The 56,349-nt window shown below is 72.3% G+C and carries 50 protein-coding genes (2 of these 50 running past the window's edge); 25 read left to right on the top strand and 25 right to left on the bottom strand.

Annotated features, from left to right (window positions below; all coding sequences use genetic code 11):
* The 3 genes from ACFWY5_RS34445 to ACFWY5_RS34435 form a co-directional block, all read left to right on the top strand.
* On the top strand, positions 1–2,427 hold the 3' portion of the coding sequence (locus ACFWY5_RS34445; protein ID WP_379636890.1) for an amino acid adenylation domain-containing protein. It extends 1,707 nt beyond the left edge of the window; the window shows 2,427 of its 4,134 coding nt (coding positions 1,708–4,134); its start codon lies beyond the left edge, outside the window; the stop codon is at positions 2,425–2,427.
* A 52-nt stretch (positions 2,428–2,479) separates the two neighbouring features.
* Complete coding sequence (locus ACFWY5_RS34440; RefSeq protein ID WP_379636888.1) at positions 2,480–3,556, top strand: ABC transporter substrate-binding protein; 1,077 nt, start codon at positions 2,480–2,482, stop codon at positions 3,554–3,556.
* Between the two features lie 191 nt (positions 3,557–3,747).
* Entirely contained in the window at positions 3,748–4,281 is a 534-nt protein-coding gene (locus ACFWY5_RS34435) for a DUF1062 domain-containing protein (RefSeq protein ID WP_379636886.1), read from the top strand.
* A 54-nt stretch (positions 4,282–4,335) separates the two neighbouring features.
* Here the strand turns inward: ACFWY5_RS34435 and ACFWY5_RS34430 are convergent, their stop codons facing one another.
* From ACFWY5_RS34430 to ACFWY5_RS34420, 3 genes are all read right to left on the bottom strand, one after another.
* Positions 4,336–4,698: a hypothetical protein gene (locus ACFWY5_RS34430; protein WP_379627939.1), complete on the bottom strand. Its 363-nt coding sequence runs from the start codon at positions 4,696–4,698 to the stop codon at positions 4,336–4,338.
* Between the two features lie 155 nt (positions 4,699–4,853).
* Entirely contained in the window at positions 4,854–5,378 is a 525-nt protein-coding gene (locus ACFWY5_RS34425; protein ID WP_379636884.1) for a hypothetical protein, read from the bottom strand.
* Between the two features lie 102 nt (positions 5,379–5,480).
* Positions 5,481–6,185 carry a helix-turn-helix domain-containing protein gene (locus tag ACFWY5_RS34420; RefSeq protein ID WP_379636883.1) on the bottom strand — a complete coding sequence of 235 codons (705 nt, stop codon included), beginning with the start codon at positions 6,183–6,185 and terminating at the stop codon, positions 5,481–5,483.
* Positions 6,186–6,328: 143 nt separating this feature from the next.
* Here ACFWY5_RS34420 and ACFWY5_RS34415 point away from each other — a divergent pair, with 143 nt between their 5' ends.
* Positions 6,329–7,153 carry an oxidoreductase gene (locus ACFWY5_RS34415; RefSeq protein ID WP_379636882.1) on the top strand — a complete coding sequence of 275 codons (825 nt, stop codon included), beginning with the start codon at positions 6,329–6,331 and terminating at the stop codon, positions 7,151–7,153.
* Positions 7,154–7,303: 150 nt separating this feature from the next.
* A complete protein-coding gene (locus ACFWY5_RS34410) occupies positions 7,304–10,534 on the top strand; it encodes a S8 family serine peptidase (protein ID WP_379636881.1) in 3,231 nt (1,076 codons plus the stop codon).
* 123 nt (positions 10,535–10,657) lie between these two features.
* Here the strand turns inward: ACFWY5_RS34410 and ACFWY5_RS34405 are convergent, their stop codons facing one another.
* Positions 10,658–11,107 carry a nitroreductase family deazaflavin-dependent oxidoreductase gene (locus tag ACFWY5_RS34405; protein WP_379636879.1) on the bottom strand — a complete coding sequence of 150 codons (450 nt, stop codon included), beginning with the start codon at positions 11,105–11,107 and terminating at the stop codon, positions 10,658–10,660.
* A 271-nt stretch (positions 11,108–11,378) separates the two neighbouring features.
* On the opposite strand from ACFWY5_RS34405, the gene ACFWY5_RS34400 reads away from it, so the two are divergent.
* Positions 11,379–12,377 carry a TerC family protein gene (locus tag ACFWY5_RS34400; RefSeq protein WP_379636877.1) on the top strand — a complete coding sequence of 333 codons (999 nt, stop codon included), beginning with the start codon at positions 11,379–11,381 and terminating at the stop codon, positions 12,375–12,377.
* Between the two features lie 8 nt (positions 12,378–12,385).
* On the opposite strand, the gene ACFWY5_RS34395 is transcribed toward ACFWY5_RS34400, so the two are convergent.
* The 6 genes from ACFWY5_RS34395 to ACFWY5_RS34370 form a co-directional block, all read right to left on the bottom strand.
* Positions 12,386–13,021 (bottom strand): response regulator, encoded by a 636-nt coding sequence (locus tag ACFWY5_RS34395; RefSeq protein WP_379626255.1) that lies wholly within the window; start codon positions 13,019–13,021, stop codon positions 12,386–12,388.
* On the bottom strand, positions 13,018–14,259 hold the full coding sequence (locus tag ACFWY5_RS34390) for a sensor histidine kinase (protein WP_379636875.1): 1,242 nt from the start codon (positions 14,257–14,259) through the stop codon (positions 13,018–13,020). The genes ACFWY5_RS34395 and ACFWY5_RS34390 overlap by 4 nt, the downstream gene beginning before the upstream one ends.
* A 22-nt stretch (positions 14,260–14,281) precedes the next feature.
* Positions 14,282–15,049: an ABC transporter permease gene (locus tag ACFWY5_RS34385; protein ID WP_379626259.1), complete on the bottom strand. Its 768-nt coding sequence runs from the start codon at positions 15,047–15,049 to the stop codon at positions 14,282–14,284.
* Positions 15,050–15,075: 26 nt separating this feature from the next.
* Positions 15,076–15,996 carry an ABC transporter ATP-binding protein gene (locus ACFWY5_RS34380; RefSeq protein ID WP_379626261.1) on the bottom strand — a complete coding sequence of 307 codons (921 nt, stop codon included), beginning with the start codon at positions 15,994–15,996 and terminating at the stop codon, positions 15,076–15,078.
* A gap of 102 nt (positions 15,997–16,098) precedes the next feature.
* A complete protein-coding gene (locus ACFWY5_RS34375; RefSeq protein ID WP_379636873.1) occupies positions 16,099–17,934 on the bottom strand; it encodes a hypothetical protein in 1,836 nt (611 codons plus the stop codon).
* 101 nt (positions 17,935–18,035) lie between these two features.
* Entirely contained in the window at positions 18,036–18,560 is a 525-nt protein-coding gene (locus ACFWY5_RS34370) for a helix-turn-helix transcriptional regulator (RefSeq protein ID WP_379636871.1), read from the bottom strand.
* Positions 18,561–18,650: 90 nt separating this feature from the next.
* On the opposite strand from ACFWY5_RS34370, the gene ACFWY5_RS34365 reads away from it, so the two are divergent.
* A complete protein-coding gene (locus ACFWY5_RS34365; RefSeq protein WP_379636869.1) occupies positions 18,651–19,916 on the top strand; it encodes a serine hydrolase domain-containing protein in 1,266 nt (421 codons plus the stop codon).
* Positions 19,917–20,116: 200 nt separating this feature from the next.
* On the opposite strand, the gene ACFWY5_RS34360 is transcribed toward ACFWY5_RS34365, so the two are convergent.
* A complete protein-coding gene (locus ACFWY5_RS34360; RefSeq protein ID WP_379636867.1) occupies positions 20,117–22,045 on the bottom strand; it encodes a tetratricopeptide repeat protein in 1,929 nt (642 codons plus the stop codon).
* Between the two features lie 134 nt (positions 22,046–22,179).
* Here ACFWY5_RS34360 and ACFWY5_RS34355 point away from each other — a divergent pair, with 134 nt between their 5' ends.
* Positions 22,180–22,728: a GNAT family N-acetyltransferase gene (locus ACFWY5_RS34355; protein ID WP_379626273.1), complete on the top strand. Its 549-nt coding sequence runs from the start codon at positions 22,180–22,182 to the stop codon at positions 22,726–22,728.
* A 162-nt stretch (positions 22,729–22,890) separates the two neighbouring features.
* Complete coding sequence (locus ACFWY5_RS34350; protein WP_184964720.1) at positions 22,891–23,094, top strand: cold-shock protein; 204 nt, start codon at positions 22,891–22,893, stop codon at positions 23,092–23,094.
* A gap of 37 nt (positions 23,095–23,131) precedes the next feature.
* Here ACFWY5_RS34350 and ACFWY5_RS34345 read toward each other — a convergent pair whose 3' ends face one another.
* Complete coding sequence (locus ACFWY5_RS34345) at positions 23,132–24,229, bottom strand: alpha/beta hydrolase family protein (protein WP_379636865.1); 1,098 nt, start codon at positions 24,227–24,229, stop codon at positions 23,132–23,134.
* Between the two features lie 8 nt (positions 24,230–24,237).
* Positions 24,238–24,843, bottom strand: a complete 606-nt coding sequence (locus ACFWY5_RS34340; RefSeq protein ID WP_379636863.1) for a TetR/AcrR family transcriptional regulator — start codon at positions 24,841–24,843, stop codon at positions 24,238–24,240.
* 103 nt (positions 24,844–24,946) lie between these two features.
* On the opposite strand from ACFWY5_RS34340, the gene ACFWY5_RS34335 reads away from it, so the two are divergent.
* Positions 24,947–26,473 carry an MFS transporter gene (locus ACFWY5_RS34335; protein WP_379636861.1) on the top strand — a complete coding sequence of 509 codons (1,527 nt, stop codon included), beginning with the start codon at positions 24,947–24,949 and terminating at the stop codon, positions 26,471–26,473.
* A gap of 211 nt (positions 26,474–26,684) precedes the next feature.
* On the opposite strand, the gene ACFWY5_RS34330 is transcribed toward ACFWY5_RS34335, so the two are convergent.
* The gene (locus ACFWY5_RS34330) at positions 26,685–28,073 is read right to left on the bottom strand and encodes a glycosyltransferase (protein ID WP_379636859.1); all 1,389 of its coding nucleotides are present in this window, start codon (positions 28,071–28,073) and stop codon (positions 26,685–26,687) included.
* A complete protein-coding gene (locus ACFWY5_RS34325; protein ID WP_379636857.1) occupies positions 28,070–30,373 on the bottom strand; it encodes a glycosyltransferase in 2,304 nt (767 codons plus the stop codon). Before ACFWY5_RS34325 ends, ACFWY5_RS34330 begins: the two co-directional genes overlap by 4 nt.
* A gap of 133 nt (positions 30,374–30,506) precedes the next feature.
* Here ACFWY5_RS34325 and ACFWY5_RS34320 point away from each other — a divergent pair, with 133 nt between their 5' ends.
* A complete protein-coding gene (locus ACFWY5_RS34320; RefSeq protein ID WP_379636855.1) occupies positions 30,507–31,550 on the top strand; it encodes a hypothetical protein in 1,044 nt (347 codons plus the stop codon).
* 187 nt (positions 31,551–31,737) lie between these two features.
* Here ACFWY5_RS34320 and ACFWY5_RS34315 read toward each other — a convergent pair whose 3' ends face one another.
* Complete coding sequence (locus ACFWY5_RS34315) at positions 31,738–33,195, bottom strand: MFS transporter (RefSeq protein ID WP_379626287.1); 1,458 nt, start codon at positions 33,193–33,195, stop codon at positions 31,738–31,740.
* Between the two features lie 56 nt (positions 33,196–33,251).
* Here ACFWY5_RS34315 and ACFWY5_RS34310 point away from each other — a divergent pair, with 56 nt between their 5' ends.
* Complete coding sequence (locus ACFWY5_RS34310) at positions 33,252–33,947, top strand: TetR/AcrR family transcriptional regulator (protein ID WP_379636853.1); 696 nt, start codon at positions 33,252–33,254, stop codon at positions 33,945–33,947.
* Positions 33,948–33,977: 30 nt separating this feature from the next.
* Here the strand turns inward: ACFWY5_RS34310 and ACFWY5_RS34305 are convergent, their stop codons facing one another.
* Entirely contained in the window at positions 33,978–34,577 is a 600-nt protein-coding gene (locus tag ACFWY5_RS34305) for a nuclear transport factor 2 family protein (RefSeq protein ID WP_379626291.1), read from the bottom strand.
* Between the two features lie 172 nt (positions 34,578–34,749).
* Here ACFWY5_RS34305 and ACFWY5_RS34300 point away from each other — a divergent pair, with 172 nt between their 5' ends.
* Both ACFWY5_RS34300 and ACFWY5_RS34295 read left to right on the top strand, forming a co-directional pair.
* Positions 34,750–35,136, top strand: coding sequence for a RidA family protein (locus ACFWY5_RS34300; protein ID WP_379626293.1), 387 nt, complete (start codon positions 34,750–34,752; stop codon positions 35,134–35,136).
* 71 nt (positions 35,137–35,207) lie between these two features.
* Positions 35,208–36,434, top strand: a complete 1,227-nt coding sequence (locus tag ACFWY5_RS34295; RefSeq protein ID WP_379636851.1) for a sensor histidine kinase — start codon at positions 35,208–35,210, stop codon at positions 36,432–36,434.
* Here ACFWY5_RS34295 and ACFWY5_RS34290 read toward each other — a convergent pair.
* Positions 36,376–37,050: a response regulator gene (locus tag ACFWY5_RS34290; protein WP_379636849.1), complete on the bottom strand. Its 675-nt coding sequence runs from the start codon at positions 37,048–37,050 to the stop codon at positions 36,376–36,378. The genes ACFWY5_RS34295 and ACFWY5_RS34290 overlap by 59 nt on opposite strands.
* A 93-nt stretch (positions 37,051–37,143) precedes the next feature.
* On the opposite strand from ACFWY5_RS34290, the gene ACFWY5_RS34285 reads away from it, so the two are divergent.
* Genes ACFWY5_RS34285 through ilvA form a run of 5 tightly spaced genes read left to right on the top strand, consistent with a single transcriptional unit; the run spans position 37,144 to position 44,593 of the window.
* Positions 37,144–37,332: a DUF6229 family protein gene (locus tag ACFWY5_RS34285; RefSeq protein WP_379626299.1), complete on the top strand. Its 189-nt coding sequence runs from the start codon at positions 37,144–37,146 to the stop codon at positions 37,330–37,332.
* A gap of 16 nt (positions 37,333–37,348) precedes the next feature.
* Positions 37,349–40,165 (top strand): type 2 lanthipeptide synthetase LanM family protein, encoded by a 2,817-nt coding sequence (locus ACFWY5_RS34280; RefSeq protein WP_379636847.1) that lies wholly within the window; start codon positions 37,349–37,351, stop codon positions 40,163–40,165.
* Positions 40,166–40,171: 6 nt separating this feature from the next.
* A complete protein-coding gene (locus ACFWY5_RS34275) occupies positions 40,172–42,025 on the top strand; it encodes an ABC transporter ATP-binding protein (protein WP_379636845.1) in 1,854 nt (617 codons plus the stop codon).
* Entirely contained in the window at positions 42,022–43,344 is a 1,323-nt protein-coding gene (locus ACFWY5_RS34270) for an FAD-binding oxidoreductase (RefSeq protein ID WP_379636843.1), read from the top strand. The genes ACFWY5_RS34275 and ACFWY5_RS34270 overlap by 4 nt, the downstream gene beginning before the upstream one ends.
* A 34-nt stretch (positions 43,345–43,378) precedes the next feature.
* Positions 43,379–44,593 (top strand): threonine ammonia-lyase, encoded by a 1,215-nt coding sequence (gene ilvA / locus ACFWY5_RS34265; protein WP_379636841.1) that lies wholly within the window; start codon positions 43,379–43,381, stop codon positions 44,591–44,593.
* Between the two features lie 2 nt (positions 44,594–44,595).
* Here the strand turns inward: ilvA and ACFWY5_RS34260 are convergent, their stop codons facing one another.
* Genes ACFWY5_RS34260 through ACFWY5_RS34240 form a run of 5 tightly spaced genes read right to left on the bottom strand, consistent with a single transcriptional unit; the run spans position 44,596 to position 49,574 of the window.
* Positions 44,596–45,780 carry an alpha/beta hydrolase family protein gene (locus ACFWY5_RS34260; protein ID WP_379636839.1) on the bottom strand — a complete coding sequence of 395 codons (1,185 nt, stop codon included), beginning with the start codon at positions 45,778–45,780 and terminating at the stop codon, positions 44,596–44,598.
* Complete coding sequence (locus ACFWY5_RS34255; RefSeq protein ID WP_379636837.1) at positions 45,777–47,228, bottom strand: S41 family peptidase; 1,452 nt, start codon at positions 47,226–47,228, stop codon at positions 45,777–45,779. The genes ACFWY5_RS34260 and ACFWY5_RS34255 overlap by 4 nt, the downstream gene beginning before the upstream one ends.
* The gene (locus ACFWY5_RS34250; protein WP_379636835.1) at positions 47,225–48,289 is read right to left on the bottom strand and encodes an ABC transporter permease; all 1,065 of its coding nucleotides are present in this window, start codon (positions 48,287–48,289) and stop codon (positions 47,225–47,227) included. The genes ACFWY5_RS34255 and ACFWY5_RS34250 overlap by 4 nt, the downstream gene beginning before the upstream one ends.
* Entirely contained in the window at positions 48,286–49,173 is an 888-nt protein-coding gene (locus tag ACFWY5_RS34245) for an ABC transporter ATP-binding protein (RefSeq protein WP_379625548.1), read from the bottom strand. The genes ACFWY5_RS34250 and ACFWY5_RS34245 overlap by 4 nt, the downstream gene beginning before the upstream one ends.
* Entirely contained in the window at positions 49,170–49,574 is a 405-nt protein-coding gene (locus ACFWY5_RS34240) for a GntR family transcriptional regulator (protein WP_379636833.1), read from the bottom strand. Before ACFWY5_RS34240 ends, ACFWY5_RS34245 begins: the two co-directional genes overlap by 4 nt.
* Before the next feature lie 87 nt (positions 49,575–49,661).
* Here ACFWY5_RS34240 and ACFWY5_RS34235 point away from each other — a divergent pair, with 87 nt between their 5' ends.
* The gene (locus ACFWY5_RS34235) at positions 49,662–50,456 is read left to right on the top strand and encodes an SDR family NAD(P)-dependent oxidoreductase (RefSeq protein ID WP_379625552.1); all 795 of its coding nucleotides are present in this window, start codon (positions 49,662–49,664) and stop codon (positions 50,454–50,456) included.
* Here the strand turns inward: ACFWY5_RS34235 and ACFWY5_RS34230 are convergent.
* Positions 50,431–51,375 carry a helix-turn-helix domain-containing protein gene (locus tag ACFWY5_RS34230; RefSeq protein WP_379636831.1) on the bottom strand — a complete coding sequence of 315 codons (945 nt, stop codon included), beginning with the start codon at positions 51,373–51,375 and terminating at the stop codon, positions 50,431–50,433. The two genes, ACFWY5_RS34235 and ACFWY5_RS34230, sit on opposite strands and share 26 nt — an antisense overlap.
* Before the next feature lie 96 nt (positions 51,376–51,471).
* Between ACFWY5_RS34230 and ACFWY5_RS34225 the strand changes: the two genes are divergently transcribed.
* The 4 genes from ACFWY5_RS34225 to ACFWY5_RS34210 all read left to right on the top strand — a co-directional run bounded on the left by ACFWY5_RS34225 (position 51,472) and on the right by ACFWY5_RS34210 (position 55,873).
* On the top strand, positions 51,472–52,923 hold the full coding sequence (locus tag ACFWY5_RS34225; protein ID WP_379636829.1) for an aldehyde dehydrogenase family protein: 1,452 nt from the start codon (positions 51,472–51,474) through the stop codon (positions 52,921–52,923).
* A gap of 90 nt (positions 52,924–53,013) precedes the next feature.
* Positions 53,014–54,510: a ricin-type beta-trefoil lectin domain protein gene (locus ACFWY5_RS34220; RefSeq protein WP_379636827.1), complete on the top strand. Its 1,497-nt coding sequence runs from the start codon at positions 53,014–53,016 to the stop codon at positions 54,508–54,510.
* Between the two features lie 72 nt (positions 54,511–54,582).
* Entirely contained in the window at positions 54,583–54,966 is a 384-nt protein-coding gene (locus ACFWY5_RS34215) for a VOC family protein (protein ID WP_379636825.1), read from the top strand.
* A 19-nt stretch (positions 54,967–54,985) separates the two neighbouring features.
* Positions 54,986–55,873, top strand: coding sequence for a sigma-70 family RNA polymerase sigma factor (locus ACFWY5_RS34210; RefSeq protein ID WP_379636823.1), 888 nt, complete (start codon positions 54,986–54,988; stop codon positions 55,871–55,873).
* Positions 55,874–55,889: 16 nt separating this feature from the next.
* Here ACFWY5_RS34210 and ACFWY5_RS34205 read toward each other — a convergent pair whose 3' ends face one another.
* Positions 55,890–56,267, bottom strand: coding sequence for a MerR family transcriptional regulator (locus tag ACFWY5_RS34205; protein WP_379636821.1), 378 nt, complete (start codon positions 56,265–56,267; stop codon positions 55,890–55,892).
* A 71-nt stretch (positions 56,268–56,338) separates the two neighbouring features.
* Between ACFWY5_RS34205 and ACFWY5_RS34200 the strand changes: the two genes are divergently transcribed.
* A protein-coding gene (locus tag ACFWY5_RS34200; RefSeq protein ID WP_379636819.1) for an SDR family NAD(P)-dependent oxidoreductase crosses the window boundary here: on the top strand, positions 56,339–56,349 show its beginning. It continues 631 nt past the right edge of the window; only the first 11 of its 642 coding nucleotides appear in the window; the start codon lies at positions 56,339–56,341; its stop codon lies off the right edge, out of view.

The following is a 56,349-nucleotide window of genomic DNA, read 5'->3' as shown; positions in this document are numbered from 1 at the left end:
GTGATCTACACCTCGGGCTCCACCGGCGCGCCGAAGGGTGTCGTCGTGGCGCACGACACCGTCGTACGGCTCGCGCGGGCCTTCATCGACCTGCACGGATTCGGCCCCGGCCAGCGAGTGCTCATGGTGCCGCCGCTCAGCTTCGACGCCTCGGCCGGCGACCTGTACCCGGCCCTGCTCAGCGGCGCCGCCATCGTGCTGCACCCCTCGCCCTTCGCGCTGAGCGGACCGGAGGCGCTGGAGCTGTGCGCCCGGCACGGCATCACGATGGTGGACACGCCCACCGCGCTCTGGCGGCAGTGGGTGGACGACCTGGCCGGCCTGGACACGGTGGACCCGGGGCCGCTGACCACCGTCATGGTCGGCGGCGAGAGCGTGCCCGTGGACCGGCTGCGCACCTGGGCCCGGCTCACCGGCGGCCGCCTGTCGTTCTTCAACCACTACGGCCCCACCGAGGCGACCGTGTGCGCGACCGTCTACCGGACGGTCGACGGGTCGGAGCTCGGCCCGCGTACCCACCTGCCGATCGGCAGGCCGCTGCCGCACGTGCGGGCGTACGTCCTGGACCGGCACGGCGCGCTCGCGCCCATCGGGGCGCCCGGCGAGCTGTACCTGGGCGGGCCGTGCCTGGCCGAGGGATATCTGGGGCGGCCCGAGCTGACCGCAGAGCGCTTCGTCACCTTCCGCGGCGAGCGCGTCTACCGCACCGGGGACCGGGCCGTCCGCCGGGCCGACGGGAACCTGGAGTTCCTGGGACGCGACGACCGGCAGCTCAAGATCAACGGCGTGCGCGTCGAACCGGCCGAGGTCGAGGCGGCCTGCCTGGCTCACGAAGGCGTACGGGAGGCCGTGGTCACCGGGGTGCGCGGGCGGCTGGTCGCCTACCTCACCGGGGACCGGATCACCCGGGCCGAGCTGCGTACCTTCCTGGCGGGCAAGCTCCCGGCCGGCATGGTGCCGCACGACCTGGTCATGCTCGACGCGGTGCCCATGACGCCGCACGGGAAGATCGACTACCGGGCGTTGCCGCTGCCCGAGGTGGAGGCGGTGCCGTACGAGAGCCCGCGCACCCCCACCGAGCGGGCCGTCGCCGCGGTGTGGGAGGAGGCGCTCGGCGTGCCCGTGGGGCGCCGGGACAACTTCTTCGACCTGGGCGGCCACTCGCTGCTCACGCCCAAGACCGCCGGGCGGATCGCCGCGCGCACCGGGCGGCCGGTCGGGCTCGACGTCTTCTTCGCCGCCGCCGACCTCGCCGAACTGGCCGCCCGCCTGGACGGGCGGGCGGTGCGCGGGCCTGACGTGCGGGCCGACGCGGTGCTGCCGGGCGACGTGGTGGTTTCGCGGGTCCCGGTTCGGATTCCGGGGCCGCGGCGGGTGCTGCTGACCGGGGGCACCGGGTTCCTGGGGGCGTACTTGCTGGCCGGGCTGGCCGCGGCGGGGATCACCGTGCACTGCCTGGTCAGGGGGTCCGATCCGGCGGCGCGCCTGCGGGCCAATCTGGAGCGCTACCGGCTGTGGAAACCCGAGCTGGCCGGCACGATCGTGCCAGAACCTGGTGACCTGGCGACGGAAGGACTCGCCGGGCGGCTCGGCCACCTGGCCGCGACCCTCGACCTCATCGTGCACAGCGGCGGCCTGGTGGACTTCGCCAAGCCGTACACGGGACTGCGACCCGCGAACGTCGGCGGCACGCTGGAGATCCTCCGCCTGGCCGCCACGGCCGCGATCCCCGTGCACCTGGTCTCGACGCTCGGCGTGCACCTGGCGCCGGGGGAGCGGGTGGTGCGCGAGGACGACCCGCTGCCCGACCCTGACCTGCTGCACCCCGGCTACGACCAGAGCAAGTGGGCCGCCGACCGGCTCGCCGCCGCCGCCCGGGAGGCCGGGCTGCCGGTGAGCATCCATCGACCGGCCAGGATCAGCGGCGACACCGCCACCGGCGCCTGCCCGCCCGGCGACTTCCTGGGCAGGTTCTTCGCCACCTGCGTCACGCTGGGCACCGTCCCGGACGGCGAGCGGTTCGACATGACACCCGTGGACCACGTGGCGGCCGCGATCATCCACCTCGCCCGCACCGGCGCCACCGGCGACTTCCACTACTACAACCCGCACACGCTCAGCTCCGCCCACATCGTCGCCGGCCTGCGGGAGCGCGGCCTCCCGCTGCGGCTGGTCCCGGGCGCCGGCTGGCGGGCCGAGGTACGCGCGCGGCTGGCGGCCGGCGAACCCCTCCCCGTGGCCGCCTACCCCCGCTCCTTCACCGAGTACGGCCAGGCCAAGGGCCCCGGCTTCGACTGCTCCCGCACCGAACGCGTCCTGGCGGAGGCCGGCCTGACCTGCCCGCCCGCCTCCGCCCTCCTGGACGGCCTGCTCACCCACCTGATCGCCGCCGGGGAACTTGACGTCACCGGCCCTGATGAGCATTGAATAGGCGAGCTCAGAAGTACCAAGGTCCGGGTCACACAGGAGACAGCACCACATGAACACGCCATCTGCCGACGCGTCGTCCGTCCGGATCGGAGCCCTCGCTCCGCTGACCCGGCCGGGATGGGCCGAAGCGGGCCGCCACCTGCTCGCCGGGCTCGAACTGGCCGCCGGCGAGGTCAACGACACCGGTGGCATCGGCGGACGACCGCTCGAACTGGTGGTCAGAGACACCGCGGCCGATCCGGCGAAGGCCGCGGCGGCCGTGGACGAACTGGCCGGTCTCGGCGTGGCCGCCTTGGCGGGGGAGTACCACAGCGTCGTCGCCCGTGCCGTCGCCGCCAGGGCCGACGCGCTCGGCCTGCCGTACCTCTGCTCGTCGGCGGTCCTCGACGCGCTCACCGAGCAGCAGACGGACTGGGTCGCGCGCCTGGCGCCGGCGCAGTCGCGCGGCTGGCGGATCTACGCGGACTTCCTGCTCGGCGCGGGCCACAGCCGGATCGCCGTGGCCGCCCAGCCGAGTGTCTACTGGGCCTCGGGGGCCGCCATCCTCCGGGACCACCTCACCGTCGTCGACCTCGACATGAGCACGCTCACCCCTGCGGACGTGTGCGACGAACTCGCCGGCAACGGCGCGAGCGCCCTCCTGCTCCTGGTCGGCCATCCGGACCCGGCGGTGCCGATCGTCAGGGCCGTCCGCAGCGACCCGCGACTGTCCGAGATCCTGATCGGCGCTCCGGCCGGGCAGCCGGAGTTCGCCGAATGGGCGAGCCTGCTGGGTGACGACGGCGCCGCGATCCCGTTCCTGCGCTACCTGCCCGAGCGCCTCAGCCCCCTGGGAGCACGGGTCGAGACCGCCCTTCGCGAACGGCTGGCCGCGACGCCGTCCTTCGTCGCCTTCGAGGGCTACGACACGGTCACGGTCCTGGCCGAGGTGCTGCGTTCCCAGGGCGTGGACCGGCCGGGCATCGCCAAATCCTGGCCGCATGTGGCGGTCGAGGGCACCCGCGGCCCGATCCGGTTCTCCCGCACGCCGGGCATCGGCGTCTGGCAGTGGGCCTGGCCGCCCATCCAGGTCGCCGACCGGGATCCCGCGCGGCCCGGCCGCTTCCGGATCCTCCGCACGGGCTGAAAACTCGTTGATCGGGCCGCGTCCGCGGCATTAGGGTGCGGTCACGCCATCGACGTGAGGACATCGGCTTGACCCCGCCCGCTCTTTAGACCTGACCCCGCTTCCCGACGCCGCGCAGCCGCCGGCTGCTTCGGCGTGCCCGTCAGGTCTTCAGAGAGATCATGTCTTCACAACCTCATATCGATCATGTCGTGCTGCCCTGGACCGTCCGGCGCACGCGCCTGCCCCTGCTGACGCTGCGCTGCGTCGGCTGCGGGGCCGCGTCCGCCACCACGGGCGAGGGCCGGTTCCGCGTCAACGCCAACGGCAAGCTTCTCGACGTCTGGCTGCTGGTCCGCTGCGTCGCCTGCGACCGGACCGGCAAGCTCACCGTGCACGAGCGGACTCCGGCCCGTTCGGTCGCGGACCTCCAGGCCTACGAGAACAACGATTCCGGGCTGGTCGCGCGCTGGTTGCTCGACCCGCTCCTCGCCCGGCGCAACCGCTTCACCCTGGACTGGACGGACGCCTGGCGTCTCATCACGCCGCCGGAGCCGCCGGATCCATGCTGGCCGGTGAAGGTGGAGGTGTCCTTCGCCGATCCGGTTCCCGTCCGGCCCGGCAGGCTGATCGCCCAGGGGCTGGGCATCAGCCGGGGGGAGACCGCGCACCGCATAAAATCCGAAATATCCCTCGTCCGACGGATAAATAAAGACTTCTCGTTCATCGTCCTACCGGCAGACTGACCGGCACCGTGCGGCCCGCCCTCCGTGAGGAGGGCGGACCGCACGGGCGCGCGGCTATCTCACCAGCACGATCGAGTTGATGGGCGTGAAGTCGTACGGGGCGTAGGCGCCCGTGGCGCGCTGTACGGGGTAACAATCGGCGCCGTTGTAGCCCTTGCATATCTGGAAGCCGGCTCCGCCGGTCTGGCTGTTGATGAGGATCTTGGTGCCGTACACGTTCACCAGATTGTGTGCGCCGTACGAGTACCAGATGTTCCGGCGCGCTATGGAACCGTCCGGTTCCTGGAGGCACACCGCGCCGCTGGGGCACGAGGCGGTGGCGCTTGACTGGAGGACTGGTTCGGCCTGCGCGGGACCGGTTGCGGACAGGGTGGCGGCCACGGCGCCGATGACGGCCAGGCTCATCATCCGTTTCATGGATCTCCTCTGTTCGACGGAGTGCGAGTCGATCTCGGTCTACCACCCGGGTGTTGATTGGCTTCAGGGCGCGCGGAAAAGACAATCAATTCCAATCAACCTCGCTGGCCCGCCCTGCCCCGGCTGATCGGGCGGTGGCGGGCTCGTCGGCAGGCTCAGCCGCCGGGGCCGGTCCGCTGGATCGGCGCGCCGTCGCCGTTGCGCGGCAGGTCACCGCGTTCGACGGGGCCTGGCGGCGGTGAGGGCGTTCCGTCGCCGACGGCCGGCCTGGCTCCCTCGGCCGCCCGCTTCAGCACGGCCCGGTCCACCTGCCCGGCCTGGCAGACCAGCCGCACGTAGTAGCCGGCGCGAACCGCGACGTACTCCTGATTGCCCTCGTGCTCGGTGTACCAGCCGTCGCCGTCGCGCTCGCAGGTCCCCACACACCTGTACGGTGGCCGGTCGACCCGCAACTCCACCTGCCTGCCGTCCGTGGAGGTGTAGACGGCGCCGAACCCGTCGTCGCCGACCGCGCCCACCGACTGCTCGGCCAGCTCGAACCCGGGCAGCTCCACCACGTACATCAGCTCGGGCGCCACACCCTGCCGGGCGGCCTGGTCGATGACGGCCTGGCTCAGCGTCGCGCTGGAGCCGCAGCCGGACAGCACGATCAGCGCCAGCAGCGCGAGGAGGGAACGCATCTCCTCAGTGTGGTCCGCGACGGTTTCACCGAGGTCACGCTGCCCTTCACGGCACGGCGATCGCCGGGGCCACGCGGGCCGATCCGACGCCGCGACCGGTCGTCATCGCCGGCGTTGCATGGACAGGGCCTGGCGCCAGTGCTCGGCCGCCTGGGCCATGTCGTGGCCGAGGAGCTCGAAGAACTGGCTGGTGGTGTGGAGCCGGTCGCCCGTGGGGGTGTCGGTGCCGAAGATCCCGGCGCCGTACCGGGTGGTGGCGGCCCACATCGCCATCGACCGGGCGCTGGCCGACCAGGTGCGGTACCAGACGTCGACGTCGATGACGTACCGCGTCCGGCGCGCCTCGCGCTCCCGGGTGACCATCTCCCTGAGCTCCAGCCACCTGATGGCGTTTGAGATGGTCGCCGGGCTGACCTGGAGGTGCTGGACCAGTTCGGCGGTGGTGAGGCTGCCGCCCTCGCTGATGAACAGCGCGGCGAACACCTTGGCCGTCATGGGCGCCATCCCGCTCTCGATCATCATGGCGACGAACCGCTCCTCGAACTCCCTGACCGTGGGGGTGTCACCGGCGTGGGCGGCGGTCACGCCGGCGTGGGGAGTGCGCCTGCGGCGCCGGGCGCGCCAGCTCGTCGCGTGTTGCGCGCGGGCGGCCAGGTAGCCGTGCGGGCCGCCGTTCCTGGCGATCTCGCGGGTGACGGTGGATCGGGGACGGCCCAGCCTGCGGGCGATCTCCGCGTACGTCAGGCCGGCCGCCATCCCTTCGGCGATGCGGCGGCGTTCCTCGGCCGTCAGCCGGTCTCCTGGCATGTGATCCGTCTTCCTCTTGTTGCACTCAGCTGCACGTTCATTGCACCAGTCTGAGGCTGTCTACCTGCGGTTATGTTTTCAGCGAGTTGTCTCCGGCCAAGGGCGATCCTAGCCTTCTCCTCGGAACGAAGAGGAGAGCCATCATGGAAAAGGTCGTCATTGTCACGGGCGCCTCCGCCGGGATCGGCAAGGCCACCGCCCTCGAACTCATCCGCGCCGGCCACATCGTCTACGGCGCCGCCCGCCGCGTACACAAGATGGACGACATCCGCGACGCCGGCGGGCACGCGCTGGCGCTGGACGCACGCCGGCCGGAAGACCTGGAACGGGTCATCGGCACCGTCGCCGAGGAGCGGGGCCGCATCGACGTGCTGATCAACAACGCCGGGACCGTGCTGCACGGCGCGGCCGAGGACGTCTCCATCGACCAGGCGCGCGACCAGTTCGAGGTCAACGTGTTCGCGCCCGCGCGGCTGGTGCAGCTCGCCCTGCCGTACATGCGGGAACAGCGGTCCGGGACGATCATCAACATCTCCTCCATCGGGGGCGAGATCGCGCTGCCGCTCGGCTGCTGGTACTACGCGACCAAGCACGCGCTGGAGGCCTACTCCGACACCCTGCGCATGGAGGTCGAGCCGTTCGGCATCGACGTTGTGATCATCCAGCCCGGCATCATCAAGACCGAATTCGAAGACCACACGCCGCGGGACCTGCGCGAGATCTCCGGCGCGACCGCCTACGGCGCCGTGGCCGAGGCGATGGCCGTCCGCGCCGAGTCGCAGCTCGGGGCGGACACCCAGGGCTCCGACCCGGGCGTCGTCGCGACCGTGATCAGGGAGGCCGTCGAGGCCGGCAAGCCCGCCACGCGCTACGCGGTGGGCTGGATGGCCGACCGGCTCCTGGAGCTCAACAGGACGTTGACCGACCGCGAGTTCGACAAGCTCGTCACGAACTTTTCCGGCAAATAGGTCTTCCCGCCCGCCTCGGGCTGAGCGGTCCATGAGAGCGTCATCGCCCGGTGGCGGAGTTATGACATGACCGAAACCGCCACCGTGACTACTTGTCGGCGGATCTAACCCTTGATCGACTCTCCTCGTCAGGAAGAGAGGAAGTCAATCATGGTAGGCAGAACCTTAGTCGCGGCGGCCGTCCTCGCGGCGGCACTGGCCGCGACCCCGTCGGCAAGCGCGGAAACACCCCCACCCGACACTGCCGCCGCGAAGAGCGTCACGCTGGTCACCGGCGACCGGGTGAGCGTCGACCGCGGCCGGATCACCTTCACGGCCGGTCCCGGCCGGACGAACGTCCGCTACATCACCGAGGGCACCAAGGACGACTGGACGCTCATCCCGCTCGACGTCGCGGGCGACGTGGCCAGGGGAGTGCTCGACCGCAACCTCTTCCGGGTCCCGCAGCTGATCAAGGACGGTCTCGGCGAGAAGCAACTGCCGCTGATCGTGCAGTACCGTCAGGGCGCGGCACCGATGACAGCGCTGTCGGGCGCACGCCCGCTGGCCTCCATCAACGCCGTCGCCACGGCCGGCGCCACCTGGGCTCACCTCAGCCAGGACCGGTCGGTGCAGAAGGTGTGGCTGGACGCCCCCGTCAAGGCCACCCTCGACCGCAGCGTTCCGCAGGTCGGCGCCCCGGAGGCGTGGAAGGCCGGCTTCACCGGTGAGGGCGTGAAGGTGGCCGTCCTGGACACCGGCGTCGACGACCGCCACCCCGACCTGGCCGGGCGCGTGGACGCTTCCGCCAACTTCAGCGAGAGCGCCGACGCCATGGACCGTGCCGGTCACGGCACCCACGTGGCCTCCACCATCGCCGGTCAGGGCGTGGCGGGCACGCCCGCGCGCAAGGGCGTCGCGCCGGGTGTCCGGCTGCTCAACGGCAAGGTGCTCGACGACAGAGGCAGCGGCTACACCTCCGACATCATCGAGGGCATCGACTGGGCCGCCCAGCAGGGCGCCAAGATCATCAACATGAGCCTCGGCGCTCCCGACCAGGCGGGCCTGGACCCGCTGGAGCAGGCGGTCGAGCGTTACTCCGCCGAGCGCGACATCCTCTTCGTCATCGCGGCGGGCAACGAAGGCCCCCGGCCGGGCAGCCTGGGCAGCCCCGGCAGCACCGACGCGGCGCTCACCGTCGGCGCCGTGGACTTCGACGACAAGCTCGCCGGCTTCTCCAGCCGTGGTCCTCGCGCGGGCGACTTCGCGCTCAAGCCCGACCTGACCGCTCCCGGCGTGGCCATCACCGCGGCCAAGGCGGGCGGCGCCGATCACGTGCGGATGTCCGGCACCTCGATGGCCACCCCGCACGTCGCGGGCGCCGCGGCCATCCTCGCCCAGCAGCACCCCGGCTGGACCTCGCGCGAGCTCAAGTCCGCCTTGGTCACCTCGGCCAAGACCGGTGGCAGCGTCTGGGAGTACGGCACCGGCCGTCTCGACGTGGCCCACGCGGTACGGCAGAGCGTCACGGCCGACGCGGGCACGGTCGCCTTCGGTCACCTGCGCTGGCCGTACGAGGACAAGGCCATCGAGCGCACCCTCACCTACCGCAACACCGGCACCGCCCCCGTCACCCTGAACCTCGCCCTGGAGGCCACCGACCTCGAGGGCAAGGCCGCGCCGCAGGGTGTGTTCACGCTGGGCGCCACGCAGGTCACCGTCCCGGCGGGCGGCACCGCCCCGGTCACCGTGACCGCAGCGCCCAAGGCGGCCTCCGCCACCGCGTACGGCGGGCGGATCACCGCCTCGGCCGAGGGCGTGACCCTGTCGACGCTGGTCAGCTTCGGCAAGGAGCCGGAGAGCTACGACCTGCACGTCAAGCTGATCGACCAGCTCGGCACCGTCCCCGACGACTCCGAGGACTTCATGCCGATGACCTTGATGCCGGAGAACGGCGGGCCGCTCATCCAGCTTGGCATCAACCACGGCGACAGCGAGGGCCCGATCCGCGTGCCCGCCGGCCGCTACCTGGCCTACACCATCATGCGGACCCAGTTCGACGACGGGCACGCGGAACTCAGCGTCGTGCCGATCACCGGCCTGGAGGTGAAGGCCGACCGCGAGGTCGTCTTCGACGCCAGGACCGCCAAGATGATGGAGGTCAAGACCGACCGGCCCGACGCCAGGACGGCGGGCGAGGAGTTCGTCTTCTTCCAGAAGCGGCAGGACGGCAAGGAGTGGTCGGCGAGTTTCGCCATCGACCGCTTCTCCCTGCCGCGCAACGTCCCGCCCGACCCGCTGCGCTTCCGCGTCGCGCCCACCACGAACAAGACGTCCGGGTTCCGCTTCGAGAAGTTCACCCAGCTCGCCGCCCTGCGCTCGGACGGCACGTTCACCGACAGCCCCTACGTGTACAACCTCGTGCTGCGCAAGGAGGGCCTGGTTCCCGGGGAGCTGCGCACGCGTGACCGCGAGCTGGGCAAGGTACGCGCCGACCTCGCCACCCTGCGGGCCGGAGCCACCGGCGCGCCGGGCGCGGGGCCCATGGCGGGCGGACCTCTCGGCGACGGCTTCACCGGCTGGAGCCAGGTGGTCACCGCGCTGCCGGTGACCCAGGCCTGGTACTTCACCCCCGGCATCCCCTGGGAGCGCGCCTTCGAGACGATGCCGAGCGGACGGCTTCACCAGACGGTCGAGTACGCCGACGCCCGCACCTTCCGCGCCGGACGTGAGGAGCACGAGCGATGGAACTCGGGGGTCGTGGGTACGGCCCTGCATGAGCGGACCCTGATCACCAGGACCGACACCGAGTTCGAGGTCGGCAACCTGCCCCTGTGGCACGCGGCCGGACGCGACCGCGTCACCGGCAGCAGCGACTACGGCGACGGCACCACCACGCTGCTGCGCGACGGCAAGGTCGTCGCGACGGCCGGCAAGCTGCCCAACTTCACCGTGAACCTGCCCACCGCGCCCGGCTCGGGACGCTTCCAGCTCCGCGTCGAGGGCACGGCCGACCCCAGGGCCACCGAGCTGTCGTCCAAGCTCACGACCGAGTGGTCGTTCACCTCGGCGGGCGCGGGCCCGGTGCCGGTGTTCGTCCTGCGGGCCGAGCCCAAGCTCGACCTGAACAACGCCACCCGCCCCGGCCTGATGACCCTGCCGCTACGGCTGCAGCGCATGGAGGGCGCGACCAAGCCGATCACCAAGGTCACCGCGGAGGTCTCCACCAACGGGACGTCCTGGCATCGGGTCGCGGTCGTGCCGACGGGCCGTGACAGCTGGCACGCGCTCCTGCTGAACCTGCCGCGTTCGGGCGACACGGTCTCCCTGCGGCTTTCGGCACGCGACAGCGCGGGCGCCACGGTCACCCAGACCGTGGAGCGCGCGTTCCGGGTGCGCTGAGCCCCGGGCTGATCCGGGTGGAACCGCAGCTCCACCCGGATCAGCCACCCCGGCAGGACTTCCGTGAGGTCAACTGCCTGGTGAGCGCGTTCAGCGGCGGCTGGGAAGCCCCCGGCCAGGTGGTCAGCTCCCGGCCGCCGCCTCCAGCACGAAGACGGGGATCAGCCGGTCGGTCTTCTCCTGGTATTCGGCGTACGGCGGAAACGCGGCGACCGCGCGCTCCCACCACTCGGCCCGCTCGCCCCCGGTGACCTCCCTGGCCGTCATGTTCTGGTGTCCGGGCCCGTCCTGGAGTTCCACGTGCGGGTTGGCCTTGAGGTTGAAGTACCAGACCGGGTGAGCCGGGTAACCGCCCTTCGATCCCACGGCCGCGTACCGTCCCTCGTGCTCCACGCGCATCAGCGGGATCTTGCGGATCTTGCCGCTCCTCGCGCCACGCATCGTGACGATGATCACCGGCAGTCCCGTGTCCCAGAGCGTCGTCCCCTCGGTGCCGCCCGAGCTCTCGTACAGCTCGACCTGTTCGCGCACCCACTGCCGCGGACTCGGCCCGTACTCGCCCTCAACAGCCATCGCGTCCATCCCATCGTCGCCTACGGATGATGTTGCGAAGTCCGGCACAGCGACCGTCCTCCAGACGATCACAACACATCCTCCCGCCTATGGGGAGGTGACCAGGGTTTTTGCCACTCAGGACCCTGAACTAGGCTGGCGGTGCGAGGGGAGTACTTCGTAAGAGCCGGCCCGGTCAGTACGGACGTGATGGGACGTCCCCGGACGGCCGCCCGCGTGGACGCGGGTGAAGGAGACCTCGAACGGCCGCGTACGTTCGAGGAGGCTCTCCGTGCCTGTTGTGGCAACCGTTCTTTCCGCTGACCTGCCGACGATCGGGACACCGTCGTTGTGGGCGATCACCGTGGCCGCGCTGGTCGTCCTGCTGGGAGTGGACTTCGTCCTGACGCGGCGCCCGCACGAGGTGCGGATGCGTGAGGCCGTGGGGTGGTCGTTGTTCTACCTCGCGCTGCCGGTGGGTTTCGGCGTGTATCTGTGGCAGGCGTTCGGCTCCGGGACCGCGGTGGAGTTCTTCACCGGGTACGTGGTGGAGAAGTCGCTGTCGGTGGACAACCTGTTCGTCTTCATGCTGCTGCTGTCGGCCTTCGCCGTTCCGGCCGTCTACGCCCAGCGGGTGCTGCTGTTCGGCATCATCGGCGCTCTCGTGCTGCGCGCGATCTTCATCGCGCTGGGCGCCGCCGTCCTGCAGAGCGGGACGTGGGCGTTCCTGCTGTTCGGCGCCATTCTCATCGTCACGGCCGGCAAGGTGATGAAGGACGCGGTGGCCGGGCACGAGCAGCAGGTCGACATCTCCCGTATGCGGTCGGTACGGCTGCTGCGCCGCCTCATGCCGGTCACCGACGACTACCGCGGCTCACACCTGGTGGTGCGGGAGGGCGGGCGCCGGGCGCTGACGCCGCTCGCGCTGGCCATGGTGGCCGTCTTCGTCACCGACATCGTCTTCGCCGTCGATTCCGTGCCGGCCGTGTACGGCGTCACCGAGGACCCCTTCCTCGTCTTCGCCACCAACGCCTTCGCCCTGCTCGGCCTGCGGGCGCTCTACTTCGTCCTCCAGGGCGCCCTGGCCAGGCTGCGCCACCTCAACCACGGTCTGGCCGTCATCCTGGCGTTCATCGGCGTCAAGCTGGTGCTGCACTGGGCCCACGGCATCTGGCCCGTCATCCCCGAGATCCCCACCCTGATGTCACTCGGTGTGATCATCGCGGTCCTGGCCATCGTCACGATCACCAGTCTGAGCGCCGGCGAGCGAACCGGCAGCCCGCAGCCCTGACCTCCGGGTCAGGAGTCCGTGCGCGGAACGAGCAGGCCGCGGTGGAACGCCTCGGTGACGGCGGCGGCGCGGTCGTTCACCCCGAGCTTGGTGTAGATGTTGAGCAGGTGGGACTTGACGGTGGCCTCGGTGATGAACAGCCGGGCGGCCGCCTCGCGGTTGGTGTTGCCCGCCGCCACGAGTTCGAGAACCTCCAGCTCGCGCGGGCTGAGCAACTGCGGCGCGGGCGCCCGCATCCGGTTCATGAGCCGGGCGGCCACGGTCGGGGACAGCACGCTCTCGCCCCTGGCCGCGGCCTGCGCGCCGCGCAGCAGTTCCTCGCGGGGGGAGTCCTTGAGGAGGTAGCCGGTGGCGCCCGCCTCGATCGCCGGCAGGACGTCGGCGTCGGAGTCGTAGGTCGTCAGCACCAGCACGTGCGCGGTGACGCCGAGCCGGGCGAGCTCGACGATCGCGCTCAGCCCGTCCATGCCGGGCATGCGCAGGTCCATCAGGATCACGTCGGGCCTGAGCTCCTGGGCGAGCCGTACCGCGTCGGCGCCGTTCGCGGCCGCGCCGAGCACCTCGAATCCGGGCGCGGAGGCGAACATGCTGCTCAGCCCGTCCCTGACCACAGGATGGTCGTCGGCGATCAGCAGCCGGATCATGTGATGCTCCCGGCAGGACAGGGGACGCAGGCCGAGATCCCGGCGCCGGCGCCGGGCTCGGACTCGATCCGCAGGCTGCCGGACAGCCCTTCCACCCGTTGCCGCATGATCGTCAGGCCGAACCCGCCGTTCTCAAGGCTCGCGGGATCGAAGCCCTTGCCGTCGTCGCGCACGTCCAGCGCCACCTCCTGCTCCAGATAGGACAACGTCACCCCGACCCTGCTCGCGCCCGCGTGCCTGGCCACGTTGGCCAGCGCCTCCTGCGCCGTGCGCAGCAGCGCGAACTCGGCCTCGGGCACCATCGGCCGCGCCGTACCGGTCGTCGTGACCTGGACGGGCAGGCCGTGCAGCTTCGACCACCGGCCGGCGACGGCGACGAGCGCGTCGCTCAGGCGCGCGGCCTGCAGCGGTTCCGGCCGCAGCGCGTCGACCGAGCGCCGCGCCTCGGCCAGGCTCTCCCGCGCCAGGTTCTTCACGGCGTCGAACGGCCGCAGCCACGGCGCCGGGACCTCGTGCATCTGCTCGGCCGCCTGGAGCTGCGCGATGATGCCGGTCAGCCCCTGCGCCAGCGTGTCATGGATCTCACGGGCCATCCGCTGGCGTTCGTCGAGTACGCCCGCCTCCCTGGCCTGGGCGAGCAACTGGGCGTGCAGGCCGGCGTTCTCGGCGAGCGACGCCTCCAGCAGCCGGTTCGTCCGGCTCAGCTCTTCGAGGGTCTGCTCGCGCCGCTCCTCCTCCTTCTCGGCGAGCCGCAGGACCCAGGCGCAACCGCACATCAGGGCGATGTTGAACGCGATGATGGTCACGTGCATCGCCACGCCGAGCGCGTCGGTCTTGGGGATGCCGGAGGCCTGCGCCGTACCGGCGAGGACCGCCGCGGCGGCGACGCCCAGCAGCCGCCACGGCCAGCGCAGGACGGTGAAGGAGTAGATGTACGCGGCGGGGGTGAAGAGCCCGAAAGCGGGGTGCCTGGCCACCAGGACCGCGGTGATCACGAGCACCCCCGCGACGAACACCGCCATGATCCGCGGCCGGTTCCGCCAGCCGGGACGCAGGGTGAACATGCCGAGCATCCACGCGGCCGCCAGCCCGCACAGGCCGAGGTCGACGAGCAGGGCGCCGCCCGCCCAGTCCTCCACGATCAGCAGGATCGCGACGAGCAGCGCCAGCAGCGTGTACGGCACCACGTTGACCAGCAGGAACGGCGGCTCCCGCGAAATCGAGATCTTGCTGCTCACAACTCCCTCTCCCCGCGAGATTCTATTCCCAGCGGAACCAGCGGACCGCGACGAACGCGCAGACCACCGCATAGGCCGCAAGCGTCAGCAGCGGCACGACGGACGGAAAGTCACCCAGGTAGGCGTCCTGGAAGGCCCGCATGCCCGCGCCGAGCGGGGTGTAGTGGGCGATGTCGCGCAGCAGCGGCGGCATCTGCGAGATCGGCATCCAGAGTCCGGCGAAGAACATCAGGGGGAAGAACAACACCGTGCCGATCGCCGTGGCCGGAGCGCGGCCGGGCGCGAGCGCGGTGATCAGCAGGCCGATCGAGAGCAGCGCGGCCGCCGCGAGCAGCCAGGCGAGGGCGAAGCCGAGAGGGTGTTTCGGCAGGTCGACGCCGAAGCCGAACCAGGCCGTCGCGAGGAACAGGACCATCGCGATGACCGCGATGGCGAAGTTGGCGACGAGCTGGGCGGCGAGCACGCGGGCCGGGCCGACCGGCGTGGTCTTCATGCGCCGCAGCACGCCGTTCTCCCGGTAGCCCGCGAGTGTGGTGGGCAGGGAGGCCGTGGCCAGGATGGCCAGATTGAACAGGATCAGAACAGGAACATAGAGGTCGAAGTACGTCAGGCCGCCGCCGCCCTCCACGGTTTCCCGCAGATCGGGGACGCTGCCGAGGATGATCAACAAGATGAGCGGGAAGCCGATGCCCCAGAGGGGCGCGACCTTGTCCCGGACGCACAGGGTGCTCTCGGCCTTGACGAGCCGCCACGTGGCGGAACCCGGCTCGGCGGTGCGCAGGGTTGACATGGGTGTGAGGTCCTCTCGGTGATCGGTTAGCGGGAGCCGGATTCGAGGCGCTTGCCGGTCAGCTGGACGAAGGCGTCCTCCAGGCTCGCCTGCTCGACGCGCAGCCGTTCCGCCACGATCTGGTTGCGGGCCAGGACGGTGGTGACGGCGTTGAGCGCGTTGTCGGAGCCGCTGACGATGACCAGCTCGCCCTGGCGGGTGACGCCGGAGACGTCGGGCAGGCCGGTCAGCAGGCGGTCGTCCATCGGCCTGGACGGGCGGAACTGGATCCGCTGCCCGATGCGCGCCCGCTCGGTCAGACCGGCCGGGGTGTCCACCATGACGACGCGGCCGGCGTCGATCAGCGCGAGCCGGTCGCAGAGCCGTTCCGCCTCTTCCATGAAGTGGGTGACCAGCACGATCGTCACCCCGCGGGCGCGGACACCCTCGATCAGGTCCCAGGTGTCGCGCCGGGCCTGCGGGTCGAGGCCGGTGGTGAGCTCGTCGAGGATCGCCACCCGGGGACCGCCGATGAGCGCCAGCGCGATGGAGAGCCGTTGTTTCTGGCCGCCGGACAGCTTGCCGTACCTGGTCTTCGCCTTGTCCGCCAGGCCCAGGTCGTTCAGCAGCGCGCGCCAGTCGGCGGGCCGGGGGTAGAAGGAGCTGTAGAGCTCCAGGGCCTCGGCGACCTGGAGCCGTTCGGGCAGGTGTCCGGCCTGCAGCTGGACGCCGAGCCGCCGGGTCAGCTCGGCGCGGTCCCGGAGGGGGTCGAGCCCGAGCACCCTGATCTCACCGCGATCCGGCATGCGCAGGCCCTCGACGCACTCCACGGTCGTGGTCTTGCCGGCGCCGTTCGGTCCGAGGATGCCGAAGATCTCACCCTCCTGGATGGTGAGCGAGACGTCGTCGACGGCGACCTTGTCCGCGTAGCGCTTGTGGAGGTTCCGTACCTCGATTACTGGTGGCATGCGCCTCAGCCTGCTATGACCAGCGCTTTTCCGGCATCGACCAGGGGGCGGGACCTGGCGATCCACCGATCGGTGGATCGCCGCCCGTCAGACGGCGCATTCTCACGCGCTCTTCAGCCGGCGGCGGATGCGTTCGGCGGCGCCGACCAGACGCAGGACCCTCCTGGTTCCCGGATCGTCGTGGAGCGCGAGCGTGCTCACGTACTTGGCGATGGTCATGCCGATCTGGCGGGTCACCTCGTCGTCCCGGCCGCGCGTCTCTTCGAGGCCGGTCAGGACCGTGAACCAGAGCACGAGCACCACGATCGTGTGGCCGGCCCGCCACGTCCGGTCCGCGTTCAGGTAGGCCTCGGCCAGGTCCCACTTGGTCTGCAGGGTGAGGGAGTGGTTCTTGCCCAGGGCCTGTTCTGCGTCGGTGGCGAGCTGCCGGTAGTGGGCGAAGACCCGGCGGTCCTCGTCGCGCCGCGCGTACAGGCCGCAGAGTTCGAGCCGGGTCTCCAGGGTGTCGAGGGCGCCGGGGCCGAGCACCCGCCGCTTGTCCGCGACGAGCCGTTCGAACGCGCCGATCGTGACGTCGAGGGGATCGAGCGGCATGCGCAGCATGGCCAGGGTCGTCCGCAGGGACAGCAGGGCCGGGTGGGCGGATCCCGCGTGCGCGGCGATGGTCCTGTCCAGGAAGGCGATGCCTTCCTGCCTCGACACGGTACGCGCCAGGTGGACGCCGTAGGCGACGGCGAGATCGGCCGAGGTGCCGTCGAGCTCGGCGAGGCCGCCTGCCGCGATGAAGGCGGCGATGTGCGGAGCCAGCCGGGCCGCCGGCTCCGGTCCATCGGTCCAGGCGGTCCGCAACGCCTGGCCCGCCCGGTGCCGGGACCCGGGGTCCTGGCTGACGGCCTGGACGAGCCGGTGCACCGAGAGCGCGTCGCCGGACCGGGTGACCAGCCCGTACGCGGCGAGGTGCCCGGCGGCGGCCTTGGATTCGTCCGGGAACAGGCTGATCGGGATGTCGTCGGGGGCGAGCCAGGCCAGGGTTCCCAGGATCCGCCCCGGAAGCGGCCCGTGCTGGGCGGCGATCCGGTCCAGGGTGACCTGCCAGGTCCGCGCGACGGTCCGGTCGAGGTCCCCGCCCGCGTGCGTCCAGTCCAGCACCGCGCCGTCGCCGGAAAGGTGCCGCAGATACGTCCGCGCGGAGACGTGGTTCTGGGCCATGTAGTGCCCGGCCATCTCGATCGCGAGCGGCAGCCCGCCGAGCGCCGCGCACAACTCCTCGCCGCCGTCGAGCAGGCCGCGATCGGCCACCCGCCTGTCCAGCATCTGTACGGCGTCGCCGGCGGACAGCACGCCCAGCCGGATGGGTGTGGCGATGTCGTCCCAGCCGACGCCCTGGCGGCTGGTCACCAGGAACCGCCCGCCGGGAAGCGAGCCGATCAGCTCCGCGACCTCCGCCGGCCGGGTCACGTTGTCGAGGATCAGCATCCAGCCCGTGTGGCCGGCGAGCCACTGCCTGGCCCACTCGACGGGCCGCTCCGGCGAGCCTTCCGGGTACAGCCGCCTGGCGAGCGCTTCCAGGCCGAAGTCGATCTGGGCCGGATCCTCGGCGTCGATCCACCAGACGGGGTTGCGCCGGCCGACCTGGGCCAGCGCGTACCGCAGGGCGAGCGTGGACTTCCCGATCCCGCCCAGCCCGGTCAGGACCTGGGCGTTCCCGCCGGAACGCCGCCTCAGGGCCTTGGCCAGTGCCGCGTGTTCCTTCTCCCGCCCGACGAACAGGCGGGCGGCGGCGCGGGTCGAGCGCAGCCGTACGACGCGGGGCGGAGCCCGCACCGTGGCGGCCGGGACCGGGGGCGGAGCCTGGACGACGTTGCTGACGATGTTGAAGGCACCTTCGCCGGTGCTGATGACGCCCCTGTTGAGCAAGACCCGGATCCTGTCCGCCATCGGTCACCCCCTCCAGCGCATTGTTCGCCGGGATCGGCCACCACGCCAGGGGCGCAACCTCATCGCCGGCGAGTGGTTCGCGACGATCGTCGATCAACCTGTCATGGGCCGAGCAGGCGCCGGATGTCCTCCAGGAGTTTCGCGTCGGCGGCCAGATGCGCCTCGGCGTTGTCGAACAGCGCGTCGGCCAGCGGCGACAGCCCCTCCTTGGCCGTCCGCCCCGCGGCGAGCTCCGCCCGCCGGCTCTCCAGCGCCAGGAAGGAGGCCTCCACCAGTTCCCGCGCCTCGCCCGAGTCCAGCAACGTGTGCCAGCGCAGCGCCAGCGCGAAGCCGGACGTGGCGGAGTGCGGGGGAGCGGACAGCGCCTTGCGCAGCAGGTCGCGCAGCGCGTGCCGGCCCTCCGGCGTGATCGCGTACACGCGGCGCAGCCGATCGCCGGTGCGCTCCTCCGCATGCGTCTCGGCCAGCCCCTCGCTCTCCAGCTTGGCCAGGGCGTGATAGACCGATCCCGCCTTCACGTCGGTCCACCGCTCCAGCGCCCCGGCCGTAACGAGCTGATTGATCTCGTATCCGTGACGCGGCCCCTCATGGAGGACGCCCAGCACGAGCAACCGGGTCGACGACACTCGAACACCTCCACGCGATAGTCAAGGTTGACCATATCAGCCGCCGCATGCTCTTATGGTCAAACTTGAATATGCAAAATGGAGGTACGCATGTTCTTCCGCTCCCGGCGAATGGACGCGCTCGTCCGCGCGTACACACGGCTCGGCAGGTTCAGTGGCGCGGTGCTGGTCGCGCGCGGGGATCGCCGCCTCTTCGCCAAGGGGTACGGCCACGCCGACCACGAACACGCCGTGCCCAACACGCCGCGCACGGCGTTCAGGATCGGCTCCCAGACCAAGACCTTCACCGCGATCGCGATCCTCCGCCTGCAGGAGGAGGGCAGGCTCCGCGTCACCGACCCGATCGGCCACCACCTGCCCGGCTACCCGCACGGCGACACGATCACGCTGCACCACCTGCTGACCAACACCTCGGGCATCCCCGACTACGTCACGACCGATGACTTCACCCGCGTCATGGGCACGCCGCGCACGAGAGAGGCGCTCATCGCCGGCTTCAAGGACCGGCCCCCGCTGTTCGAGCCCGGCGCGCGGATGAGTTACAGCAACTCGGGATGGGTCCTGCTCGGCGAGGTGATCGAGCGGTCGTCCGGCCTGACCTACGGCGCGTACCTGCGCAGGCATGTCTTCGGCCCGCTGGCCATGGAGCGCAGCGGCCTGACCGGCGATCCCGCGGAAGGACACGCTCTCGGTCACATGGCGAGCGACGGCCGCCTCACCCGCACCCCGCGCGTGCACTCCTCCAGCCAGGACGCCGCGGGGGCCCTGCACTCGACGGCCGAGGACCTGCACCGCTGGAACCGCGGCCTGCCCCGCCTGTTGCGCCCCGAATCGCTCGCGGAGCTGGTCAAGCCGCACACGGCGGCCGACGGGACCGGCTACGGCTACGGCTGTGCGGTACGCGGTGACCGGGTCGAAAGCGCGGGCGGCGCCATCGGCTTCGTCAGCGTCTCGGCGCACTACCGTCGTGACGATCTCTTCGTGACGGTGCTGTCCAACCTCGAGAACGCCGCCTTCGCCGAGATCGAGGCCGGTCTGGCGGCCGTCGCCCGCGGCGAGCCGTACGAGTTGCCCGGCCGCAGGGTCTTCGTCACCGTCAATCCCGCCGTCCTCGACCGATACACCGGCCGTTACACGATGCGGTACATGGGCCGCACCTCCACGATGCACGTCACGCGCGACGGCGACCAGTTGATGGTGGAGGTGCAAGGACTGGTCAGGACAGAATTGCGGCCCATGTCAGAGACGCGCTTCTTCGCCAGGATGAAAGGTGAGGTCGAACTGGACTTCCTGGCGACCGGCGAGGTCGCGCTGAACTGGGCCGGCCAGGACGTCACCGCCCGGCCCGTCACCTGATCGCCCGAACGCACCGGGGACATTCCTTCCGGCGCCGCAGCCAGTACGTGACGGTCGCCACCCCGACGGCCAGCCCCACAGCGGCCACAACGCCATGGGGTTGGACAGATCGACGGTCACGAACGCGCCCATGAGAATGCGCCAACCGGCGTTGTCACGCTCGACTTCACCGGCATGAACGTCTCCACCGCCCGCCGCGCTCACGGGTGGTGGGTGACGAGGCGGTGGGACAGGTCCTGGGCCCAGCCGGTTGTGGGGTGGCGGAGGCCGAGGACGCGGACGGCGAGGGTCACGGCGCGGGCGGCGCAGCCGATGGCCTGCCGCGTGTCGCCCGCCGCGTTGTGGGCCAGGGCGAGGTTGCCCAGCCGTACCACCAGCTCGGGGTGGTCGGGGGGCAGGGCGCGCTCGGTGAGGTCCAGCGCCTGGAGTTCGAGCGCGAGCGCCTGCTCGTGATCGCCCACGCCCGCCAGCGCGGCGGCCAGATTGCCCAGGTGGCGGCCGAGGTCGGGGTGGCCGGGCGGCAGCGTCGCGGTCGCGATGGACAGGGCGCGGCGGGCCATCGGCAGCGCGTCGTGGGCACGGTCGAGGTCGATGTAGACGGCGGCCAGGTTGCCGACCCGGGGGGCCAGGTCGCGGTGGCCGGGGCCGAGGGAGGCCTCGGCGATGGCGACGGCGCGCACGGCGTGCTGCAGCGCGTCGTCCCTGCGCAGGCCGCTGAGCGTGGCGGCGAGGTTGGTCAGGAAGCCGATCAGCGCCGGGTGGCCGGGGCCGAAACGGTCCTCGGCCAGTGTCAGCGCGCGTTCGGCCAGCGGGAAGGCCTCCTTGAACCGGGCGTGCAGGTTGAGCAGGCGGCTGGTGTCGCGAAGGAGCCTGCCCAGGGACATCGAGGGCTTGTGGACCGGCATCAGCGAGGCGACGGCGACGGCGTGCGGGTGCAGCGACAGCCCCTCGGGCCACTCGTCGAGGGCGAAGGCACGGCGCTCGGGCAGCCGCGTGAGCAGCATGGACAGCGCGTCCCTGGCCGCCGCGTCGAGAAGGCGGGCGTCCCTGGCCTCCGCGCGGACCGCGCTCTGGACCAGCCGGTGGATGGCGACGCCGCCCGCGCTGCGCTTGACCAGGCTGTAGGACGCCAGCAGGGCCAGGTCGCGCAGGGCCGCCTCGTCGAACAGCGTGAGCGGGATGTCGTCGGGGGCGAAGCAGGACAACGCGCGCAGGAGCGCCAGGGCGGTGGGGCTGGTCTGCTCGACCTCCCGCATGCTGATCCGCCAGATCTTCGAGATGGTCTGCTCGGGGTCGCCGCGATGGGCCACGGGCGCGTACAGGTCGAAGGTCTCGTCCAGTTTGGTGAGGTACGCGGTGATGTCGCCGTGGGTTTCCTCGATGTAGGCGCCGGCCTGTTCGATGGCGAGGGGCAGGCAGCCGAGCGCGGCGGCCAGGCGGGTGGCGGGTTCGCGGTCCTTGCCGTCGGCCGCGCTGAGCATGAGCAGGTCGGTGGCCGACTCCAGGGACAGCACGTCCAGGGCGATGAGCTCGCGTACCCGCCAGGCCCGCGCGCCCAGGTCGCGCCGCGTGGTGACGATGATGTGGCCGCGCATCTGGGCCAGGAGGTCGCGTACCTGGGCGGGGTTGTGCACGTTGTCCAGGACCAGCAGCCAGCCGTCGTGCTCCAGCAGCCAGGTCTTCGCCCAGACGGCGGCCTGGCGGGTGGGCACCTCGACCGGATGCTCGGGCACGAGGAAACGGGTGAGCTGGGCCAGGCCCGCCTCGATCTGCTCGGGCGACTCGGCGGTGATCCACCAGATGACGCGGTAGCGCTCGCGGTTGGCCGTGGCGTACTGCAGGGCCAGCTCGCTCTTGCCGACGCCGCCCAATCCGTAGACGACCTGGGAGACGACGACGGAGGCCGCGCCGGTCAGCGCGGTGCCGAGGGTGGCGAGGGCGTCGGCGCGGCCGACGAAGTCGAGGGCCGGCGGCTTGGTGAGGTTGCTCAGCCCGCGCGGCGCGGGCACGTCGCCGGGGCGGGGGAGCGGCAGGGCGGAGGCGCCGAGCTGGGCGCCGTCTCCGGTGATGATGATGCCGGAGTTGGCTCCGCCCAGGGCGGCGGACCGCGGGCCGGTGGGCTCGTTCACGATGGCGCACCTCCCGGGAGTCCAGCCTGATCGTAGCCCCAGCCACGATCAGTCGCTGCCGGGTGGATCAGCTCCAGCCGGTCGGCAACTGTATCGATTTGCCGCCGCCCAGCCCTGTCGGGTAGGAAGCTCGCATGCTGAAGGGGAAGAAGGTCGGGCTGAGGGCGCGGCACGAGAGCGACATCCCGATCCTGCGGACCGAGCTCTACGACGACGTGGTCAACGCCTCGCGGGCCGAAGGCCGGCCCTGGCGGCCGATCACGCCCGGCTCGAAGGATTCACGGCTCGTGGTGAACGACGAGGAGCACGGCGTCGTCCCGTTTTCCGTGATCGAGCTGGACGGCGGCACGCTGGTCGGCAGCGCGAACCTGTGGGGCATCGACAACCACAGCCGGTCCGCGCACATCGGGCTGGGGCTGCTGCCGGCGGCCCGCGGCCAGGGCTACGGCACCGACGTCGTCGCGGTGCTGTGCCACTACGGTTTCGTCGTACGCGGGCTGCAGCGGCTGCAGATCGAGACCCTGGCGGACAACGCCGCGATGCTGAGATCCGCCGAGCGCAACGGTTTCGTCCGCGAGGGCGTGCTGCGGTCCTCGGCCTGGGTGATGGGCGCGTTCCTGGACGAGGTGCTGCTCGGGCTCCTCGCCCAGGAGTGGAAGCCGGACGCCTCCGGAGCCGGATGACGCGCCGTCGCGTTGTGTAGTTGATTCGCTACTCTGAGGTATCTTCGTGTTGAAGAACCAGGAGTGGCCCGGTGTTCGTCGTTCATCCCGCGTCGGGCCAGGGTGATCGCCGGCTTCCGCGACCGCGGGATCCGGCTTCACCCGAAAGTCTGAGGAGCAGGCATGGCAACAGGCACCGTGAAGTGGTTCAACGCAGAGAAGGGCTTCGGTTTCATCGAGCAGGACGGCGGCGGCGACGACGTCTTCGCGCACTTCTCCAACATCGCCGCCCAGGGCTACCGGGAACTGCAGGAGGGCCAGAAGGTCTCCTTCGACATCGTCCAGGGCCAGCGGGGCCTCCAGGCGGAGAACATCGTGCCTTCCTGACCTTCACGGCCCCGGTCAACCGGCTCGCCTGCGCGGGTCAGCGGCGCAGGCGGGTGTCGATCCAGCGCAGGACGTCCGGGGCCGACGAGGTGATGATCCGGAAGTGGTCGGTTCCGGGGTAGGTGATGAGTTTCGTGGCCGTGCCGAGTGCCCGGGCGCGCTCGGCGGCTTTCGCGGTCTGCGCCGGTGAGACCAGCACGTCGGTGAGCCCTTGCGCGACCAGCATCGGCGCGGCGGAGCGGGTGCGGGGGACCGCGTTTTCGCCGAGCCATGTGCGCAGCTTCGCGGTCGCGGCGCCGGTGGCCGGGGTGAACTCGGTGCCCGGCAGGTTGAGCTTCGTGAGCCGGTTCGTCAGTTCCGTCATGCAGGTGGTGTGGACGCGCGGGTACTCGCGGCGGGCCCGGGGCCCGAGGTGGTCCGCGAGGCGCAGGCCGGGATGCTGGGTGGCCAGCCCGGCCAGGATCGCCATGTAGTAGCCGTGGTCGACGGGCTGCAGCCGGGACAACTGGTCGACGTACGGCCGGTTGTCGGTGACCGGGGCGAGCGCGACCGTTCCCCGGAAGTCCAGACCTCTGCCATACCCGGCGGCGATCTCGCCGGCCGCCATGGCCGCGTGCCCGCCCTGGGAGTGCCCCACCGTCAGCCAGACCCGGGACACGTCAGGGCTCAGGTCCCCGGCGGCCCGGACCGCGTCCACGACCGAACGGGCCTGGCTCTCGGCGATCAGATACGGGTGTACGCCCGGGGTGCCCAGCCCCTCGTAGTCGGTCGCGGCGACCGCGTAACCCCTGCGCACGAACCCGGCGAGGTAGCCGGGATAGCCGTAGCCGCCGAGCTCGCGATCACGGGACGGGCTGCAGCGATCGCTGACACCCGTGGTGCCGTGCGCCCAGGAGATGACCCGCCGGCCGCCCGGCGGAGCCGTACCCGATGGCAGGAACACCGCGCCCGTCACCTCGATCCGGCGGCCTTTCGGGGAGGTGGACAGGTACCGGATGCGAAAGCCCGTGGCGCCGGCGGCGGCCAGTTCGGCGGGCACGGCCAGCGGGCGGCTTTCCAGCAGGGTGCGGCCGGTGGCCGCGGCGGCGGGTCGGGCCGGAGCCGCGAGCATTGCGGCGAGCAGGAGGACAGCCATGATCGTTCTCATCGAGCCACCCCGAGCGTCACACGAAGCTGATCCAGCAGAAGATCTCGCAGATCCGGTACGGCGGGCCGCGGCTGAGCCAGAACGCTGGGGTAGAGGAGGCCGTCCAGCGTCGTGACGATCAGATCGGTGATCACCGCGACCTCGTGACGGGTCCGGAACGCCTCGCCGGCGATCCCCGCGCTGAGCACGGCCTCGAAGGGAGCACGATAGCTCGCCTGCAACTGGTGACTGTAGGCGCGGAGTTCATCGTCGTAGGCGGCCGCCGTCCAGAACTCCATCAGCATCCGCCACACCGGCACCGGCGTCGCGAAGCCCCGGTCGACCAGCCCGACCAGCTGATCCCACGGGTCGCTCAGCTCGCTGACCTGAGCCTTCATCGAGTCCACCTCCGCGCGGGTGGACGTGCGCAGCGCCTCGACCAGCATGTCCTCGCGCGTGCTGAAGTACACCTGCAACGTGCTGATCGCCACGCCACTCGCCGCGGCCACGTCCTTGAACCGCGTCTGATGGAACCCGCGCTCGATCATCACCTCGACCACGTGCCGCAGCACATCCTGCCGCCGCCCACTGGCCCGTCCTCGTCCTCGTTCTCTCACCACCATCGCCGTACTGTACCAAAATCCGGTACGGCGATACCGGTTTCCAGCTATTTGAACGGAAGTTCTACTTGTACTATCGTTCAAATATCTAACCGGAGGAGGACGCATGTCAGAGGTCGCGACCCGGCGCGCCGGAGCGCGCGAGTGGGCAGGCCTGGGGTTGCTGGCGCTGCCGACAGTGCTGCTGGGCCTGGACGTCACCGTGCTGTACCTGGTGCTGCCGAGCATGGCCGGAGCCCTGGATCCATCGGCCACGCAAACGCTGTGGATCATGGACGCCTACGGGTTCCTCATCGCCGGGCTGCTCATCACGATGGGCACCCTGGGCGACCGGATCGGCCGGCGCCGCCTCCTGCTGATCGGGATGGCGGCCTTCGCGATCGTGTCGGTGTTCGCGGCCTTCGCGCCCAGCGCCGAACTGCTGATCCTGGCCCGAGCCCTGCTGGGGGTCGCGGGGGCGACACTGATGCCCTCGACGCTGTCGTTGATCTCCAACATGTTCGGCGACGCGCGCCAGCGGGCGATCGCGATCGGGGTCTGGGCCACGATGTTCGCCCTGGGCATGGCGGCGGGCCCCGTGGTCGGCGGCGTGCTGATCGACGCGTTCTGGTGGGGCGCGGCGTTCCTCATCGCGGTCCCCATCGCGATCGTCGTCCTGGCCGGCGCGAAGGCTCTCCTGCCCGAATACGCCGACCCGCGGGCCGGACGGCTGGACCTGGCCAGCGTCGCCCTGTCCCTGGCGGCGATCCTGCCGGTCATCTACGCCGTCAAGCACGCCGCCGCCGACGGCGCTGACGCGAGCACGCTGCTGCTGCTCGCCGCCGGGGTGCTCGCGGGCGTGGTGTTCGTGCGCCGGCAACGCGGTCTGGCCTCGCCTCTGCTGGACGTCACCCTGTTCGCCAACCGGGCCTTCTCCGCGGCACTGACCGTGCTGCTGATCGGGCTTGTCGGCGTGGGCGGGACCATGTACCTGGTCACCCAGTACCTCCAGCTCGTCGAGGGCCTCACCCCGTTCACCGCGGGGCTGTGGATGGGCCCACCGGCCCTGGCGATGTTCGCCGCCGCCATCGGGGCGCCCCTGGTCGCCCGGCGGGTGCGCCCGGGGCTGGTCATGGCCGCCACTCTGGGCCTGTCCGTGATCGGGTACGCGCTGCTGGCGACGGCCGGCACCGGCGACGCCGCGGCCGTGGTGACCGGGTTCGCCTTCATCTACCTGGGGCTGGGCGCGATCGCCGCCCTCGGCACCGACATGGTCGTCGGCGCCGCGCCGGTCTCGAAGTCCGGATCGGCCGCCGCGATGTCCGAGACCGTCCAGGAACTCGGCCTCGCCGTCGGCGTCGCGCTGCTCGGCAGCCTCAGCACCGCCCTGTACACCGCCGGCATGACCGCTCCAGCGGACGCCTCGCCCGAGGTCGCCGGCCACCTCACCGGCAGCCTGGCCGGCGCGCTCTCGGTCGCCGGCCAGGTGCCCGCCGAGGTCGTGCGGGCGGCGCGGGAGGCGTTCACCAGCGGGGTGAACATCGCCTCGGCCGTGGGCGGCGCCGCCATCGTCGTGGCGACCGTGCTGTGCCTCGTGGTCCTCCGGCAGGTCCGTCCCCTGGGCGAGGACGACCCCGGCGACGGACTTCGATGACGTCAACGCGCACGTCGGAACCCTGACCCTCACCCCGCGGCCCGCCGGGAGCTCCACGGCTCCGGCTGACTCTGGTCGGGCCGGTCGCGGATGGCCCGGGCGTGTGTTCGGTCAGCAGGCGGCGGAAACGCGGGAGGAGGCCGGCCAGCCGTCTGAGGTCCTCCTCCGCGGTGGTGCCGGACGGATCCGCGTTCCGGCGGGCGCTTCGTGATCAGGCGTCGATGAGGCCGTGCTCGGTCAGTTCCCAGTAGTGGCGGCGGCTGGGCCGTAGCAGCTGCCAGAGGGCGCGGTAGGCGGCGACGCTCATCAGCGCCCAGTAGACCGGTACGAACAACATCGTCCGCACCGCCGCGTGCAGCCCGCGCTCCAGGCAGCCCGCCATGTAGCCGTGCATGAGCAGCAGGTTGCCCGCCAGCATCGAGGCCACGGCCGTGTACAGGACCGGGCCGGGGAACAACCCGGCGATCGGGCCGGAGCCGGCGATGAGGTAGAGCGCGGTCATCGCCCAGAAGATCGGGTTGAGCAGCGTGGTGAGGGTGGAGAAGCCGACGGCGAGCTGGAAGGCGGCGAAGCCGCGCGGGCCGAGCTCGCGCCACAACCGCACCGGCGCGCGCATGTGGACCAGCCAGGTCTGGCAGTAGCCCTTGATCCACCGGCTGCGCTGGCGCAGCCAGTTGCCCAGCCGGCAGTTGGCCTCCTCCAGCGTCACCGACTCCATCATGCGCACGCTCCAGCCGCGCCTGGCGATCCTGATGCCGAGGTCGGCGTCCTCGGTGACGTTGTACGGATCCCAGGCGCCGAGGTCGCGCAGGGCACTGGTGCGGAAGTGGTTGGAGGTGCCGCCGAGCGGGATCGGCAGCCGGAAACGGTCGAGACCGTGCAGGAACAGCCCGAAGTTGTGGGCGTACTCGGCGGCGAAGCAGCGGGTCAGCCAGTTCGTCCACGGGTTCCAGTACTGCAGTTCGGCCTGCACGCACACCATCCACCGCGGCGAGCTGCGGAAGGCCGCCACCGCCTTGCGCAGCTGGAGGGGCTCGGGCTGGTCCTCCGCGTCGAAGATGACGCAGAACTCGCCGCGCGCGTGCCGCAGCCCGACGTTGCAGGCCTTGGGCTTGGTACGCGGGTGCCCGGCCGAGATCACCACGACCTCGAAACCCGGCGGCAGCTCGCCCGGCAGGGCGTCCCTGGTCTCCTCGTCGTCCTCCTCGACCAGCAGCAGGATCTGCCGCCGATCGTGCGGATAGTCGAGGGCGGCCAGCCGTTCGAGCAGGGCGCGCAGGATGTTGCTCTCACGGTAGAGCGGCACCAGCACGGTGTACACGGGCAGCTCGTCGTCCGGCGGCAGTTCCCCCGGGCCGAACCGCATCACGTGCGAACGGTCGTGCCCGTAGGTCAGCAGCACCTTGAACGCGATGACGGCGACGTAGAGCACGCTCGCCGCGGCGGTCAGCACCAGGCCGGTCAGGGCGGGGTCGGCCATCGCGGCCGCGCCCGCCGGCAGCGCCGCGCCGGTCGCGGCCAGTGCCTGGCCGCGGCACAGGAGCCGGCGGGCGCTGCCGCTCTCCGGTACGGCCGTCGTGGGCAGGGTCCGCTGGGTCATGCCGAACTCCCGATGCCGGAGAAGCGGTAGATACGCCGGTACGCGTCCTCGTAGACCAGCGTGTAGCGGTTCAGCTCGGGCGATTCGCCCAGCGCCCGCCAGACCGGGTCCTGGTGGCCCGGTGTGCGCCGCAGGTGGATCCAGCGCACGTCGCTGGCCGCCGGGTCGCGCAGCGCCGGTTCCCATCGGCGGAAGCTGCCTTCGTACAGGATCGAGGACAGCGGCAGGTGGGAGTCGAACGTCATGGTCTCGTTGCCGAAGGAGGCCATGAGCACGCGGCCGCCGTCGTAGTGCGTGCGCAGCCACTGCGCGGCCGTGCTGTTGGCGCGCTCGACGCCGGTCGCGCGGAAGGCCTCGGCCTCGCGCCTGGTGTCGATGCCGGAGGCCGCCGCGGTCACCGCGCAGGCGACGACCACCGCGCCGGCGAAGACGTGGCCCAGCGTGCGCAGCCGGGCGGCGGGCACGCGGGCCATCCTGAGCCGCAGGGCGGTGACGAGGGTCCTGACCTCCGCGGCGAGACCGCCGCCGAACAGCGCCACGGGCAGCAGCATGACCAGGCCGAAGCGGACGTTGTACAGGCTGCCGGTGACCTCTTCCACGTGCAGCGGGCGCTGGCCGCCGTAGAGGGCGTACACGAAGAACGGCGCGAACACCAGCAGCGCCAGCGGCACCGGCGAGCGCCGCCGCATCAGGTGTACGGCCAGCCCGGCCACCCCGAGCACCGGCAGCACCGGCCCCATGTTGCCCACGACCGCGTAGGCGTAGGTGAGCGCCGACACCATCCAGTCGCCGGTCGTGACCTCGGTGCCCGACACCCACAGCGAGGGCTTGGAGAACTCGCCGCGGTGGAAGAAGAACGGATCCCCGAAGATCATCGTGTTCCACGCCAGCCAGCCCGCGATGCCCGCGCAGGCGAGCAGCCCGTAGAAGATCACGTGCGCCTCGGCTCTGCGCAGCCTGCTGCCGCGCGGCGAGCGGGTCCAGGTGATCGCGATCACGACGGCCGCCGCCGTCGGGACGAAGAACCACGCCTCGTACCGGGTGAGCGTGGCCAGCAGCGACGCCACGCCGGCCGCGGCCAGGTGCCGCGGCGCCCAGGTACGGCACCAGCGGGTGAGGTGGTAGGTGGCCGCGGCCAGGCACGCCAGCAGCGGCAGTTCGGTCATGGGCGTGCTCTGCAGGTACAGGGCGCTCGGGCAGAGCATGAACACCCCGCCGGCCGTCAGGCCCGCGGCCCGGCTGTGCGTGAGCAGGCGCGCGGTCCCGTACAGGTAGCGGGTCGTCAGGACGTAGGCCGTCATCGAGATGATCGAGCCCGCCAGGCCGGACAGATACCAGGAATCCACCCAGACCAGCGGCAACGCCACCAGGTGCGGGAACGGCAGCCAGACGCCGCCCAGCTGCGCGAATCCCGGCGTCGGCGACTCCAGCACCCGGCGTGAGATCAGCAGGTGCGAGACGGCGTCCGGATAGGACAGCGGCACGTCGGCGAAGTACACGCCTCCGGCCACCGACAGCGCGATCGCGGCCACGGTCAGCCACGCCAGCGCCACGTCATGCGGGCGGAAAAGCCGCTGCGCGGCCCGCCCGGCCGGGCTGTGGCGGAACATGCTCGCCCACAGCCGCCCCAGGCCCAGCAGCGAGCGCAGCACGACCGCCGGGCGCAGGCCGGTCTGGTGGCCGTGCTCACGCGGGAAATGGTCCACCGGCCGCTGCACCACGCGGGCGCCCCTCGCCTGGATCTTGGCGAGCAGTTCGGGCGAGATCGTGGCGGCGTCGCCGCGCAGGGTGACGTTCTCCAGCAGCCGCCGGTCGAGCAGCTTGTACGCGCAGTCCATGTCACGCACGCGGATGCGCAGCAGCGCCCGGCACAGGCGCGTCCACAGCCAGCCGAACATCCGGCGCGCGGGCGGGTCGGCGCGACGCGAGCGGTAGCCGATGACGGCGTCGGCCCGTTCGGCGCCGGCCAGTTCCACGAACCAGGGCAGCTGCCGGGCGCGGAACTGGCCGTCGGAGTCGGTCAGGAAGATCAGCTCCGCGTCCGTCGAGTCCAGCGCGGCCTGGATGCCGGTCCGTACGGCCGCGCCGTACCCCTGATTGGCGGGGTGGTGGATCACGCGTACCCGGCCGGGAAATTGTTCGGCCAGCCGTTCGGCCACCTCGCCCGTCGCGTCCGACGAGCCGTCGTTCACCACGATCACCAGGTGATCGGTTCCGTCCAGGACGGTCAGGAAGTCCACAACCGTCGATTCCAGGCTGCCCTCTTCGCAATAGGCGGGCATCACCACGGCCAAGCTCACCAGCATCTCCAGACGCAGGCTCGGACTTACTCGACCTGACGGTTCATGTCAGGCAGAGTGGATCAACGGGCAGGCTATACGGCGTTTCCGCAGGTTGGACGGGGGACGCGCCGACAACGCGAGGGGGATGGCGATGGGCGTGTGGATGGTGGGGATGCTGCTGGCGCTCCTGCCGGTGGTGCCGGGTCCCGGGCCCGGGTTCGTGCGCGCCGAGGGGACCCGGCTGACGCTCGACGGCAGGCCGTACGTCATGGCCGGGCTGAACGTCTACAACGCCGCCAGCGACGGAAACTGCTGGTATCCCATGTCGCTGGGCAGGTCGCTGCGCCAGATGCGGGGCAACGTCATCCGCGTCTGGTTCTTCCAGCGGCTGGCCACCAAGGACGGCAGGCGCGACTGGCGCGCGCTCGACCGCATGCTGGCCACCGCGCGCCGGCACGGGGTGAAGGTGCTGCCCGTGCTGACCGACCAATGGGGCAAATGCGAGTGGAGCGGCTACAAGACCGAGAGCTGGTACCGCGGCGGCTACCGCGAGATCGACCCCGGCGGCACCGTCTCCTACCGCGACTGGGTGGCCGAGGCCGTGCGCCGCTACCGTCACGACCCGGCGATCGCGATGTGGACGCTGGTGAACGAGGCGGAGGCCAAGCCGGACGCCTCCGCCGCGTGCGGGCCGGGCGCGACCGAGGCGCTGCGCGACTTCGCCGACGACGTGGGCGCCGTGGCCAAGGCCGCCTCGCCCGCGCACCTGCTCACGCTCGGCACCATGGGCGGCGGCCAGTGCGGCACCGCCGCCCACAACTACCAGGAGGTCTACGCCTCACCCGCGCTGGACGTGTGCGAGTACCACGACTACCACGAGCCGGACCAGGCCATTCCGGGCAACGAGTTCGACGGGCTGGCCATCCGGCTGGCGCAGTGCAGGGCGCTAGACAAGCCGTTGTTCGTGGGCGAGGCGGGGATCGACCCGAGGGAGACCGGCGGGCTGCGCGGCCGGGCCAGGGCCTACGCGGTCAAGATGTCGGCGCAGTTCGCGGCGGGGGTGGTCGGGTTCGTGGTCTGGGCCTGGTGCGACGCCGGGCGTACGGACGGCGACGCCTTCGTGGTGCGGCCGGGCGACCCCGTGCTCAAGGTCCTGGACAAGCGGGCCGGGCCGAGGAGATCGGCCAGGTTGTGACCTGGGCGTTTCGGCGGCAGGATGGCGGGGTGCAGTCCTGGGCGAGAATTGTCTGTGTGGTTCTGGTGGTCGCGCTGGTGGGGGGTGCGCTGCTGGCGGCGGTCAACGCCGTGGTCGGGTCGCTGTGAGCGTCGGGGGCGGGCTGCCCAGGCGGTGAGCAGGCGGCCGGTATCGGCCATGGTGGGGGTCAGTCCCGGCGCAGGACGGTTCCGGCGATGGCCGCCCCGATGAGGGCGCAGCCGGCGGCGGTCAGCATGGTGAGGGTCTGGGCGCCGGTGAAGGCCTCCCTGGCGGCCGTGGTGAGGGCGGCGTCGAGACGTACCGTGTCGTGGGTGAGGGTCGCGGCCAGGGAGGCGCGCGCGGCCTCGGGGACGGCGGCGGGCAGGCCGGCGCGGTAGGCGGCGGCGAGCAGGCTGCCGAGGACGGCGACGCCGAGCGCGATGCCGAGCTGCTGGTGGGTGTCGTTGAGCGCCGAGCCCATGCCCGCGCGCTCGGGCGGGACGGCGCCGAGCACCGTGGTCGTCGTGGACGGCCCCGCCAGCCCGGTGCCGGCGCCCGCCAGCAGGAGTCCGGCGGCGACGAGCGGGTAGGGGCTGCCGGGAGTGAGGGCGGCGAGGAGCGCGAAGCCGGCGGCGGTGATCGCGAACCCGATGACGATCGTGGCGCGTGGACCGATGCGGGAGGGCACGCGGGCGCCGGCCGCCGAGCCGAGGACGGTGCCCGCGGCCAGGGGCATCACCGCGAGCCCCGCCCGCAGCGCGTCGTAGCCGAGGACGAGCTGCAGGTACTGGGTGAGGACGAACAGCGCGCTGCCGGTGCCGACGGTGAGCAGGGCGGCCGCGGCGCTGCCTCCGGCGAAGCGCCGGTCGCGATAGAGCGAGAACTCGACGACCGGCGTGCTCGCCCGCCGCTGGCGCCAGGCGAAGGCGGCGAGGGCGAGGACGGCGGCCCCGGCGCAGGTGAGGACGAGCGGCGAGAGGCGGCCGTGCTCGCCGAGCGCGATGATGGCGGTGGTCAGGGCGACCATGCCGGCGGTGACCAGGACGGCGGCGAGGGGGTCGACGGGGCGGGCGCGCGGGTCGCGCGACTCGGGGACAAGCCACAGGATCGCCGGTACGGCCACGCCCGCCAGCGGCACGTTGATCAGGAAGACGCCCGCCCAGCTCCACGCGTCCACCAGGTACCCGCCGAGCACCGGCCCCGCGGCCATCGCGACGGCGGCGACCGCCGCCCACACGGCGAAGGCCTTGGGCCGTTCGCGCGCGGGGAAGACTTGGACGAGGACGGCCAGCGTGGCCGGCATGACCAGGGCGGCGCCGACGCCCATGAGCGCGCGGGCGCCGATCAGCCACCACGTCGAAGGCGCGGCGACGGCGGCGGCGGAGGCCAGGCCGAGCACGGTCAGCCCGATGACCATGGCGCGCCGCCGGCCGTAGCGGTCGGAGGCGGCGCCCGCGGCGATGAGCAGACCGGCGAAGACGATCACGTAGGCGTCGACGATCGCCTGTTGCTGCGCGGCGGTGGCGCCGAACGCGGCGGTGATCGCGGGCAGGGCGACGTGCAGGACGGTGTTGTCCATCACGATCACCAGCAGCGCGGCGCAGATGGCGACCAGGATCGCCCAGCGTCTCGGGTGTCCTTCCATGCTTCCTCCTACAGTGTTGGATTACTCCTACAGTGTAGGGCTACTAGCATGGGCGCATGAGCCCCAAGCGTCCGCAGGGCGCCGCTGCGATGCCCGGCGGCGTGTGGCTGCGCGAACCGCCCGGCGCGCAGCGCTCGCCGTCGCTGACCCGCGAGCGGATCGTGGCCGCCACGGTCGAGACGCTGGATCGTGACGGCATGGCGGGGCTGAGCATGCGGCGCCTGGCTGAGGCGCTGGACGTGCACGCCACGAGCCTCTACTGGTACGTGGCGACCAGGGACGAGCTGTTCGACCTGGCGCTCGACGAGGTGTTCGGCGAGGTCGCGCTGCCCGATCACCTGTCCTGGCGGGAGGATCTCGCCGCGTTCATGGAGGGGCTGCGGGCGGCCCTGCTGCGGCATCCGTGGGCGGGGCCGCTGGCCAGCAGCCGTCCGCTGATGGGGCCCCAGGCTCTGGCGCGGGCCGAGTTCGTGCACGCGGCCCTGGTCTCGGCCGGTTTCTCCGGGCTCAACCTGTCGTCGGCGGCCGCGGCCGTCAGCAACTACGTCATCGGCACGGCCTCGGTCGAGGCGGCCTGGCGGCAGGAGGACCAGGGCGGCTCCCGCCGCGCGCTCGGCGAGCACATCCAGCGGCGCGCGGACCTCTATCCGGCGCTCGCGGCGCACCCGCCGGGCGCCGGCGCCGGCTGGGACGCCCACTTCACGCGGGGCATGGACTTCCTCCTGGCGGGCCTGGAGTCCTACCGGTCCTGAGGACCCGCGTCGCCGCGACCGGGGCCGTGGTCAGCGGTGGCGGGCGCGGGCCATCTCCCACAGGTCCATGCCGTCGATCGCTATGACCTCCATGCCGAGGATGTCCATCCCGGCGTACACGATGTCGCGGGGTGCGCGGCGGCCCGCGATGGGCAGGTCGTCGGGGACCCCCGCGTTCAGGTCCTCGACCACGAACTCGCGCCCCGCCTCCGTCACCGTCTGGCGGCGCAGGATCCGCCACTCGCCGTCCCGGCGTTCGAACACGTCGACGTAACGGCCTTCCAGTTGCTGGTCGAGGAGTCGGCCAGAGCCGTCGCCCAGCTCCATCCGGTGCAGCACGTACCACTGGCACTCCGCGAACGCCCGGTCCCCGTCCAGCTCGATGATCGGATTGGTGATGGAGTGCTGGGAGGTGCGCAGCTCAGCGAGCAGGGAGATCACGTAGTCGGCGAAGGCGTGGGCGTTGCCGTTGAAGAACCAGTGGCAGTCGACGGCGTCGGGCCAGTAACAGGACTTGAACAGCTCCAGGTCGCACCGGTCGGCGCCACGGGCGTAGCGGTAGAGCACGTCGCGGATCGCCTCGCGGTCCTCCAGCACCCGCAGGCGGTGGAGAAGGTCGTCGCTCGTCATGGATTCAGCTCCTATGTCGATCAGCATAGGATGTTATAGCTAGCATAGGTCGCATGGGCGTGACAACCTGGGTCACCAAAGGGTTCCTCAGTCTCCAGAAAGTGCGTTCTTCCATGTCAGCCGCCACTCTCCTACGGTGTCCGAGTAACCACGAGAGAGTACGGAGGCGGGCATGCCCATTACCTTGGTCAACCCCAGCGGACTGCCGGAGATCGACGCCTACCGGCAGGTGTCGATCGCGACCGGGACGAGGATGGTCTTCGTCGCCGGCCAGGTCGCCTGGGACGGCGGCGACCTCGCCGCCCAGGTCGAGCAGTGCTATCTGAACGTCGCCACCGCCCTGGCCGGAGCCGGCGGCACCTTCGACGACGTGGCGAAACTCACCGTCTACGTCGTCGACTGGACCCCCGACAAGATGCCCTTGTTCCTGGAGGGCGTGGCGCGGGCGGCGGGGAAGCTGGGTGGCACGCCGGTGCCGCCGGGCACGTTGATCGGCGTGGCGGCGCTGGACGTACCGGAGCACCTGGTCGAGCTTGAGGCGATCGCGGTCCTCGACTGATCCGGTGCCGCTTGACGCCCGATCGCCGCGCGGAGATCCTTCAGGCGGATCGGCGGAAGGACGGCCCTGCCATGCACTCTCCACCCCCGGCGGGCGGGCGGGGCTCCCTGGGCTGGCGCGATCCGCTGTTCCTGGCCTCGCGGCCCAGCCGGGAGCGGGTGTGCAGGTTCGTGGCGATGCTGCTGCTGTTGCAGCGGGCCAGCTACCTGCTGCCGGCCTCCGCGAGCCTGCTGGCCGCCGAGGCGCTGTTCACCGATCGCGGCCGCAACGCCGCCCTGCTGGCCCTGGCGCTGGCGTGGAACGTGACGTTGTTCCGCTGGGTCGCCCGCCGGGGCTGGTTCGCGCCGCTGGCGGTGGTCATCGACGTGGCGGCCACCTGCGCGTTCATGATGGCGGTGACGGCCGCGTGCCTGCCGGGTTCCGTCGCGTGCGTGTCCAACTGGTCCTCGCACGCCCTGCTGGCGACGGGCGCGCTGATCGGCGCGGTCAGCCGCCGCGCGATCCACTTCGCCGCCCTGCTGCCCCCGATCATCGTGTACGCGCTCGCGCACGCCGCCGACCTCGGCCAGCGCTACCCGTTCCTGCTGGAGCTGGCGGTCCGGGTCAACAGCTACGTCTGGTTCGCGATCATCGTCTTCTTCATCCGCCGCTACCTGGCCGCCCAGGCCACGCGCCTGGACGGCCTGGCCGAGCAGCGGCTGGCCACGGAGGCGAAACGGGTGGCGGAACGGGTGGCCGAGCACGCCAGGCTCGCCCACTTCCGGCAACTGCACGACACCGTGCTGGCCACGCTGACCGCGATCGCCCGCGGCGGCCTCGACCACCACACCGAGGAGGTACGCCGCCGGTGCGCCTCCGACGCCTCCTATGTCCGGGCCCTGATCAGCCAGGACGCCGCGGGACCCGCCAACGGGCTGAGCAACGGCCTGGCACGGGCGGTGGCCAGGGCGGCCGGCCTGGGACTGTGCGTGCGCTACGCCGCCGAGGCGCTGCCCGAGGACCTGCCCGCGGCGGTGTCGGTGGCCATGGCGGAGGCGGCCGAGGAGGCGCTCAACAACGTGGCCAGGCACTCCGGCGAGCGGGCGGCCTGGCTCACCGCCGTCGAGGTGGACGGGGTGGTCACCGTACGCGTGGTCGATCGCGGCCATGGCTTCGCCCCGGACCTGGCCGAGCCCGGCTACGGGCTGCGCTCCTCGGTCGTCGGGCGGATGGCCGAGGCGGGCGGCAGCGCGGAGATCATCACGGCCCCCGGTGAAGGGGTGTGCGTGGAGCTCCGGTGGCCAGGCCGTCCTCTCTGACCCGGGTGGCCAGCTCCAGCTTGGTGTAGGCGGGACGGCCCGCCTTGCGGTACTTGTCCTTGACGCGCTCCAGGTAGTTCTTGGCGGTGCCCGGTTGCACCCCGGCGCTTCTGGCGGCGGCGGCCAGCGTCATGCCGGAGGCGTAGGCGAGCAGGACGGCGCGTTCCTGCGGGGACAGCACGGGCCGTTCGCCGTCGCGCGCGGCCAGCCAGCCCAGCGCCAGCTCGGGCGACAGGGCCACCCCGTCCTCGGCCACCTCCCTGACCTTCGCCAGCAGGGCGGCCAGGTCGTGGTCCTTGGTGAGGTAGCCGCAGGCCCCGGCGTCGATCATCTGCACGGCCATGTCGCCCGAGGTCACCACGCTGACCACGAGCACCCGCCGGCGCAGGCACGCCAGCGTGCGGACGTTCTGGACCGGGTCGGAGCCGTCGGCCAGCAGCAGGTCGAGCAGGACCACGTCGGCGGGGGCGGGTTCGGTGCGCAGAAGCTCGGCCACGGTCGCGGCGCACGCGGTCAGCCGGACGTCGGGTACGCCCTCCAGCCACGCCGTCAGCCCATCGATGAGCATGCGGTCATCGTCAATCACAGAAAGGGTGATCACTCCTGTCTTTCCCATATCCGGAATGTCGTGTCAAGTGCGCAGTTATGACGCCTATCGGTGACGGACCTGTCGGCAGAACATGGCGCCAAGTCCGAGAAAGGAGCAAGCATGACCGTCACGCTCGAGAGGGCCGAAGAGATCATCCTCGCCTGGAGGACGGGCGAAGAGCCCGACAGCCCCGTCGGCCCCCTGCTGCCCGGCATGTACGCCGAATCCGAGATCACCATGACCGGCCCCGGCCACTCAGGAAAGTGCGGGACCGCCTGCTCGGGCTCGCGTACCCGTTACTGCTGCTGAGCGGGGACGGGAGCACATGGCCGGTGAGTTCGATCCCCCGCTGGACCCGCTGATCGCGGCACCGCTGTCCGGTCTGGAGGCCCGGCTGGGGTCGCTCACCGGCCTCGCCGCGGCCGAGCGCGCCGCCATCCTGGCCGGCTCCGCGCAGTGCGTCGAGGAGGACGTCCGCCGCAAGATCACCAGAGTGCTGGTGCTGGAGCTGAACGCCGCGCGCCTGTCCGGGAAGCTGAGCGCCGCGACCTCGGAGGAACGCTGGCTGGAGTGGAAGGACGCCGTGGCGCGACCGGCGTTCTGGCAGGCGCTGGCGGGGCCGTACCCCGGCATGACGGCGCGGCTCATGACGGTGATCGGCAACCGCTGCGCGGCCGCGTACCGGTTCGCCGCGCGCTTCGCCGCCGACCGCGCGGCGCTGTCCACGCTGCCCGGCGCGCCGGAAGGGGAGCTGGAGCACGTCGAGTTCGGTGCGGGCGACAGCCACCGCGGCGGGCAGAGCGTCATCCTGCTGCGCGGCGCGGACGGCCGCGTGATCTACAAGCCGCGCTCGCTGGCCGTGGACGCGGCACTGGCCGAGCTGCTCACGCATCTGGACGTGCCGTCCATGCGCGTGCCCGCGGTCGTGACCAGGCAGGAGTACGGCTGGGCCGAGCACATCGGGCACCGCCACTGCGCCGGCGACGGCGAACTGCGCGCCTTCTACACCGGGATGGGCCACTGGCTGGCGCTCATGCGCCTGCTCGGCGGCAGCGACCTGCACGCCGAGAACCTCATCGCGGCCGGCCCGCAGCCCGTGGTCGTCGACTGCGAGAGCCTGTTCGCCCCGCACGCCAAGGCCCGCCCCTCCGGCTACGGCCAGGCCGTCGACCTGGCTGTGGAGCTGGTGGACGCCTCGGTGATGCGGACCGGCCTGCTGCCGGGACGCGGCGTGGCCCTGGGCTGGCGCGGCGTGGACATGTCGGCCGCCGGCGCGCTCCCCGGGCAGCAGCCGCAGGTCGAGCTGCCCGTCGTGCTCGGCGCCGGCACCGACAGCCCCCGCATGGGCACGGAACGGGTCGACCTGCCCCCGGCGGCCAACCACCCCAGCCCGGAGCCGGTGCTCGGCCACTACTGGGACGCGATCATCGCCGGGTTCGACGAGCTCGACGCCCGCCTGGCCGACCTCGACCGCTCGGGCAAGCTGGAGCCGCTGCTGGCGGGCTTCGCCGACTGCCCGGTCCGCGCGGTGCTGCGCTCCACCGAGTCCTACGCCGAGCTGGGCCGCATGCTGTGGCACCCGGTCGCGCTGCACGACGAGGCGGGCGCCCGCGCCAAGGCCGCCGCCCTGCTGGCCAAGATGTCGGAGAACGTGCCCGGCGCGCCGGGAGACGCCGCCATCATCGCCGCCGAGGTGGACGAGCTGTGCCACGGCGACATCCCGATGTTCGACACCACGCCGCGCGAGGGCATGCTGCGCGGCCCGGCCGGTACCCGGTGCGGGCCCGAGCTGGATCTGGTCGCCGACGCGGTGGCCCGCTGGCGGGCCCGCGACCACGCCCTGGACCGCGGGGTGGCGCAGGCGGCCCTGGTCAGCGCCTACCTCAACGAGGGCTGGATGCCGGAGGACCAGGGGTTGTCGCCCGGCGTGATCCGTACCGACCGGCTGGAGTCGCGCCGCAGGACGGCCGCGGCCGGCATCATGCGCGGCGTGCTCGGCAGCGCCGTACGCGGCGGCGACGGCACCGTCACCTGGATCACGCCCCTGCTCACCCCCACGGGCTGGGCCGTGCAACCCCTGGCCGCCGACCTGTACGGCGGCGCCCACGGCGTCGCCATCCTGGTGAGCGCCTACCTGGCGGAGAGCGCGGCGGGCCGGGCCGACCCCATCGACGACCTGAGCGGCCTGCGGGCGGCACTGCTGCGCACCATCCGCCTGGCCGAGGACCGCGACGCGGAGAAACGGCAGGAGGGCATCCCGTTGCGGCCCGAGCCGCCCGGCGCCTACCTGGGCATCGCCTCGCAGGTGTGGGGCTGGCTGCTCCTGCGCTCGCTCGGCGCCGTGGGCGACGAGGCACTGGAGCGCGCCCGCGCGCAGGCCGCCCTGCTGCCCCCGGCGATCGAGGCCGACGACGCCTACGACCTGCTGTCCGGGATGGCCGGTGCCATCGTCCCGCTGCTGAACCTGGCCGCGCGGACCGCGGAACCCCGCTGGAGCGAGCTGGCCGCATCGGTCGGCGCCCGCCTGGCCGACCTGGCCGAGCACCGGGAGGGCGGCGTCTGCTGGCCCAGCCCCCGCTTCCCCCAGGGACTCGGCGGTCTCGCGCACGGCGCCACCGGAATCGGCTGGGCCCTGTCGCGCCTGCCCGGCCGCGGCGACCTGGCCGACGCCGCCTTCGCCTACGAGGACGCGCTCTACGACCAGGACCAGCGCGGCTGGCTCGACCTGCGCGGCGACGGCCACACCGCCGCCGCCTGGTGCCACGGCGCGGGCGGGGTCGGCATCGTCGCCGCCGACCAGCTCGCCCGCCGGGGCGGCGACCCGTGGCGCGAACGCCTGGCCAGGGCCGCCGACTCCTGCTGGGCCGACGGCACCGGCTGGAACCACACGCTCTGCCACGGCGACCTCGGATCCTGGGAGGTGATCGAGCACGCGCGGGCCGCCGGCGTCGCGCCGGTCGGGCGTGAGCCCCTGCTCGCCCACATCCTGGGCAGCCTGGAGACCAACGGCCCGATCAGCGGCCTGGCCAGGGACGCCTTCGCGCCCGGCCTGCTGCCCGGCCTCGGCGGGGTCGCCTACCAGCTGCTGCGTGCGCACCCGGGCAGCGCGCTGCCGTCCGTCCTGCTCCCGGACCTGGAGTGAGATCGCGTGGAGGATGACCTCGTCGCCCCCTACTGGCACCTGGACCGTCCCGACCCGGCCTCGCGGCGCACGTTGCGCCGCCTGCCCGCGCTGACCGCGCCCGTACTGCGCCTCATCTGGCACAGCGGGCGCCGCCCGGCGCTGGTCATCCTCGCCCTGCAGCTCGCCGCGGGCGCCGCGACGGCCAGCGGGCTGCTGGCCACCGCCTCGGTGCTCGACGACCTGCTGGCCGAGGGGGCCGCGCCGGAACGGCTGGCCGCCGCCGTGCCCGGCCTGGCGCTCGTCGCCGCGATCGTGGCGCTGCGCGCGGCGGCCGAGGCCGCGGTCGAACTGGCCAGGGCGCGGCTGGAGCCCGCGCTGCGGCGGGCCGCGGAGGAACGGCTGTTCGCCGCCGCGCTCGGCGTGCAGCTCGCCGACTTCGACGACGTCGACTTCTACGACGGCCTGCACCGGGCCCGCGACCGCGGCCTGTTCCACCTGGACCGCGCCGTGGCCAACACCATCGACCTGCTCGGCGCGGCCTGCGGGGTGACCGCGGCCGCCGCCGGGCTGGCCGTCCTGCATCCGCTGCTCGTGCCGCTGCTCGTGCTCAGCGTGATCCCCGAGGGATGGGCGGTGCTCAGGGCGGCCCGGCACGGGTACGGCGGCATGCGCGAGATGGTCACGCTCAACCGGCGGGTCGACATGCTGGCCGACCTGGCCACCGAACGCGAACCGGCGGCCGAGGTACGGGCCTGCCAGGCGCAGCCGTACGTGCTGGATGAGTACCGGCAGGTGGCGAACCTCCTGCAGAAGACCGAGACCCGGGTGGGCCTGTCCATGGCCCGGGTCAGGGCGGCGGGGCGCGCGGCGGGCGGGCTGGCCATGGCGGGGGTGCTGGCCGTACTCGGGCTGATGCTGCACTCCGGGTGGATCGCGCTGGCCGCGGCCGGGACGGCCGTGATCGCCGTACGGGTGGCCGCGACCGCGCTCAAGCAGCTCGCCCAGGCCGCCAACCAGCTGTTCGAGCAGTTCATGTACGTGGCCGACTACCACGACTTCCTCGCCGACGCCCACGCCCGCCGCGCCCCTTCCGGCGGTACGGCGGCGCCCCGCTCACCGGAACGCCTCACACTGCACGGCGTCGGCTTCACCTACCCGGGCAGCGCCCACCCGGCGTTGCACGACATCGACCTCACCATCCACGCGGGCCAGACGATCGCCCTGGTCGGCGAGAACGGCTCCGGCAAGACCACGCTGGCCAGGCTCCTGGCCGGCCTCTACCGTCCCGGCACCGGAGCCCTGCGCTGGGACGGCCTCGACACCGCCGCCCTGGACCCCGCCTCGCTCGCCGACCGGGTCGTCCTGGTGCCGCAGCACCCGCTGCGCTGGCCGCACGACGCCAGGACCAACGTCCGCATGGGCCGCCACGACCGCCCCGACCCGCATGACCACGCCCTGCGCGAGGCCGCCGCGCTGGCCGCCGCCGACGACGTGGTCGCCGACCTGCCGGACGGCTGGCGCACGCTGCTGTCGAAGCAGTTCAGGGGCGGTCACGAGCTGTCGGCGGGGCAGTGGCAGCGCCTGGCGGTGGCCCGCGGCCTGTTCCGCGACGGCCCCCTGCTCATCTGGGACGAGCCGACCGCGCCGCTGGACGCCAAGGCCGAGTACGCCGTGTACGAGACGCTGCGCAAGATCGCGGGGGAGCGGACCGTGGTGCTCATCACCCACCGCCTGACCAGCGTGCGGCACGCCGACCGGATCGTCCTGCTGCACCGGGGCCGCGTGGCCGAGCAGGGCACCCACGACGAACTCCTCGCCCTGAACGGCCGCTACGCCGAGCTGTACGCCCTGCAGACCGGCAGGGCGGCCCGCCGGTGAAGCTGATCCACCCCGGCGAGCCCGGCTACCAGGCCAGACGCAAGGCGTTCCTCGGCACGCTCACCGAGCGGCTGCCCGCCCTCATCGCCTGCTGCGCGACGGAAACCGACGTCGTGGCCGCCCTGGACCTGGCGCGCTCACGCGGGATGCCGTTCGCGCTGCGCGGCGGCGGCCACAGCTTCGCCGACCACTCCTCCACCACCGGCCTGCTCATCGACCTGTCCGCCATGAAGACCATCGAGACAGGCGCGGGGGAGGTGAAGGTCGGTGCGGGTGTACGCGTCGGCGAGCTCGCCGGCACCCTCGCCGCGCACGGCCGGCTGGTCCCGTGCGGCTGGTGCCAGGATGTGGGCGTGGTCGGCGCGGTGCTCGGCGGCGGCTACGGCGTGCTCAGCCGCCTGTACGGCCTGGGCGCCGACCACCTGCTCGCCGCCCGCGTGGTCCTGGCCGGCGGACGGGTCACCGACGCGCCGGAGGACCTGCTGTGGGCGCTGCGCGGCGCGGGCGGCGGCAACTTCGCCGTCGTCACCGAGGTCACGCTGCGCACCCGCCCCATCGTGCCGATCACCGCCGTCCAGGCCGTCTGCCCGTACGCCAGGGCCGCCGACCTCGTCGAGGCCTGGCAGCACCACCTGCCGGAGGCGCCCGATGAGGTGAACCTGGAGATCGCGGTCATCTGCGGCGACGAACCGGAGGAGGAGCCCTACGCCGTGCTCTTCGGCGCCGTCGCCGGGACGAGGGAACAGGCCCGCAAGGTCCTCGCCGACCTCCCGCCCCTGGACCGGGTCACCCTCACCCCCCTGGACGGCCCGGCCGCCGCCCGCCACCACGCCTACGCCGACGGCGGCGCGGGCGCCGCCACCGACCTGCCGCCGGGCGAGCGCCCCGGCCTGCGCCTGAACAAGTCCGGCTTCCTCCCCGGCACGCTGCCTCGCGCCGCCATCGACGACCTGCTGGAACGGCTGGCCGCCGGCCGCGTCTACGGCGAGATCCGCGACCTGGAGTTCGTCCCCTGGGGCGGCGCCATCGCCCGCGCGAGCGGCGGCGCCTTCGCCCACCGCACCCCGCGCTTCCTGCTGAAACAGTCCGTCCAGGTGGGCTTCCGCGCCACCGATGCCCGCAGGCACGACGCCCACGCCTGGCTGTGCGCGTCCTGGGCGCGGCTGTCACCCTGGACGCACGGCGTCTACCCCAACTACCCCGACGCCGACCTGCCCGGCTGGGCCGCCGCCTACCACGGCGCGAGCCTGGAACGCCTGAGAGAGGTGAAGGCCGCCTACGACCCCGGCGGATTGTTCGCATTCGCGCAGTCACTGTGATCGGCCGGTGCCGCGCGGTGGGAGACTTGCCCGCATGACCGGTCCGGAGGTTTCCTTCGACGACGTCCTCGCGGCGCAGGAACTGCTCGCCGCGGTGACCGTGCGCACCCCCGTGCTGCCCTCGCGGGTGCTGTCCGACCTGGCCGCGGGCCCCGTCCACCTCAAGTGCGAGAACCTGCAGCGATCGGGCTCGTTCAAGGCGCGCGGGGCCTACGTCCGCATCGCGAGGCTCACCGAGCGGGAACGCGCCCGCGGCGTCGTCGCGGCCAGCGCCGGAAACCACGCCCAGGGCGTCGCCCTCGCCGCCGGGCTCGTCGGCGCCAAGTCCACCGTGTACATGCCGGAGGGCGCCGCGCTGCCCAAGGTCGAGGCCACGCTCGGCTACGGCGCCGAGGTACGGCTGGGCGGCCGCTCCGTCGAAGAGGCGCTGGCCAGAGCGCACGAGCACGCGGCCGAGACCGGCGCCGTCGTCATCCACCCCTTCGACCACCCCGACGTCATCGCCGGTCAGGGCACGATCGGCATCGAGATCCTCGACCAGCTCCCCGACACCGCCACCATCGTCGTCCCGATCGGCGGCGGCGGGCTGGCCGCCGGGCTCGCGCTGGCCGCCAAGTCGCTGCGGCCCGGCATCACGGTGGTCGGCGTGCAGGCCGAGCGGGCCGCCGCCTACCCGCCGTCGCTGGCCGCGGGGCGGCCGGTGCTGCTGGAGCCGTACCCGACGATCGCCGACGGGATCGCCGTCGGCCGGCCCGGCGACCTGCCGTTCGAGCTGATCCACTACCTGGTGGACAAGGTCGTCACCGTGACCGAGGAGGAGATCTCCAAGGCGCTGGTGTTGTGCCTGGAGCGGGCCAAGCAGGTCGTCGAACCGGCCGGGGCGGTCGGCGTGGCGGCGCTGATGGCCCATCCCCGGGCGTTCGAGCCGCCGGTGGTGGTGCTGCTGTCCGGCGGCAACATCGACCCGATGCTGCTGGCCCGCGTGCTGCGGCGCGGCCTGGCGGCGGCCGGCCGCTACCTGGCGGTGCGGGTGCGGCTGCGCGACCGGCCGGGCGCCCTGGCCGCCCTGCTGACCGATCTGGCGGCGCTGCGGGTGAACGTGCTGGACATCGTGCACGAACGTGTGGGCTCGGGTCTCGACGTGGACGAGGTCGAGGTGCAACTGCAGCTGGAGACCCGCGGCCCCGACCACGCCGAGGACGCGCTGGCGGCGCTGCGCAGGGACGGCCACCGGCTGGTCCTCGGCTGAGGCTAGGCGCAGGTCTTCGCGGCCGGGGCGCAGTGGGTGACCTCGGGGTGGCGGGGCGAGGGCCGTTCCAGAAGGGGCTGGGGCTCGGCGCGCAGGTGCAGGTCGAGGAAGGCACGCACGTAGGTGCGGGTGAGCTCGGCGGAGCGGGCCGCCGTCAGCGTGCCCGGCGGTCGCACGCCGAGCGCGCCCGCCAGGATCGGCAGGTCGGTGAACGACTGGTGGTCGCCGCCCGGCAGCACGAGCCAGCGTTTCCAGCCGGTCAGCAGCTTCCAGTCACGGTCCCAGGAGATGTCGCGGCCGCCCGGCTTGTGGCCCGCCGAGCCCAGGAACAGCATCGGCCGGGCCAGCCCGCCCTTGGGGATGCGGGCGTAGGTGGTGCCGTCCATGTCGATCCCGGCGCGTACCCGGGAGTCCTTCACCATGGCCGCCACGGCCCCGGCCCCGCCCATCGACTGGCCGGCCATCGCGATCTTCGACGGGTCGATCAGCGAGGAGCCCTTCCACGCCGGGCCCTTCCCGGTCAGCCGGTCGAGCACGAAGGAGACGTCGGCCGCCCGGATCCCGGTCACCTTCGTCCCGAACCCGAAATCACTGTCGGCGTCGCAGGCCACGCAGTCGGCGACCCGCCCGCCGGGAAAGGTCGTCGCGTAGTTCTCGTAGGTGTGGTCGACGCCCGCCACCACGTACCCGTGACTGGCCAGGTCCTCGGCCAGAGCCGTGAGCGTGCTCCTGGGCATCGTGAACCCGGGGGAGAGCACCACCAGCGGCAGGCTCCCGTCCCGCCCGGCCGGCGCCGCGTCCGCGAAGGCGTGGGTGCGCGTCCTGCTCAGCACGTCGTACAGCGAGCCGGTCACCCGCTTTCCCTTCAGGATCAGCTCAGACTCCTTCGCGCTCATGTACGGCACCGGCCGCCCGGAACGTTCCCGGGCCGGATACCACACGGTGACCATGAGCTCCCTGGCCTTCCGTTCGGGAACCCACGGATCGGGCCGCGAATCGTCGGTCAGGTGCAGCATCGTGGCTCCCACCGGATGTTTGCCCGTGGGCGCGGGCAGCGCGGCGGGCCCGCTCGCCTTCGCCGGAGCGGCCCCGGCCGACCGGGGCGCTGCCGGGGCCGAGCAGGCCGAGACGGCCAGCACCACGAGCCCGGCGGCGAGCCCACCTCGCAGCAGCGGCTTCAGGCTCATGACGCACGTCCTCCCGGCAGCAGGGTCAGGGCTTTGGCCAGGGCGGCATCGCGCCCCGCCGCGACATCCTCCGGAGTCGCCGGCACGTAGTGGTCGGGCGCCACGCCCACCCGGTCGATCACCTCGCGGTTGGGCGCCCGATGGTGCTTCGACGGGAAGGACAACATCGTGTTGTTGCTCAGCAGGTACGGCTGCGCCGGCCCCGACACCGCGCCCGCGGTCCGCGTCCCGACCAGCTTGCCGAGCCCGTGGTCCTTGACCGCGGCGCTGAAGTGCTCGCACGCCGAGGCGCAGGCGCGGTCGGTGAGCACCACGAACGGCAGGCCGAGCAGCGCGACGCCGTCGTCGGTGCGCATGGTGTCGCAGGCTCCGTCGGCGGCGCACTGGTAGGCGGTGACCTTGCCGTGCGCGAACGCGCCCAGCAGCCGGTTCACCTCGTCGGGGCTGCCGCCGCCGTTGCCGCGCAGGTCCAGGACCAGACCGGCGAGCCCGCGGGCGGTGTTCAGCCGGGAGATCGCCTTGAGCACCCGGTCGGCGGAGTCGGGGCCGAAGCCGCGCAGCCGTACGTGGGCGATGTCGCCGCCGAGGCGTCCGGCGGTGACCGCCCGCATGGCGGCCGGGTCGGGCCGGAACAGGCCGGGCTTCAGCGTCACCTCCCGGCGGCGGCCGGTGTCCTGGCGCAGCACCCGCAGCCGGACCGGGCCGGCCTGCGGATAGCGCGGGTACAGGGCGGTGATCGCGGCGGGGGTGACGGCATTTCCGGCGAAGGGGGCGGAGCCGTTCACCGACTCGATGATGTCGCCGGGCCGCAGCCCGGCGCGCTTGGCCGCGCCGCCCAGCACGGACGTGACGAACAGCGGGGGCAGGGCGGTGCCGGGGTTGCCGCCCGTCTGGGAGCCGAGGTTCGCCCTGAACCCCAGGCCGTACTGCTCGTCGTCGTAGGCGCTGGGCGCGCGCTTGACGCCGTGTACCCAGCGGGCGTGGTTGTCGTCCAGGGCGGCGACGATGGCCTCCAGGGTGGCGGCGGCCAGCCGCTCGCGCAGCTTCGTGTCCTGCGGCAGCAGATCGGTGAGGCGCCGGTAGAGCTTCTCGAACGCCGCCCAGTCGGCCGCCCGGTCGCCGCTCATCGCCGGCATGGTGGCCTCGGCCAGGTCGTGCCCGCTGCGGTTGAGTTCCTGGGTGAAGGCGACGAATCCGGCGTTCAGCAGCGTGCGGGGGTCCAGCGTGGGTCCGCCGTAGTAGGCGGACAGGATGCAGAGGTAGGCCTGCTCGATGACGTCGACGGTGGTGGGCGTCTCGGCGGCGGGCGGTGTGCCGCGCGGCGGCTCGGCGCACGCGGGCGATCGGGTGGCGCTCGCCTTGCCGGGCAGGGCGCGCGGCGGCGTCTGGCCCGCGCAGGCCGCCGTCAGCAGCAGGACGAGCCCGGCGGCCACGGTCTTCGCGCTCATGACAGGCGCCTCCTGATCCACCAGAAGCAGAAGCCCGTCAGGCCCAGCGTGAGCACGGCGTAGGCGCCGGTCTCGATGGCCTGGAAGGTCCAGAACCGGGTGAAGGGGTGGTAGGTGGCCTGCTGCCGGTAGCCCAGCCGGTTGACCTCGGCCAGGCAGCCGTCCATCCCGCCTTCTCCCGGCGCCGCCATCGAGGGCGGCGCGCACGGCCCCGAGGTCACGGAGACCGGAATGACGGCGCCCGCGTCGTCGCTGATCATCGGGCGGCCGGCGGGGTCGACGAGCCGGCTGGACAGGACCCAGGCGCCGGTGTGGCCGGGGATGGCATTGTCCAGGGCGACCCGGGGACTCGTTCCGTCGCGGGGCAGGCCGAAGACGTCCACGTTCTCCTGGCTGAGCTGGAAGGCCGAGGTGACCGGCGGCTGCAGGTGGGGCCTGGCCAGCAGCGGCACGACGACCTGGAGTGCGGCGAAGACGGCCAGGGTGACGGCCATCGCGGTCAGGGTGCGGCGCACGAGCATCCCGACGGTCACGCCGAGGACGAAGGCGAAAGCGGCGTACCCCATGGGGACGATGCCGCGCGCGCCGAACACCAGCGGGTCCATCAGCGCGAACCCCGGCGCGGCGGACTTGTCCAGCGGGCCGGACCACCACGTCACCGCGAGGCTGCCCAGACCGGCGGCGGCCACGGCGGCGAGGCCGATGACGGTGAGCTTGACGGCCAGCCAGCGGGCGCGGGTGATGCTCTGGTTCCACACCAGCAGGTGTGTGCCGGCCTCCAGTTCGCGGGTGATCAGCGGCGCGCCCCAGAACAGGCCGGCCAGGGCCGGCAGGACGACGCCGATCGCGGTGACCAGGACGAAGGGGGTCTGGTACTCCTGGAAGAACCGGTCGAAGAAGCGGGCGCAGCCGCCGCGTTCGGCGGTGCAGGCGGTGATGCCGGCGGAGTACTCCGCGGCCAGTCCGGGGCCGGTCACGGCCAGGACGGCGGCCAGGACGAGCAGGGCCGCGGCCATCATCGCGGCCGCGCCGCGGAACTGCCGCCAGGTCAGCCAGATCATCGCCGGACCTCCAGTGCCGCGCGCCGGGGCTCGGCGGGCTTCTCCATGTAGGCCAGGACGAGGTCCTCCAGGCTGAGCCGGCTGACCGTCCAGGCGGGGTCGTGGATCGGGGACTCGGTGCGCACGATGAAGGTGCTCTGCCGGTCGGTATGGCTCGCGCTGACGATCTCCTGGTCGGCGGGTAGCCGGCCGGGGTCGCGGCGGGGGCCGGTGAGCCGGTGGTGGGTGGCCAGGAGCCGGTCGGCCTCGCCCGCCACCCTCACCCGCGAGTCGACCAGCACGATCAGGTAGTCACACGTGCGTTCCAGGTCGGCGACCAGGTGGGAGGAGAGCAGAACGCTGAGCTCGTGCTCGACGACCGCCTCCATCAGGCCCTGGAGAAACTCGCGGCGGGCCAGCGGGTCGAGCGAGGCGACGGGCTCGTCCAGGATCAGCAGCTGGGGCCGCTTGGCCAGGCCCAGCGTGAGGGCGAGCTGGGCGCGCTGGCCGCCCGACAGCCGGCCCGCCTTGTGCGCGGGGTCCAGGCCGAGCGCGGCGATCCGGTCGCGGGCCAGCGCGGCGTCCCAGCCGGGGTTGAGCCGGGCGCCCAGCCGGAGATGGTCGGCGACGCTCAGCCCCGCGTACGCGGGGGTGTCCTGGGCGACGAATCCCACCTTGGCCAGCTGGGCCGGACCGGCCGCGGGCAGGCCCCCGAGGACCGTGATGCTGCCCGACGTCGGTGCCAGCTGGCCCGCGGCCATCTTCAGCAGCGTCGTCTTGCCGGCGCCGTTGGGGCCCACCAGCCCGACGACGTGCCCGGCCGGGATGTCGATGGTGCAGTCTCTGAGGGCCCATCGCCGGCCGTACCTCCTGCCCAGCTCGTGGGCCTGCAGGACAGCGGTCATGCTATGTCCTCCTGAGCGGCGGTCCGAAAGGTGTTCATGAACAGGGCCTCGATGCTCTCGTCGTCGAGACCGGCCAGGCGGGCCTTGGCCAGCCAGATCCGCAGCTCCCTGCGCAGCGGCGCGTGGGCGGCCAGCGAGGCGTCGGTCAGCGTCCTGGTGACGAAGGTGCCGACGCCGGGCCGGGCCGCGACCAGGCCCTCGTGCTCGAGCTCCCGGTAGGCCTTGAGCACCGTGTTGGGGTTGATCGCCAGGTTCGCGACCACGTCCTTGACGGTGGGGAGCTGGTCGCCCTCGCGTAGCAGGCCCAGCCGGAGCGCCTGCCGTACCTGCTGGACGAGCTGCAGGTACGGCGAGACGCCCGAGCGGCCGTCCAGATGGAACTCGATCACCGGTTCCCCCATTTATCTAGTCTCCTAGCACTTTAGGGTAATGGATGTGAAGGCGGCGTAAAGTAGTGCTCGTATAGGATTTGCGATAATCTCGGGGCCGTGTCACACGTGGTGATCGTCACGGGCGGCGGGAGCGGCATCGGCGCGGCCGTGGCCAAAGCGGCGGACGCCGGCACGCGGGTCGTGATCTGCGGGCGGCGCAGGTCGGCCCTGGACCGGGTCGCGGCGGAGACCGGCGCGCTGCCGATCGTCGCCGACGTCACCTCCGAGCAGGATGTCGGCGCGCTCGTCGCCGAGGTGGTCGCGACCTTCGGGCGGCTGGACGGCGTGGTGGCCAACGCCGGGGTGATGCGCTCGGGCACCGTGCTCACGCTGACGCCCGAGGACTGGGAGACCAGCCTGCGCACGAACCTCACCTCCGGCTACCTGCTGGCGCGGGCGGCGCTCCCGCACCTCATCGCCAGCTCGGGGGCGTTCGTCGCGGTGAGCTCCATCGCGGCGCTGCGGGCGCCCGCGGGCGCTTCGGCCTACGCCGCCTCCAAGGCCGGGCTCACGATGCTCACCCAGACGATCGCCGCCGACTTCGGCCCCCGGGGCGTGCGGGCGAACGTGGTCTGCCCCGGCTGGGTGCGTACCGAGATGGCCGACGAGGAGATGCGCGAGTTCGGGCGGCCGCTGGGGCTCGACCGCGAGGAGGCCTACGCCGAGATCACCAGGCTGGTGCCGCAGCGCCGTCCCGCCGCTCCGGAGGAGGCGGCCGCCGCCGTGGTGTGGCTGCTGAGCGGCGCGGCCTCCTACGTCAACGGGGCGGTGCTGACCGTCGACGGCGGCACCACCCTGCTCGACCCGGGCACGCTGGCCTTCGACTTCACCATTCGCCCGCGTGGCGGCTGAGCCGGTACTCGTGGGGCGCCAGCCCGTACCCCGCCTTGAACACGCGGCTGAAGTGCGCGGCGTCCGTGAACCCCCAGCGCGCGCCGATGGCGCGCACCGCCACCTCGCGTGAGCCGGGGTCGAGCAGGTCGCGGCGGCAGCGTTCCAGGCGCAGGCCGCGGATGTACCTCGACACCGTGACGCCCTCGGCGCGGAACAGCTTGTGCAGGTAGCCGGGGGAGATGTGGCAGGCCGCGGCGATCGCCTCGGGCCCGAGCCCGGGGTCGCCGAGGCGGGCCGCGATGACCGACTCGGCCCGCTCCCGCAGCAGGGGCGCCGGAGCGGTGGCGTGTTCGCCCAGGCAGGACGCGTACAGGGTGGCGACGAGGTCGACGACGTTACCGGCCAGCCGGGCCGCGGGCGCGCCGCCGATCTCGTCCAGGTGACCGGCCAGGTTCACCAGCAGCGGGCAGACCACGCCGCCCAGCCCCCGCCCGCCCGCGATCCGCCGCGCGGTGACCTCGCGCATCGCCCGCTGCGGCAGCCGCAACTCGCCGTGCGGGAACATCACCACGATCACCCTGCACGTCCCGTCGAAGACGACCTGGTACGGCCGGCTCGTGTCGTAGATCGTGAGGTCGCCGGGCAGCAGGGGAGTGTCACGGCCGTCCTGCCGGATCCGCACCCGGCCGCTGACCGGCAGGCTCAGCTTGTAGAAACCGGGGCCGGCCGAGCTCCTGACGTGCCGGTCGGTGCGTTCGGCGCGGTGCGGGCCGGCGCTCACCTCGGTGACGAGGATGGGGCCGATCCTGCGACCGGTGATCTCGCCGGAGCAGCCCCGCCGGAACTCGAAGTCGAGCGGGACGAAGGAGCGCGCGACCGTGTGCCGCCAGAGCTCTTCGCGATCCCGCGCCGGGACGTCGCTCGTCCGGAGCCTCATAGTCCGGAGTCTCATATAGGAAACCGTACATGAACAGGCAACGAATGGATGCTCCCGGACAAGGCACGATCGGCGCCCCGCGTTCATGCTCAGGTCATGACGATCACCTTGGAGGACTCCTCCCCACCCCGGCTGCGCGCACCGGGCCGGTTGTTCATCGGCGGCACGTGGCGCCCGGCGGCCGACGGCCGCGAGTTCGCCACCCTGGACCCGGCGACCGGTACCGAACTGGGCACGGTCGCCGCCGCCGGTGCGGCCGACGTCGGCGACGCCGTGGCCGCGGCCCGGACGGCGCTGGACGACCCCGCCTGGGCGCGCATGTCGCCGTCCGCGCGCGGCCGCCTGCTGTGGCACCTGGCCGACCTGATCGACGCCCACGCCGATGAACTGGCCCGCCTGGAGAGCCACGACCAGGGCCAGCCGCTCGGCGTCGCGCGGGAGATCTCCGTCCGGGGCACCGCCGAGCACTTCCGCTACTTCGCCGGCTGGACCACCAAGATCGAGGGCGCGACGATCCCGGTGTCGCTGCCCGACGTCCTGCACTACACCCGCCGCGAACCGGTGGGCGTCTGCGCGCTCATCACGCCCTGGAACTTCCCGCTCATGATCCTCGCCTGGAAGCTCGCGCCGGCGCTCGCCTGCGGCAACACCGTGGTGATCAAGCCGGCCGAGCAGACGCCGCTGACCGCGCTCAAACTGATGGAACTGTGCGAGCGGGCCGGATTCCCCGCCGGAGCCGTCAACCTCCTGACCGGCGGCCCCGACACCGGCGCGGCCCTGGCCGCCCACCCCGGCGTAGACAAGGTGTCGTTCACCGGCTCCACCGAGACCGGCCGCAGCATCCTGCGGGCCTCGGCGGGCAACCTGGCCCGCGTCACCCTCGAACTCGGCGGCAAGACCCCGGTGATCGTCGCGGCCGACGCCGACATGGAACGCGCCGTGACCGGGTGCGTCCAGGGCGCGATGTTCAACAGCGGCCAGGTGTGCGCGGCGTACTCACGCTTCTACGTCGACGCCCGCCGGGCCGCCGAGTTCACGGAACGAGCCGCCGACCTGGCCGGGCGGGTCGCCCTCGGTCCCCTGATCAGTGCGGAACACCTGGACCAGGTCGACCGCCGCGTACGCGAGGGCGTGGCGGCGGGCGCCTCCCTGCTGACCGGCGGCGCCCGGGTGGACGGTCCCGGCTACTTCTACCGGCCCACCGTCTTCGCCGGGGTCGGCGACGACATGAGCATCGCCAGGGAGGAGATCTTCGGCCCGGTGATGTCGGTCCTCACCTACGACGACCCGGCCGAACTCGCCGGGCGCGCCAACGACAGCTCCTACGGCCTGGCCGCCTCCATCTGGACCGGCGACCTGACCACGGCCCACCGGCTGGCGGCCGACATCCGGGCGGGAACCGTCTTCGTCAACATGCTCCACACCCCCGATCCGGCGGCGCCGTGGGGCGGCTTCAAGAGCAGCGGGTTCGGCCGGGAGATGGGGGCGTACGCGCTGGAGGTCTACACGGAGGTGAAGGGTGTCTACATCAATCTCGCGCCCCGCTGAGCGCATTGACTTCGAGTGAGGCGGCTGTAAAGCTCACAGTGAGAGAGCGCTCTCACGCCGAGTCCGCCACCCCCCGAAGAAGGACCTGCCGTGAGACTCACCCTGTTAGCCGGCGGGGCGCTCCTCGCCGCCCTCGTGATCGTCCCGACGTCCCCCGCGCATGCCGTACCGACGCCGCCGCCCGATTCCTCCGCCGACCAAGCCCTACAGCGCGACCTGGGCCTTACCCCCGCGCAGGCCCGGGTCCGGCAGGCGCACGAGGCCGCCGCGGCCGTGGTGGAGCGCCAGGTTCGCGGCCGTCTCGGCGACCGGTTCGCCGGCGCCTGGTTCGACGCCGCTCAAGGACGGCTCGCCGTCGCCGTCCTGACCCCCCGCGACGCCGGCCTGGTCCGTACGGCGGGCGCCCTGCCCGTTCAGGTCTCCAGAAGCGAGCAGGACCTCGCCGCCACCAAGGCCAGGCTCGACCAGGCCGGACCCGGCGAGAACGTCCACTCCTGGCACGTCGACCCGGCGCGCAACACCGTCGTGGTGTCGGCCGCCGACATCTCCTCGGCCGAACGATTCGTGCGGAAGGCCGGAGTACCCGCCCGGGACGTGCGGATCACCCTCTCGCAGCGGCCGCGCACCCTCTACGACCTCCGCGGCGGCGACCAGTACGTCATCAACGGCAACACCCTCTGCTCGGTCGGCTTCTCGGTCAGCAACGGCGGCTTCGTCACCGCCGGTCACTGCGGCGGCGCGGGCAGTCCCACCCTCGGCTACAACAACGTCAGCCAGGGCACCGTCGCGGGTTCGTCCTTCCCCGGCAACGACTACGGCTGGGTACGCACCAACGGCGACTGGACGCCCCGCCCGTGGGTCAACAACTACGGCGGCGGCAGCGCCGTGGTGGCCGGATCGCAGGAGGCCGTGGTCGGCGCCTCGATCTGCCGCTCCGGCCGTACCACGGGCTGGCGTTGCGGCGTCGTCCAGGCCAAGAACGTCACCGTCGACTACGGCGGCGGCGCCCTCGTCCACCAGCTCACCCAGACCTCCGCGTGCGCGCAGGGCGGCGACTCGGGCGGCGCCTTCATCAGCGGCGACCAGGCGCAGGGCGTCACCTCGGGCGCGTCGGGCAACTGCGCCGGCGGCGGCAACACCTTCTTCCAGCCGGTCAACGAGATCCTCGGCGCGTACGGCCTGAGCCTCACCACGACCGGCGGAGGAGGCGGCACGAGCCGCATCGTCGGCTGGCAGAACAAGTGCATCGACGTCCCCTACGGCAACGGGGCCGACGGGCAGGCCCTGTGGCTCTGGGACTGCAACACCAGCCCCGCGCAGAGGTGGACGTTCCCGGGCGACGGCACCATCCGTGCCTTCGGGCTGTGCATGGACGTGGCCTGGGGTTCCAGGGACAACGGCGCCGTCATCCAGCTCGCCCACTGCAGCGGCAACCCCGCGCAGCAGTTCGTGCTGAGCGGCGCGGGCGACCTGGTCAACCCGCAGTCCAACAAGTGCGTGGACGTCAAGGACTGGGGCGGCACCGGGGCGGCGCTGATCCAGTACGAGTGCCACGGCGGCGCGAACCAGAAGTGGTGGCGCGGCTGACCTGTTACCTCTTCCCGCCCGCTCCCGTCATACAGGCGACAACTCGTCGACCGACCATGGAGTGAGAGCAGGATGCTGACCACCATCATGTACGTGACGGTCTACGTCACCGACCAGGACCGCGCGCTGACGTTCTACACCGAAGGGCTCGGACTGGAGAAGCACGTCGACTATCCGGGCCCTGACGGACGTTTCCTCACCGTGGGCATCCCCGGAAACCCCGTCAAGATCATTCTTTGGAAGCACGCGCCCGCCTCGGGGCAACCGGCCGAGGCGGGCGGCGCGCCCGGCCCGCTCATCCTCGAGTCGGACGACCTGAGGAAGGACTTCGAGGTGTTCCGCCGGCGAGGCGTGACCTTCGACGCGCCCGAGCCCGTGGACTACCCTTTCGGCGTTCGCATCGAGGCGGTGGACCCGGACGGCAACCGGATCTCCCTCCGCCAGCAGCACCGCTGATCCGGGGAAAGGTGCAGAGGTGGCTGACTCCAGCCTGGTGGCCGACGTGTTCGAAGCCCAGCGTGACCGGCTGCGCGCGCTCGCCTACCGGGTCCTCGGATCGCACGCCGACGCCGAGGACGCGGTTCAGGAGGCCTGGCTACGGCTTGCCCGCCAGGACCCGGCCGCCATCGGCAACCTGGCCGGCTGGCTCACCACGGTGGTCGGCCGGATCAGCCTCGACGTCCTGCGCGCCCGCCAGACCCGCCCCGAGGCGGCCTACGACGACCGGCTGCCCGACCTCGTCGTGGCGGCCGACGAGAGCCCCGCGCCGGAGGAGGACGTGGCGCTCGCCGACTCGGTCGGACTGGCGCTGCTCGTCGTCCTGGACTCGCTCAAGCCGGGGGAGCGGCTGGCGTTCGTGCTGCACGACCTGTTCGCGGTGCCGTTCGAGGAGATCGGCCAGATCCTCGGCAAGTCCGCCGACGCCACCAAGATGCTCGCCAGCCGCGCCCGCAGGAAGGTGCGGGAGACCGAGCAGCCGCCCGAAGCCAGGCAGGAGCATCGGGAGGTGGTCCGGGCCTTCCTGGCGGCGACCCGGCAAGGCGACTTCGAGGGGTTGCTGCGCGTGCTCGACCCCGAGGTGAAGCTGACCGTCGGCACCGCCGATGGCGTGGTCGTCGTCCTCGGCGCCACCAAGGTCGCCGCCGGAGCGCGGCTGTCGGCCACCACGGCGGCGCGGGGACGTGACGTGCTCGTGAACGGCCGGCCCGGCATCGTCTCGTGGCGGGAGGACGGCGCGCCGCTCTCGCTCATCGCGTTCACCGTCGCCGAGGGCCGGATCGCGGCCATCACGATCGTGACCGACCCGGCCAGGCTCGCGTCCCTGGACCTGCCTGGTCCCCGCGAAGGCGCTGGGTGCCCCTGAAAGGGCCGGCCCGAGCCTAGATCCCTGACCGGGCGAAGGCGCCCAGTGCGTCGGCCAGCAGCCCGTCCAAGGCCCTCTGGGACGTCTGCAGTTTGCCGATCGTCTCGGCGATTCTGGTGCGTTCGCGGCGGAGCTGGTTCACCATGCCGGGGCACGGCGCCGGTACGGCCCTGCCGCCGTCGTCGTGCACGCACCGCAGCAACCGGCCGATCACCACGGTCGGCAGCCCGGCCTCCAGGAGCAGGCGGATGTGCCGGACCGCCACGACGTCGGATTCGGCGTAGTCGCGGTAGCCGTTGGCCTGCCGTACCGGATGGAGGAGGCCTTGCTCCTCGTAGTAGCGCAGCAGCCGTCGGCTGACGCCGGATCGCTCGGACAGGTCGCTGATGCGCACGGGCTCCTCCGTTGACCTTCACATGGGTGTGACGCCTTAGTGTCCGTGCCAACACGAAGGAGGAGTCGCTTATGTCCGGAGT

Source organism: Nonomuraea sp. NPDC059007 (assembly GCF_042740555.1).
Taxonomy (GTDB): Bacteria; Actinomycetota; Actinomycetes; order Streptosporangiales; family Streptosporangiaceae; genus Nonomuraea.
The sequence above is the reverse complement of the archived record's forward strand: the minus strand, read 5'-3'. Positions and strand labels throughout refer to the sequence as shown.

Excerpts from the sequence above, each read along its gene's own strand:
- ACFWY5_RS34440 (WP_379636888.1), top strand. The coding sequence starts at position 2,480 with ATGAACACGCCATCTGCCGACGCGTCGTCCGTCCGGATCGGAGCCCTC.
- ACFWY5_RS34430 (WP_379627939.1), bottom strand. The coding sequence starts at position 4,698 with ATGAAACGGATGATGAGCCTGGCCGTCATCGGCGCCGTGGCCGCCACC.
- ACFWY5_RS34425 (WP_379636884.1), bottom strand. The coding sequence starts at position 5,378 with ATGCGTTCCCTCCTCGCGCTGCTGGCGCTGATCGTGCTGTCCGGCTGC.
- ACFWY5_RS34420 (WP_379636883.1), bottom strand. The coding sequence starts at position 6,185 with ATGCCAGGAGACCGGCTGACGGCCGAGGAACGCCGCCGCATCGCCGAA.
- ACFWY5_RS34415 (WP_379636882.1), top strand. The coding sequence starts at position 6,329 with ATGGAAAAGGTCGTCATTGTCACGGGCGCCTCCGCCGGGATCGGCAAG.
- ACFWY5_RS34410 (WP_379636881.1), top strand. The coding sequence starts at position 7,304 with ATGGTAGGCAGAACCTTAGTCGCGGCGGCCGTCCTCGCGGCGGCACTG.
- ACFWY5_RS34405 (WP_379636879.1), bottom strand. The coding sequence starts at position 11,107 with ATGGCTGTTGAGGGCGAGTACGGGCCGAGTCCGCGGCAGTGGGTGCGC.
- ACFWY5_RS34395 (WP_379626255.1), bottom strand. The coding sequence starts at position 13,021 with ATGATCCGGCTGCTGATCGCCGACGACCATCCTGTGGTCAGGGACGGG.
- ACFWY5_RS34385 (WP_379626259.1), bottom strand. The coding sequence starts at position 15,049 with ATGTCAACCCTGCGCACCGCCGAGCCGGGTTCCGCCACGTGGCGGCTC.
- ACFWY5_RS34380 (WP_379626261.1), bottom strand. The coding sequence starts at position 15,996 with ATGCCACCAGTAATCGAGGTACGGAACCTCCACAAGCGCTACGCGGAC.
- ACFWY5_RS34375 (WP_379636873.1), bottom strand. The coding sequence starts at position 17,934 with ATGGCGGACAGGATCCGGGTCTTGCTCAACAGGGGCGTCATCAGCACC.
- ACFWY5_RS34365 (WP_379636869.1), top strand. The coding sequence starts at position 18,651 with ATGTTCTTCCGCTCCCGGCGAATGGACGCGCTCGTCCGCGCGTACACA.
- ACFWY5_RS34355 (WP_379626273.1), top strand. The coding sequence starts at position 22,180 with ATGCTGAAGGGGAAGAAGGTCGGGCTGAGGGCGCGGCACGAGAGCGAC.
- ACFWY5_RS34350 (WP_184964720.1), top strand. The coding sequence starts at position 22,891 with ATGGCAACAGGCACCGTGAAGTGGTTCAACGCAGAGAAGGGCTTCGGT.
- ACFWY5_RS34345 (WP_379636865.1), bottom strand. The coding sequence starts at position 24,229 with ATGGCTGTCCTCCTGCTCGCCGCAATGCTCGCGGCTCCGGCCCGACCC.
- ACFWY5_RS34340 (WP_379636863.1), bottom strand. The coding sequence starts at position 24,843 with ATGGTGGTGAGAGAACGAGGACGAGGACGGGCCAGTGGGCGGCGGCAG.
- ACFWY5_RS34335 (WP_379636861.1), top strand. The coding sequence starts at position 24,947 with ATGTCAGAGGTCGCGACCCGGCGCGCCGGAGCGCGCGAGTGGGCAGGC.
- ACFWY5_RS34330 (WP_379636859.1), bottom strand. The coding sequence starts at position 28,073 with ATGACCCAGCGGACCCTGCCCACGACGGCCGTACCGGAGAGCGGCAGC.
- ACFWY5_RS34320 (WP_379636855.1), top strand. The coding sequence starts at position 30,507 with ATGGGCGTGTGGATGGTGGGGATGCTGCTGGCGCTCCTGCCGGTGGTG.
- ACFWY5_RS34315 (WP_379626287.1), bottom strand. The coding sequence starts at position 33,195 with ATGGAAGGACACCCGAGACGCTGGGCGATCCTGGTCGCCATCTGCGCC.
- ACFWY5_RS34310 (WP_379636853.1), top strand. The coding sequence starts at position 33,252 with ATGAGCCCCAAGCGTCCGCAGGGCGCCGCTGCGATGCCCGGCGGCGTG.
- ACFWY5_RS34305 (WP_379626291.1), bottom strand. The coding sequence starts at position 34,577 with ATGACGAGCGACGACCTTCTCCACCGCCTGCGGGTGCTGGAGGACCGC.
- ACFWY5_RS34300 (WP_379626293.1), top strand. The coding sequence starts at position 34,750 with ATGCCCATTACCTTGGTCAACCCCAGCGGACTGCCGGAGATCGACGCC.
- ACFWY5_RS34295 (WP_379636851.1), top strand. The coding sequence starts at position 35,208 with ATGCACTCTCCACCCCCGGCGGGCGGGCGGGGCTCCCTGGGCTGGCGC.
- ACFWY5_RS34290 (WP_379636849.1), bottom strand. The coding sequence starts at position 37,050 with ATGGGAAAGACAGGAGTGATCACCCTTTCTGTGATTGACGATGACCGC.
- ACFWY5_RS34285 (WP_379626299.1), top strand. The coding sequence starts at position 37,144 with ATGACCGTCACGCTCGAGAGGGCCGAAGAGATCATCCTCGCCTGGAGG.
- ACFWY5_RS34280 (WP_379636847.1), top strand. The coding sequence starts at position 37,349 with ATGGCCGGTGAGTTCGATCCCCCGCTGGACCCGCTGATCGCGGCACCG.
- ilvA (WP_379636841.1), top strand. The coding sequence starts at position 43,379 with ATGACCGGTCCGGAGGTTTCCTTCGACGACGTCCTCGCGGCGCAGGAA.
- ACFWY5_RS34260 (WP_379636839.1), bottom strand. The coding sequence starts at position 45,780 with ATGAGCCTGAAGCCGCTGCTGCGAGGTGGGCTCGCCGCCGGGCTCGTG.
- ACFWY5_RS34255 (WP_379636837.1), bottom strand. The coding sequence starts at position 47,228 with ATGAGCGCGAAGACCGTGGCCGCCGGGCTCGTCCTGCTGCTGACGGCG.
- ACFWY5_RS34250 (WP_379636835.1), bottom strand. The coding sequence starts at position 48,289 with ATGATCTGGCTGACCTGGCGGCAGTTCCGCGGCGCGGCCGCGATGATG.
- ACFWY5_RS34245 (WP_379625548.1), bottom strand. The coding sequence starts at position 49,173 with ATGACCGCTGTCCTGCAGGCCCACGAGCTGGGCAGGAGGTACGGCCGG.
- ACFWY5_RS34240 (WP_379636833.1), bottom strand. The coding sequence starts at position 49,574 with ATGGGGGAACCGGTGATCGAGTTCCATCTGGACGGCCGCTCGGGCGTC.
- ACFWY5_RS34230 (WP_379636831.1), bottom strand. The coding sequence starts at position 51,375 with ATGAGGCTCCGGACGAGCGACGTCCCGGCGCGGGATCGCGAAGAGCTC.
- ACFWY5_RS34225 (WP_379636829.1), top strand. The coding sequence starts at position 51,472 with ATGACGATCACCTTGGAGGACTCCTCCCCACCCCGGCTGCGCGCACCG.
- ACFWY5_RS34215 (WP_379636825.1), top strand. The coding sequence starts at position 54,583 with ATGCTGACCACCATCATGTACGTGACGGTCTACGTCACCGACCAGGAC.